We start from the raw sequence: 57,314 nt of genomic DNA, 5'->3' as shown, positions 1-57,314 counted from the left end.
GACAGCGCAGCGGGAATCGATTCCGGCAGAGACGGTGCCGTCGATCTGCACGCTGCCGGTGGTGACCGTGTCCAGGCCGCCGGCGATGCGCAGCAGAGTGGATTTGCCGCATCCGCTCGTGCCGAGAATGGCCAGAATCTCGCCCGGTCGCACCGTGAGTGACACGTCGCGCAGCACGGGGTGGCTGTGGGGTGCTCCGCGGCGCGGCAGCGTGGTGAAGGAACGACCCACGCCGGAGAATTCCACGGCGTACGCGGTGTTCGTGGCGGCGGCATCCGTTGTGTCGGCGCGCGCCACAGCCCGGGTGGGAGTGCCGCTGAGAAGAGCCATAGGGGCGACGTTAGCGAAACACGCCCACGCTCGCGCGGACAGTCGCAACCGAACGTAACAGTTCGCACTCCGAAAGCAGGCAAGACGTTGCATGATGGGTACATGAGTCGAACGGTTGTTGGAGCACGTGTGTTGATTACCGGTGCGGCCCGCGGGATGGGCCGGCTATATGCGGAGCGCGCGGTCGCGGAGGGGGCCAAGGCCGTGATCCTCTGGGACCGGGATGCGGCCGCCCTCGCAGCCACCGCGGCAGAGCTGGCCGGGGGTGCCCCGGCGGGCACCATCGTTGCGCCGTTCACGGTGGACATCGCAGACCTCGGTGCGATTGCCCAGACCGCACAGCGGGTGCGAACCGAAGTGGGTGACCCCGACATCGTGATCAACAACGCGGGAATTGTGCGCGGCAAGTTCTTCTGGGAGCACGATAACGGCGATGACATTCGTCCCACGATGAAGATCAACGCGTTGGCACCCATGTACATCGCGCGCGAGTTCCTGCCGCACATGATGACCAATGGCACGCGGGAGGCGCGCATTGTGAATATCGCGTCGGCTGCCGGCACGCTGTCCAACCCTCGCATGAGCGTGTACGCGGCGTCGAAGGCGGCGCTGATTGGCTGGAGCGACTCGCTGCGCCTCGAGCTCGCGCAGCAGGGCTTCGGCCAGGTGAAGGTGACCACGGTGTGCCCGAGCTACATCTCCACCGGCATGTTTGACGGTGCTCGCGGACCGCTGCTCACCCCACTGATGACCCCGGAGTACGTGGTGGAGCGGGTCTGGCGGGCGATGCTGGCCGGCAAGCCTATGCTCATGATGCCGTGGACCGTGAATCTGGCCCGCGCGCTGCGTGGCACCCTGCCTCTTCCGCTCTGGGACCGGGTGGCGGGCGGCTTCGGCGTGTACCGCTCCATGGACCAGTGGGTGGGTCGCGAGGTCCTCGCCCCCGATGCCGTTCAGCTCGACTAGAGGTTATTCCGGGCCAACCAGCTCACCAGCACACGCGTGAATTCCTCGGGATGCTCGAGGCTCGGCAGGTGGGCAACGCCACGAAACCTGCATCCGCTTGCCTCCGGCAGTACCTCCAGCAGGTACTCGTACTCGGCCAGCGCGGGCGTGAGATCGAATTCGCCCACGGTCACGAGGGCCGGAACGGTGATGTCCACCACCCGGTCGCTGGCGGGCGGATCCAGCGGCTGAGGCCGCGGGTGCTCGGTGAAGTGCTCGATGTTGTCGAGACTCATGGCATAGGCGGTGGCGAGAAAATGCGGATCGAGGTCGGCCTCCTGGCGCAGCGGGCCGACCGCCCAGAGCTGCACCTCGAGCCGGGAGATCTGCTCGGGATTGTTCGCGTTGAAGGCCTGGTCGAGGGAATCAAACAGGGCATCCTCGGCATCGGAGAGTTCCACCTCGGGGAATCCGCTCGGACCGGCGCCGATGGTGACGAGCCCGGCCACCCGATCGGGGTGTTCCACGGCCACGTCGAGGGCGACCAGGCCGCCACGGTCGCAGCCGATCAGGGTCGCACGCTCCACCCCCAGGTGATCAAGCAGAGCCACGGCATCCGCTCGAGCCGAGAATTTCACGTCGTCGACCGACGTTCGCCCAAAACCTCGAGCATCGAAGCGGATGACATAGTGGTGCGTTGCGAGGGCCGCCACCTGTGGGTCCCACATGCGCAGGTGTGCGATTCCGGCGTGCATCAGCAGCACGGCCGGGCCGGAGACGTGCCCGGCCGTTTCGTAGTAGAGCACTGCGCCGGGTACATCGAGGTGTGCCATGGTGCGAGCGTAGTGGGGCCGATCAGCTGCGGGCTAGCCCCCGCTCTGGTTCGGCGCGGGAAGACGGCGCGCCCCGGGCCGTAAGCTCGGGTAAATGGGCGGCGTGCTGGTGGGGTTCGGAATCATTGGATTCGTGATTCTGGTGGGGTACATCGTGGAGCGCTTCGGGATCGCGGGCCCCGGGTCCATCACGGTGCTCAACCGGATGGCATTCTTCGTGGCGACACCGGCGCTGCTGTTCACGGTGCTCTCGCACGCCGACGTGTCGGTGCTCTTCTCCACGTTTCTCGTGACCCTGGTGTGCTCGGTTGTGGTCGGGCTCGGTGTGTTTCTGGTGGTCACCCGACTCTTCTTTCGAGTTCCGGTGGCCGAAACGGTGCTCGGTGCAGCCTCGGCAACCTACGTGAATGCCAACAACATTGGGCTGCCCGTGGCCATTTATGTGCTCGGCAGCGCCACTTACATGGCCCCCGTTTTGCTGATCCAGCTGCTCGTGTTCGCGCCCATCGTGCTCGGAATTCTCGACGTATCCACAAGCGGCCGCTTATCGGTGGGGTCGATTCTCACGCAGCCGCTGCGCAACCCCATGATTATTGCGTCGGTGGCCGGCATCGTGGTGGCGATTGCGGGCATCCGCCTTCCGCCGCCGGTGCTCGCGCCCCTGGAACTCATTGGTGGCGCTGCGATTCCGATGGTGCTGATGTCGTTCGGCATGTCGCTCCACGGCCAGCGGCTGCTCAAACGGGGCACGGGACGCATGCAGGTGATCGTGGCCAGCATCATCAAGGTGGCCGTGATGCCGGTGATCGCCTATGTCGTGGGCCGGTTCGTTTTCCACCTCGACGCGGGCGAGCTTTTCGCCGCAGTTGCTATTTCGGCGCTCCCCACCGCACAGAACATCTACAACTTCTCGGCGCGCTACAACCGCGGCATTGTCGTGACGCGTGACACCGTGCTGCTCACGACGCTCGGGTCCATTCCCGCGCTGCTCGTGATCGCGGCGCTCCTCGCCTGATTCGCCTGATTCGCCTGATTGAAAGGACCAGCATGACCTCTGCACTCTTGGTACCTTCCCCCACGAGCCTTCCAGTGGCCGGTTCCCCCGAGCGGTTCTTTGTGCACCGGGTGTACTGCGTGGGGCGTAATTACGCCGATCACGCCCGCGAAATGGGGAACGATCCCGACCGCGAGCCGCCGTTCTTCTTCGCCAAACCCGCCGATGCGATCTTCGCCGTTGACGAGGGCGTGCCCGCGCGCCACGTGGCACCGCACGAGGTGCCCTACCCGCCGCAGACCCACAACCTGCACTTCGAGATGGAACTGGTCGTGGCGATCGGCCGCGGCGGCAGCGATATTGAGCCGCACGCAGCCCTGGACCACGTGTGGGGGTACGGCGCGGGCGTCGACCTCACCCGCCGTGACCTGCAGGACACCGCCAAATCCCTCCGTCGGCCCTGGGACCTGTCGAAAGGGTTCGATTTCTCCGCACCGTGCACACCGCTCGTGCCCGCGAGTGGTGGGGGCCACCCCGCATCCGCTCGAATCTGGTTAAACGTGGACGACGAACCGAAGCAGATGGGCGATCTCGCCGATCAGATCTGGGCCGTTCCCGACATCGTGGCCGCGCTGTCCCGCTCGGTGACGCTGCTCCCCGGCGACGTGATCTTCACGGGCACGCCCGCGGGCGTGGGTGCCTTGGTGCCCGGCAACGTGGTGACCGGCGGAATCGACGGCATCGGCGAGCTTAGCTTTCGGGTCGTCTAGCCCGGCCGTTTCGGCGTGGTGGGCTTTTTCTGCCGCTGCAGCCAGGGTCGAAGCAGGCGGGTGATCCACGGCAGCATGACGTAGGTCATGAGCGGTGTGAGCGCGAGCGTGGTGAGGAGCACCCGCACGACAATATTCAGGTCGTTCCACCCCGGCACCAACGCGGGCACCAGAATCATGAAGGTGAGGTTGAGCGGGAAGAACCCGAGCCAGATGCTCACGGCCTGCTTCCACCGTGGTGGCGGAAGAATGGCGACGCCCGGCGTTGCCTCCTGCGGCGCGTCAAACCAGCCCTCAATGCCCGTGCGTTTGGTCTCTTCGCGGGCATCGAGCACCAGGTCGCGGCCCGCATGGAGCCACTCGGAACGGTCGATCGAGTTCTCCCACGCCTTCAGGGCCGCGGCGTTCGAGAACTTGTAGAGCATCTGCCAGTGCCCGGAATCCTCGCTAGCCCGCACCCAACCGCTCCCCAGAAACCCGGGGTACTGGTGGGCAAGGTCCATGCCTGCCTGCACCCAGCCGGTGGCCTCTTCGATGCGCCTTGGGTCGACCCAGCGCGAGATGGAGACGGTAACGGATGCCGACGATGGCGGAATGAGGCGAGGTGCGGGTGTCGACATGGTGTCCTTCGGCCGGCTCTAGAAGATCATGGGGCGGTCGTCGTCTTCGCCGTCAATATCGACGTCGACGACAACGGGAACGTGGTCGCTGGGCGCGTCACCCTTGCGCTCGTTGCGGTGGATGCTGGCATCGGTCACCCGGTCGGCGAAAGCCTCGGAGGCGAGGATGAAGTCGATGCGCAGTCCCTCGTTGCGCGGAAAGCGCAGCCGCTTGTAGTCCCAGAACGTGAAGCCCTCCGGCACCAGGGGGCGCACCACGTCGCGCAGCCCGGCGGCTTCGAAGGCCGAGAACGCCGCCCGCTCCGGCGCGGAGATGTGGGTTGATTCTCCGGGAATGAAGCTCGGGTCGCCCATGTCCTCGTCAAAGGGTGCCACATTCCAGTCGCCCATCATGGCGAGGGCCAGGTGCGGGTTGGCTGCCAGCTCGGCTACAGCATGCTTCTGCAGGGCGTCGAGCCAGGCCAGCTTGTAGTCGTAGTGCGGGTCACCCAGAGCGCGGCCGTTGGGCACATACAGGCTCCAGAGCCGCTGCTCGTTTACCGTGACGCCCATGGCACGGGCTTCGAGGGGTTGGTCCGGTCCGTCAGCACCCTTCAGGAAGCCGGGCATGCCGGGGAAGGAGGTGACGACATCCGTCATGGGGAGGCGACTGGCGAAGGCGACACCGTTCCACTGGTTGAGACCGTGGATGGCGAGCTCATAGCCGGCGTCTTCGAAGGGCTGCGTGGGAAACTGCTCCGGTTTGCACTTGATTTCCTGCATGGCAAGCACGTCGATGTCTTCGCGAACCATCCAGTCCACGGTGCGGTCGACTCTGGCACGGATGGAGTTAACGTTCCAGGTGGCAATGCGCATGCCTCCAGCCTATTCGCCCGTGGGGGTGAACCCGCCGGGTATCGGGTGACGAAGCCCCTAGGGTGACATTATGGTGAGGACCACCGATGCTCAGGAAGGTCATGATGACGGAGTTGCAGATTGGCTACGCGGCCATGTTGGAACAGTTCGCCCCCACGGAGGCTGTTGCCCTCTCGGCCTACGCCGAAGAGCACGGGTTCACCGGCGTCATGGCGGCCGACCATTTTCAACCCTGGGTTCCCCAGCAGGGAGAGAGTTCCTTCGTGTGGAGCGTGCTCGCCGCCATCGGTGAACGCACGAAGGGTGACCTGGGTCCCGGCGTCACCGCACCCACCTTTCGCTGGCACCCCGCCATGGTGGCTCAGGCTTCCGCGACGCTCGCCGCCATGTATCCGGGCCGCCACTGGCTCGGACTCGGATCGGGGGAAGCGCTCAACGAACACATCGTGGGTGCCTACTGGCCCGAAGCCCCCGAGCGCATCAACCGCATGTTTGAAGCCATCGAGATCATTTCGAAGCTCTTCACTGCGTCCCTCGCCGGCAAAGACGTGAAGCACTCGGGTCAGTTTTACAAGCTTGAGTCCACGCGGCTGTGGACAATGCCGGAGGTGGCCCCCGAGATTCTCGTGGCGACGGCCGGCCCGGTCACCGCCAAGCGCGCCGGCCGCCAAGCCGATGGCCTCATCACGGTGGGCGCCCCGCTCGAGAAGATTTCGATGCTGTTCGGCAAGTTCGACGACGGCGCCCGGGATGCGGGGAAGGACCCGTCCACGATGCCCAAGGTTCTGCAGCTGCACATGAGCTGGGCCGACACCGACGAAGAGGCCATGACGAACGCACTGCGGGAGTGGCCGAACGGTGGCATGAAGTTTCCGAAGGCCGACATCCGCTCTCCGTTTGAGTTTGAACAGATTGCCAAGCTCGTGCGCCCGGAGGACTTTGAGGGTCGCATGATCATCTCGGCCGACCCCGATGAGCACCGCAAGTACATTCAGAAGTTTGTTGACCTTGGGTTCGACCGCATTTACCTGCACAACGTGGGTCGGAACCAGCGTCAGTGGATCGACGTGTTCGGCGCGCAGGTGCTGCCGAAACTCGTTCGCTAGGTGCCGCCCGTGCCCTCGGCTGTGACCGCGGTGGACTCGCTGATGGTGTTCACCCTGCCCGGTTTTGGGGAGATCGTGGCCGGCGACAACCTCGGGGCGCTCATTCTCGAGGCGGCGCAGTCGCGGCTGGTTGACGGCGATATTCTGGCCGTGACCAGCAAGATTGTGTCGAAGGCGGAGGGCCGGCAGCGTGCGGCCACCGACCGGGAGCAGGCGATCACCGACGAGACCGTGCGGGTGGTGGCCACCCGGGCGCATCCGGGCGGCGTCACGCGCATTGTCGAAAACCGGCAGGGGCTGATCATGGCCGCCGCCGGAGTGGACACGAGCAATGCGCCCGACGGCATTGTGCTGCTCTTGCCCATCGACCCGGATGCCTCGGCGCGCGCCCTGTGTACCGCGCTGCGGGCGCGCACGGGGTTGCGCCTTGGCGTGATCATCACCGATACCGCCGGGCGCGCGTGGCGAGAGGGCCAGACCGACATTGCGATCGGCGCGGCCGGCCTCGCCGTGCTCGATGACCTGCGCGGCACAGCGGACACCTCGGGGCGACAGCTTGACGTGACGGTCGCGGCGGTTGCCGACGAGATTGCGGGCGCCGCAGACCTCATTAAGGGCAAGACCAGCGGAAATCCGGTTGCCGTCGTGCGCGGCCTCGGACATCTGGTGGGGGCGCTGACGCTTGCCGGGGCATCCGCTCTGCAGCGCCCGAGCGAGAACGACATGTTTCGGCTGGGCACGAACGAGGCCTATGCCGAGGGCTTCGCTGCCGGGCGTGCGGCGGCGCTGAGTGAGGACACCGCGGAGTGAACTGGATCGTTGTCGTTCCGGCCAAGGGGAATCCGGGCGGCAAGAGCCGGCTGGGGGCGCTCCCGGAGCGGGCCGCGCTCGCCGAGGCCTTTGCGCTCGACACCGTCTCGGTGCTGCTGGGGCTACCGGACGTGCTCGAGGTGTTCGTCGTCACCGGCGACACCGTGCTCGGGGCTGCTCTGGAGGATCTCGGGGCGGTCACCGTGCCCGAAGAGGTGGCGCCGAGCGGGCCGGCGGCGGACCCACTCAACGCGGCGATTAGACAGGGCTTCGCGGCTGCCCGCGCGGAGCATCCCGGCGTGCCCTGCGTGATCGTTACGGGCGACCTCCCCGCGCTGCGCCGCGAGGATTTCTTGGCCGCGCTGCATCTCGCGTCGACCCACGCGCTGTCGATGGTGCCCGACGCTGCCGGAACGGGCACAACCGCGCTCTTCGTGCATGCAGGCCTGCCGCCGGCGCTGCTGTTTGGCCCCGGGTCGCGGGCCGCACACGAGGTCGCGGGGTATGTGCCGCTGGCCGTGCCGGCGGACTCCACCCTGCGCCGTGACGTGGACACGTCCGACGACCTGGCGCTGGCGCTGCTGCTGGGACTCGGCCCGCATTCCCGCGCGGTTCTGCAGGCTGCGGCCGGAACCGCCGCGCAATAGTGGCCGCGGGCCGGTGCTGGCAGGCCGTTCTGGCGCGCCGGGCACTCGTTTGGTCGCCGGGCACCTGTTTGAACACGTGCCCGGCGACCAAACGAGTGCCGCGACGCGAATGAGTGCCGCGGGAGTGCCGCGGGGGCGCCGCAGCGGCTACGCGAGTGCGGCAGCGGCACCCACTCCGGCGGCAGCAGCGAGGGCGGCGGCCGCCATGGCCGCAGTTGTGGGCACGTCGTGCATCCACAGCGGAACGGCGAGGGAGCGGATGCCGGCGGCCGCCAGCTCGGGCAGCGCCGCGGCATCCGTTTCGTCAATGAGCCAGGCATCGAGCACGCCGCCAGCCGACCGGGCGCCGTAGTGCAGACCCACGGCGAGGGCCGAGGTCTGCACGCCAATGGTCTGCAGGCACGCGTCGGCCATGCCGCGCACGGCCGCGCCGCCGATGATGGGTGCCACGCCCACCACCCGTGCCGATGTGGCGCGCAGGGCGTCTCGGATGCCCGGTACGGCCAGAATCGTGCCCACCGAGACCACGGGGTTTGACGGCGGAAGAATCACCACGTCGGCGGTGGCAATGGCCTCGAGTACGCCGGGGGCAGCGACCGCATCGGCGAGGCCCCGCTGCACAAATTCCGTCACGGGAATACCGGCGCGATACCGAACCCACCATTCCTCAAAGTGCATAAGTTCGCCGGCGAGGTGTTCATCAGCGTCTGCGGCGAGGCGTACATGCGTTTCCACCGGCTGGTCGCTCATCGGCAGTAGGCGCACGCCGGGCTGCCAGCGCCGGCAGAGAAAATCCGTCGCTTCGCTCAGGGTTGAGCCGCTGCGCAGCAGATCGGTGCGCACGATGTGGGTCGCGAGGTCGAGGTCGCCAAGCGTGAACCACGACCAGCCGCGACCGTAGGCGGCAATCTCGGCGGACGTGCGGCGGCTTTCATCCTCGCGGCCCCACCCCTGCGCCTCACTGATGCCGCCACCGAGGGTGTACATCACGGTGTCGAGGTCGGGGCAGATGCGCAGCCCGTCGAGCCACATGTCGTCGCCGGTGTTCACGATCACGGTCACGGTGGCAAGCGGATGCGCCTTCGCGAGATGTGCAAGCAGCCCACGAGTGAAGCGGGCACCGCCTACACCTCCGGCCAGTACGGTGACATTTTTCATGAAGTTCCTCTCGTGTGGCTCACCCGATTCGGGTCAGCGCAGCCGGTGGGAACCAACCGCTGGTCTGGATCGAGCGTAACCCCGTGAGTAGCAGGCCGCGTGCGCACTAGGCCCAGCGCGCGGTGAGCACGGGGATGTCGGGCTCGTCGAGGTTGGCCGCTGCCACGAGGGCTGCGGCAACCGGTGCACTGTCGGCGGGCAACGCGCCGGCGGTCACCCGAATGAACGCCGGCCCGCCCTCGGCCGCCATGAACGGTGACCCGCCAGCGACCCGGATTCCCGATGCCGCCAGGCGCACGATGGCGTCGCGCTCATCCCGCACGGGCAGCCAGGCGTTGATGCCGTCCGCCTGCGGGACGACGAGACCCTGGCGGGCGAGTTCTTCGGTGAGGGCTCGCTGCCGAGCAAAATACCGGCGCCGGGCCTCGCTCACTTGAGTGATGCTGTCACTGTTGGTGAGCAGGTCATGCAGGATCGTCTGCAGCATGCGGCTGGTCCAGCCGGGCCCCAGCATGCGTCGCGCCACGATCGGATCGATGAGCTGCGCCGGGCCGCCGAGGGCCGCAATGCGCAGGTCGGGACCGTGGGACTTCGAGAAGCTGCGCACGTGCAGCACGCGGTCGGGCATCCACTGGCCGAGGCTCACGTCGGGGGCGATGCTGATGTCGCCGGAGTGGTCATCCTCAATCACCACGGGCGTGCTCGTGCTCGCGTGAAGCACCTGCGCCAACTCCCCGGCCCGAGCGGCGCTCATCGACGCACCGGTGGGGTTTTGCGCTCTCGGTTGCAGTAGGAGTGCGGCGGGACCTCGCCGGAGGGCAATGGCGAGGCTGGCTGGAACGATCCCCTCGGAGTCGATATCCACGGGCACGCGCTCGAGACCGAGCTGTTCCAGCAGATCAAAGAAGGGCGGAAACGTGGGGTTTTCGACAATCACCCGGTCGCCGAATCGGGTGATCTGGTCGAGGCTTCGCGAGATGGCGTCGAGGGCACCGTCGACCACCGTGACCGACTCCACCGGGTAGGGCCAGGAGCCGTGCAGCACGTCAAGCAGCTCGGGAATCACGGGCAGGTCCTGATAGCTCGGGGTCACCGCCCGCTGGGAGACCCGCGAGAGTGCGGGTCCGAGGGCGGGGAGCAGCTCTGGATCGGGTGTGCCGCGCGAGAGGTCGAGGCGCGAGGTGCCGAGCGGCCCGGCCAGGGTTTGGCTGCGCGCCGGGAGCCATTTGGGGGCGGCGTCGAGAACAAACGTGCCGCTGCGACCCCGCGAAACGATGAGGCCAGCGGCGGCCAGGGCTTTCCAGGCGTGGCTGATGGTTGCCGGGCTGACCCCGAGCTCGGTCGCGAGATCACGCACCGTGGGCAGCCGATCGGCCGGAGCGAGCCGTCCGGTGGCGATCAGCCGACCCACGGCCGCAGCAATCCCGGCGGGGGTGCGCTGTTCAATTTCTGCCACAAAGATGTGCATTTCCCTTGCCTCGCTGCGAATCGGCCGACAGGATGATTAACGCGTGTGTCACGTAAAGAAACACATTTGAAATGTTTACGTCAAATAATAACAAAGCTGGACAATGCAGTCCAGCGGGACCAATCACGACAGCTGACGATTCGACCGGGCTTCACCTCCGGTTGGATTCGCCCACCTGAAGCACAAGATCCTAGAGAACAGGCGAAACACCACTATGAGCGTTGACCAGAGAAATATCGTTCGCACGGCCATCACCCAGGCCACCTGGACCGGCGATGAAGAATCAATGATTCAGAAGCACGAAGACTTCGTGCGGACCGCTGCCGCAGACGGCGTGCAGGTGATCTGTTTTCAGGAGCTGTTTCACGGCCCCTACTTCGGCATCGTGCAGGACTCCAAGTATTACGACTACGCACAGCCGGTTCCGGGTCCGCTCGTGGAGCGCTTTCAGAAACTCGCTGCGGAATTCAGCATGGTGATTGTGCTGCCCATGTATGAGGAAGAACAGCCGGGTGTGCTCTACAACACCGCGGCCGTGATCGACGCCGACAGCACGTACCTCGGCAAGTATCGCAAGCACCACCTGCCCCACCTGCCGCAGTTCTGGGAAAAGTTCTACTTTCGCCCCGGCAACACCGATTACCCCGTCTTCGAGACCAAGTACGGCAAAATCGGTGTCTACATTTGCTACGACCGCCACTTTCCCGAGGGCTGGCGGGCACTCGGCCTGAACGGCGCCGAAATCGTGTTCAACCCCTCGGCTACCAAGCCCGGTCTGTCTAACCGGCTCTGGGAACTTGAGCAGCCCGCCGCGGCCGTGGCAAACCAGTACTACGTGGGCGCGAACAACCGCATTGGCAACGAAAGCGCCGAATTCGGTGACGAGGCCGTCACCTTCTACGGCAGCTCGTACTTCGTTGACCCTCAGGGAAACTACGTGGGAGACATCGCCTCCACCGGCACCGAAGAGATCGTCGTGCGCGACCTCGACCTGGGTGTGATTCGCGAGGTGCGCAACTCCTGGCAGTTCTACCGTGACCGTCGCCCCGACTCCTATGACGCCCTGGTCGCTCCCTAACCCGCCCGGCCCCATGACTGAAAGCGGATGCTGATGAAAACGTTGATCAAGAATGGAACCGTGGTCAATTCCACGGGCCGAGCCTTCGCCGATGTGTTGATCGACGGAGAAACCATCGCCGCGGTGCTGGCCCCTGGGTCCACCCTGCTGGGTTTCAGTGTGGAAACCAACGTGGATCGCGTCATTGACGCCCGCGGCAAATACGTGATTCCCGGTGGCATCGATGCGCACACGCACATGGAGATGCCGTTTGGCGGCACGCAGGCCAGCGACACCTTTGAAACCGGCACCCGGGCAGCGGCCTGGGGCGGCACCACGAGCATTGTGGATTTCGTGGTGCAGTACGCGGGGGAAAACGTACTCGAGCAGTATGCGAAATGGCAGCAGAAGGCATCCGGTGAGTGCGCCATTGACTACGGTTTTCATCAGATTCTCTCCGATGTGCAGGATGACTCGCTGACCGCGATGGACGAGCTCGTGAACGAGGGTGTCTCGAGCTTCAAGCTGTTCATGGCCTACAAGGGCGTGTTCCTCAGTGACGACGGGCAGATCGTCAAAGCCATGCAGCGGGCCGCCACCAACGGCAGCATGATCATGATGCATGCCGAAAATGGCAGCGTGATCGACCTGCTTGTTCAGCAGGCGATTGCCGCCGGAAACACCAGCCCGATCTATCACGGCCTCACCCGGCCGTGGCAGGCCGAGGAGGATGCCACGCACCGGGCGATCATGCTCGCGAACCTCACCGGTGCACCTCTCTATATTGTGCACGTCTCGGCCAAACAGGCCGTGGAGCAGATCGCTCAGGCACGAGACAACGGGCAAAATGTGTTTGGGGAAACCTGTCCGCAATACCTCTACCTCTCGCTCGAAGACAACCTGGGCGCTCCCGGTTTTGAGGGTGCCAAATGGGTGTGTTCCACGCCCCTGCGAGCCAAAGCCGAGGGGCACCAGCACCACATGTGGCAGAGTCTGCGCACGAACGATATTCAGATGGTCTCCACCGACCACTGCCCGTTCTGCATGAAAGGCCAGAAAGACATGGGCCTCACCGACTTCTCCAAGATCCCCAACGGAATCGGCTCGGTCGAACACCGCATGGATCTGCTCTATCAGGGTGTGGTCGACGGAAAAATCTCGCTCGAACGCTGGGTGGAGGTCTGTTCCACCACGCCGGCTCGAATGTTCGGAATGTATGGCACCAAGGGCGTCATTCAGCCCGGCGCTGACGGCGACATCGTGATCTACAACCCCAACGGACACACCTCGATTGGGTTGCCGGAAGCCGGACGCGACAAGACGCACCACATGAACATGGACTATTCCGCCTGGGAGGGCTACGAAATCGACGGTCACGTCGACACCGTTCTCTCCCGCGGCAAGGTCGTGATCGACCAGAACCAGTACCTCGGTACCAAGGGTGACGGCCGGTACATCAAACGCGGTCTCAGCCAGTACCTGATCTAGGGGAAACAATGGATTTCGGAGCAGTACTACAGACGAACCCGCCGTCGGCACGCACGGTGCAGTTGGCCAAGCTCGCCGAGGCCCACGGCTTCAGCCACGTGTGGACCTTCGACTCCCACCTGCTCTGGCAGGAGCCGTATGTGATCTACAGCCGCATCCTCGCGGAGACCAACCGGATTATTGTGGGGCCCATGGTCACCAATCCGGCCACCCGGGACTGGACCGTGACGGCCTCGACCTACGCCACCCTCAATGAGATGTACGGCAACCGCACCATCTGTGGCATCGGCCGCGGCGACTCGGCCGTGCGCACCACCAATGGGGCGCCGACGACGCTCAAGACTCTGCGCGAGTCGGTGCACGTGATCCGGGAACTGGCCAACTCACGGGCCGTTGAATACAACGGAGCCACCGTGCAGTTTCCGTGGAGCAACGGATCGAGCCTCGAGGTGTGGGTGGCCGCCTACGGTCCGCTGGCCCTCAAGCTCGCCGGCGAGGTGGGCGACGGTTTCATTCTGCAGATGGCCGACCTCGACGTGGCCGAGTGGATGATCACCAGCGTGCGCACGGCAGCATCCAACGCCGGGCGGGACCCGGCCTCGGTGAAGTTCTGTGTGGCCGCTCCCATGTATATCGGTGACGACTGGGCGCACATGCGCGACCAGTGCCGGTGGTTCGGTGGGATGGTGGGCAATCACGTGGCCGACATCGTGGCCAAGTACGGCACCGAGTCGACCGTGCCCAAGGCGCTCACCGACTACATTGCCGGTCGTGAAGGCTACGACTATAACCAGCACGGTCAGGCCGGTAACGAGCACACCACCTTCGTGCCCGATGAGATCGTCGACCGGTTCTGCCTGCTCGGGTCCGCGGCCGATCACATTGAGAAACTGCAGGCGCTGAAGGCCATCGGCGTGGACCAGTTTGCCGGCTACCTGCAGCACGACAACAAGGAAGAAACGCTGCGGATTTACGGCGAAACGATCATTCCGGCCATGGCTGAGCATATTGTGGCCACCAGCTAATCACCCACCACCCCACCACCAGCACCTCCTCTGGCGAAACGGATGCCCCGCATGACTCAGTTGTCGTCCGCACCTCGGGTGCGTCGTAGCCTGCCGACCGGCTGGCACGGCGCGGCGTTCGGGGTGCTGGGCGTCATCGCATTGGCCGTGGTCTGGGAGCTCTACAAGCTGCTCGGACCGGCCGACGGCGTGATCATCGGCACCCTCACCGTGCTGCCGCGCACGAGCGATCTTGCCATGCCGCACCTGGCCACCATGCTCACGCGCGTCATCGAACCGGTGACGGGGGCTGCCAGCGCGGTTCCCCTGTGGCAAGCGGTAGCGGAGGCGGCGCTGTTCACGCTCGGGATCGCATCCGTTGGCTGGCTCGTGGGAGTTGCGGTGGGTCTGGCGCTCGCCCTGCTCATGCAGCGCTTTCACCTCGCCCAATCGGCAATTCTGCCGTGGATTATTCTCAGCCAGACCGTGCCACTCATCGCCCTTGCCCCGCTGGTTCGTCGCTGGGGCGCGCAGATCGAGTTCGGGGCGTTCTCGTGGGAGAACTGGATGTCGGTGGCGCTGATTGCCAGTTATCTTGCCTTCTTCCCGGTGTCGATTGGTGCGCTGCGCGGTCTTGGCGCGCCGGACGCCAACCATGTGGACCTGATGCACTGCTACGCGGTGGGGTGGTGGAAGACCCTCTGGCGCTTGCGACTACCCGCGAGTGTGGGCTACCTGCTGCCGGCCCTGCGGCTCGCGGCGGTCAGCGCCGTGGTGGGGAGTGTCGTGGCCGAGGTGTCTATCGGTCTGCGCGGCGGCATTGGCCGCCTGATCGTGGAGTACGCCGGTTCGGCCAGCGGTGACCCCGGCAAGCCGTGGGCGCCCATCTTCGGGTCGATTCTGGTGGGTCTGGTCGCGGCCGGATTCGTCGGTGTGATCGGACTGTTTCTTCGTCGTTTTCGCAGGGGAGAGGCTTCCGCATGAGCAGTACAACAGCTTCGAATATGCCCGAGGCGAATATGCCCGAGGCCAGCACGCCGGCGCACGCCGTGGACGTTGTGGAAGTGAGCCGAATTTTTGCCGCACGCAAAGGGGTCGGGGTCACCGCCCTCGATACGGTGAGCCTCACCGTCGCTCCCGGAGAATTCGTGTCCCTCATCGGGCCCAGCGGATGCGGCAAGTCCACCCTGCTGCGCCTCATCGCCGACCTCGACACGCCCACCAGTGGCAGCATCCGAGTGTTCGGTAAGCCGGCCCGGCAGGCTCGCATCGACCAGGACTACGGCATCGCGTTTCAGCAGGCCGGACTGCTGCCGTGGCGCACGGTGGCGGGCAACATCGAACTCCCGCTCGAGTTGCACGGAGTGGGCAAGGCCGTGCGACGTGCCCGGGCGGCGGACCTGATCGAGCTGGTGGGCCTCGCTGATTTTGCCGGCCACTACCCGGATCAGCTGTCCGGGGGGATGCAGCAGCGGGTAGCCATTGCCCGCTCCCTCGCCGAAAGCCCCAGCCTGCTGCTGATGGATGAACCGTTCGGGGCTCTCGACGAGATGACCCGGGAGCGCATGCAAAACGAGCTCGTGCGCATCTGCGCCGAAACCCGGGCGGCCGTAGTGTTCGTGACGCACTCCATTCCCGAGGCCGTGTTTCTGTCCAACCGGGTGGTGGTGATGTCACCGCGACCCGGACGCATCCGCTCGGTGGTCACGGTGGGCCTCGGCGACATGAGCGGGCGCAGCGACGACCTGCGCGAAGACGAGAGCTTTTTTCACTCACTCAGCGAGGTGCGCGACCTGCTGCACGGCGACGACGCGACGGGTGCCTCCCAGGGGGCACGGGGGCTGGAGACCCGATGAGTAACGGTGTTCTGCGGGATGCCCCGCCTCGCCTCATGCAGACGATTCTCGCGCCGATCGTGTTCGGCGTGGTGGTGGTGGCGCTCTGGCAGGCTCTGGTGAGCGGGTTCGCGATCAAGGCCTTCATCCTGCCGGCACCGTTTGCCATCGGCGCGGAATTCGCCGCCAACCTGCAGAATGTGGCGAACGGCATGCTGGTGACGGGCCGAAACGCCCTGGTCGGATTGCTGTTGGGTTCCCTCGCGGGGATTCTGCTGGCGATTGTGTCGGCCCTGACCCGCGTCTTCGATCAGATGGCCGTGCCCGTGGTGGGTGCCCTCTCGGTGGTCCCGATCGTGGCCCTCGCGCCGGTGCTCTACACGATGTTCGGGGCCGGAGCCGAGACGGCTCGGCAGCTGGTGGCGGCGCTCGCCGTGTTCGTTCCGGTGTATTTCAACACCCTCAAAGGGCTGCGCCAGGTGCGGCCCGTGCACCGCGATCTCATGCGGGCGTACGCGGTGTCCAGTTGGCAGGCTACCCGGGCGGTGACGCTGCCCACCGCGCGTCCCTTCGTGTTCACCGGGTTACGCATCGCGTCCTCGCTCGCGGTGATCTCGGCCCTCATCGCCGAGTACTTCGGCGGGCCGGTAGGCGGCCTCGGCAAGTCGATCACCTCGGCGGCGGCGAGCAGTAACTACGGCCTGGCCTGGGCGTACGTGCTGGGCTCAATCATTCTCGGTCTGGTGTTCTTCTGCGTCACTCTCGGAGTCGAGAAGCTGTTCAGTCGGCGCCCCGGATAGATGTCCCGTCGGCCCTAGCCGACGGGCAGCACCACCTCATCCTCCTTTCTCTGCACCAGCAACCAAGAAGGCAACCATGAAACGTACAACTACCCGGCTCGGCACCTTCGGAGCAGTCGCCGCACTCGGCGTGCTGGTTCTCAGCGGATGCAGCACGGCCGGCAGCACCGACACGGCGACCGATGGCGCCGCGGGGGACCTCACCCCGATCACCCTGCAACTGCAGTGGGTAGCTCAGGCCCAGTTCGCGGGCTACTACGCGGCGGTGGACCAGGGCTACTACGAAGACGAGGGTCTGGACGTGACCATTGAAGAAGGTGGCCCCGATATCGTTCCGCAAGACGTGCTCGCGGCCGGCGACGTGGACTACGCCATCTCGTGGGTACCCAAGGTGCTCGGCTCGATCGAGCAGGGAGCAAACATCACCGACGTGGCGCAGATCTTCGAGCGCAGTGCCACCACGCAGATCTCGTTCAAGGACAAGGACATCACCACCGCCGCCGACCTCGCCGGTAAGAATGTGGGTAGTTGGGGCTACGGCAACGAGTGGGAGCTCTTCGCCGGAATGCAGCAGGCCGGGGTGGAGGTGGGCGATATTTCCCTCATCCAGCAGGCCTTTGACATGAACGCGTTCCTGTCTGGTGACATCGACGCGGCCCAGGCGATGACCTACAACGAGTACGCGCAGGTGCTCGAAACCGAAAACCCGGCCACCGGTGAGTTGTACCAGCCCGACGATCTGAACGTGATCGACTGGAACTCCGAGGGCACGGCGATGCTTCAGGATGCCATCTGGGCCAACACCGACAAGCTCGAAAGTGATTCCGACTACGCCGACAACACGGTGAAGTTCATCAAGGCCTCGATCCGCGGCTGGATCTATGCGGCGAACAACGCCGAATCGGCCGCCGGCATTGTCACTGCCGCCGGCTCGTCGCTCGGCCAGAGCCATCAGCTCTGGATGACGAACGAGGTCAGCAAGCTGATCTTCCCGTCGACCAACGGTGTGGGACTGATCGACGAGGCCGCGTGGGCAAACACGGTGGACATTGCCATGAACACAAAAAACGAGACCGGTGCCACAATCATCACGACGGACCCGCCGGAAACCGCGTATTCCAACACGTATGTGCAGCAGGCGCTTGATGAGTTGACCGCCGATGGCGTCGACGTGATGGGCACCGACTGGACTCCGCTCGATGTCACCCTGAATCCGGGCGGCAACTAGGCACCCGCCACCGAACGCAGAGTAACGGCCGGGTGGCGGCATCCGCTGCCCGGCCCTTCACCCCCCACACTTTTTGTAACCCAGGTCATCTCAACAGAAGGAAGCGATTTTTGTGAACGACATCATGGCAACCGGCACCGCGCAGGTCGGATTGAACGAGCGCACCACCGAGCTCGATCGCGCACACGTGTTCCACTCCTGGTCGGCACAGGCGGCGCTGAAGCCGCTCGTGATCGCGGGTGGCTTGGGTTGCCGGGTATGGGACCACGACGGGCGGAGCTACCTCGACTTCTCGAGTCAGTTGGTGAACCTGAATATTGGCCACCAGCATCCGGCGGTCGTTGCGGCCATCATCGAACAGGCTCAAATTCTGACGACGATTGCGCCGTCAACGGCCAACCTGGCCCGGGGCGAGGCGGCCCGGCGCATCACCGATCGCGCGCCCGAGGGGTTCAACAAGGTCTTCTTCACAAACGGGGGAGCGGATGCGATCGAAAACGCCATCCGAATGGCCCGCCTGCACACCGGTCGCGACAAGGTGCTGTCGCTTTACCGGTCGTATCACGGCAACACCGGGTCGGCCATCGCGGCCACCGGGGACTGGCGCCGCGTTCCGAACGAATACGCGCGCGGGCATGTGCACTTCTTCGGGCCGTTTCTCTACCGCAGCGAGTTCTGGGCCACGACCGAGCAGGAGGAGTGCGCTCGCGCACTGCACCACCTCGAGCGGGTTATTCAGGGCGAGGGTGCGGCGTCGATCGCCGCCGTGCTGCTGGAATCGGTGCCGGGAACAGCGGGCATCATGCTGCCGCCGCAGGGCTACCTGGCGGGCGTGCGCGCGCTCTGCGACATGTACGGCATCATGCTCATTCTCGACGAGGTGATGTGTGGTTTCGGGCGCACCGGCTACTGGTTTGCCTTCGAGGCCTATGACGTTGTCCCCGATCTCATCACCTTCGCGAAGGGCGTCAACTCCGGGTATGTACCCACCGGCGGCGTGATCATCTCCGACGAAATCGCGGCTGATTTTGACGAGAACGTGTTTCCCGGTGGACTGACGTACAGCGGGCATCCGCTGGCCATGGCATCGATCGTTGCCACCATGGACGCGATGGAAGACGAGGGCATTGTGGAGAACGCCGCCCGCATCGGCCGCGACGTGCTCGCGCCGGCGCTCGCCGCGTTGCAGGCGGCGCACCCGATCATTGGCGAGGTGCGGGGTTCGGGCGTGTTCTGGGCTCTGGAGCTCGTGGCCGACCTGGACACCCGCGAGCCCGTGGGCACCGCCGTGATGGCACGCATTAAGGCCGAGCTGCTGGCGCGCGGGCTGTTGCCCTTCATGATCGAGAACCGCATTCACGTGGTTCCGCCGTGCATCGTGACCGACGCCGAGGTTGCCGAAGCCGTGGCCATTTACGACGAGGTGCTGAGCCTCGACCTGCTCTAGAGGGCGACTGCCGGGCGTGGAGCGCGGCGGTCGGGTGCATTAATGCAGGCCGCACCTGCATAAATTGACTTTGACGTACCTGCTGCCCGCAGACCACACTCGTAATGGCTCGAGCGTCCGCCCAATCTGAGGCGGATGGTGCGGGGCCGGTCTCAAACTATTCATGTCGTGTCAACGAAGACACCGAGGGAGTTTTGCGTGACTACACCAAATGTGCGGGCAAGAAAAGTGAACGCGGCACCGGCAGGGCTGAGGAGAATTGCTGTTGCCTCCATGGCCGGTACGACGGTTGAGTGGTACGAGTTCTTTCTCTATGCGGCGGCGTCAACTCTGGTTTTCGGACCGCTGTTCTTTCCGAAGGCCGGTACCGAGCTGGACGGGATCATTGCCGCGTTCATCACCTACGCCGTCGGCTTCCTGGCCCGACCCATCGGCGGTCTGGTCTTCGGTCATTTCGGAGACAAGTTCGGTCGAAAGCGACTGCTTCAGCTGAGCCTGATCATGGTGGGCGCCTCGACGTTCCTGATGGGGTGTCTTCCGGTCTTCGACCAGATCGGCTATCTGGCACCGGCGCTTCTGGTTTTGCTGCGATTTGTGCAGGGCTTCGCGGTGGGTGGGGAATGGGGCGGCGCTGTACTGCTTGTCGCGGAACACAGCCCCGACAAATCCCGAGGTTTCTGGTCCAGTTGGCCACAGTCCGCCGTGCCGATGGGGAATCTGCTGGCGACCGGTGTGCTCTTCCTGCTCTCCTCGACCCTCTCCCAGGAGGCGTTCCTCGCCTGGGGTTGGCGCGTCGCCTTCTGGCTTTCGGTGATCATCGTTGCCATCGGGTATTACATCCGCACCAAGGTGAGCGACGCCCCGATCTTCCTCGCAGCACGCGAAGAGCGCGAGCAGGAGGAACGCGACGCTGTCGAGGCCGGGGATGTACAGGCAGCACCGGAGAAGACCTACGGAATGATCGAGGTTTTCCGCCACTATCCGCGCGCTGTCTTCACCGCGATGGGGCTTCGTTTCGCAGAGAACATTTTGTACTACATCGTGATTACGTTCTCCCTCACCTACCTCTCCGTTATCGTGAAGTTCGACACCTCGCGAATACTGCTGCTGCTTCTCTTGGCCAGCGCCATCGAATTCTGTGCCATGCCTCTGGTGGGCAAGCTGTCCGACCACTTCGGTCGTCGTCCCGTCTATCTCACGGGTGCGCTGCTGGGAGGGACCTGGGGCTTCTTCGCCTTCCCCATGATGGACACCGGAAATGACCTGATCATTCTGGCCGCGGTCACCATCGGTCTCCTCTTCCACGCCACAATGTATGCCGGACAACCGGCGATCATGTCGGAAATGTTCCCCACCAGAATGCGCTACTCCGGTGTGTCCCTCGGCTATCAGGTGACCTCCATCGTGGCCGGCTCACTGGCGCCCATCATCGCGACGAGCCTTCTGAACGCGTTCGGGTCATCCGTTCCTGTTGCGCTGTATCTGATGACCGCCTGCATCATCACCGCCATCGCGGTGCTGACGCTGAAGGAAACCCGGGGCAGCTCACTGCACGCGCTCGATGCAGAGGATGCCCGGCGCATGCAGGCTCAGCCCGCCATGGCGTCGAAATAAGCCGGTAGGGAGGAGGCGATGGGATGTTCTGAGATGTGCCCATCGCCTCGGTCGCCCGCATGACCTCGTCAGCTGGACAGCGTGGTCTGACGCTCCGCGACTTCCCGACGGAGGGCATCGATGACCGCTCGCACCAGCGCGGATCGCAGCGACTCCGGGCGAGCGATCGCCCAGATCGGAAGCTGGCGATGAAAGTCATTCGGCAGAACGGGAACAAACCCCGATTTGCCACTCACCATGAAGTTCGGCAGCAGACCGATGCCAGCGTCTCGGCGCACGGCCTCGGTTTGCGCGAAAATGCTGGTGGCTTGAAAGCTGGTTTCCGGCATCGGCAACTGCGAGGATCGGTGTCCCAGCTCGGCAACCAGAAGCGCCGATTCCACGTACGAGACGAAGCTGTGGTGCTTCAGATCCTCCAGGGTTGTGGGCATGCCCTTCGCCGCCAGATAGCCAGGACTGGCATAAAGGCGGAGGAAATAATTGGTGAGAAACACGGCCTGCGCTTTGTTGGCATCCGTCATTCCCACCACCACTTCCAGGTCCACGCCGGAGCGATTCTGGTTGACCTTGCGGGTGGCACTGAAGATCTCAACCGTGAGTTTCGGGTGGTCACGCTGCAGCCGCACCAGGGCGGGGGTGACAAACTCCGCACCAAACCCATCGGCCGTGCTGATCCGCACCTCGCCGGACAGCGGATCCTTGTCCTCGCTGATGGCCGTGGTCAAGGCCAGCAGTTTGTCCTCGATGGCTTCCGCCGCATTGACCGCGTGAGTCCCCAGCTCGGTGAGTTCCCAACCGCGGGGGGTGCGTTCCAACGTCTGCCCGCCGAGTTCCCGGTCCAGTGCGGTGATGCGGCGCGAGATGGTCGTGTGTGTCGTGCCGAGGGCATCCGCTACCGCATTAAAGCGCCCGAGCCGTGCCACTGTGAGCAGGATGAGCAGATCGTCCGGGCTCGGAAGCCGCTTGATGTCTACCACGACGCCTCATTTCAATGTGCATTCATGCACACTTTCTCTGCAGATTATCGTCTTGATTGCACTGTATCAGGATGTGAGACTGATCAACACGGAGTCACATGTGTGACCCCACCAAGCAAAGGAGCTTCTCAATGGCTGTAGTCGGATGGATCGGTTTAGGACACATGGGCGGCTACATGGCGGCCAATCTGGTCAAAGCGGGGCACGACGTGCGGGGTTTTGATCTCAACGCGGCAGCGGTGAGGGCGGGCGAAGAGGCGGGCGTTCGACCCGTCACCAGCATTGCGGAAGCCGTGGATGGCGCCGACGTTGTGTTCACGATGCTGCCCAAGGGCGAACATTCCCGGGCGGTGTACCTGGGTGATGACGGAGTCCTGGCCCATGCCAGCACCGACACCCTGCTGGTGGATTCCTCCACGATTGACATCGAGTCGGCGAGGACGCTGCATGATGCGGCCGCCAGCGCCGGCTTTCGGTTTGTGGATGCCCCGGTGTCGGGAGGAATGAGTGGCGCCAGCGCCGGAACCCTCACGTTCATGATCGGCGGGGAAGCCGGGGCTGTGGTGGAAGCCCGCCAGTATATTGAGCCGATGTCGAGCAATATCATCGCCACGGGCGGCGCCACGACCGGCCAGGCGGCAAAGATTTGCAACAACCTCATGCTCTTCATCAACCTGGCCGGCGCCGCAGAGGGTGCGGTACTGGCCGACCGGCTGGGCCTTGACAAGCAGGTGTTCTGGGACATCGCATCGGTCTCCTCCGGCGACAGTTGGGCACTGCGCACGTGGTACCCGGTGGCCGGAGTCGTGCCCACTGCGGCCTCTAACCAGGGCTTTGCTCCGACCTTCACCGCCGAATTGGCAAATAAGGACATCAACCTCGCCATCGCCGCCGCCAAGGCCACCGATACTCCCTTGGAGATCGGTGAGCATGTGCAGCAGCTGTTCCAGCGCGTGGTCGACTCCGGACAGGCGGGAAAGGACTGTTCCATGATCATCAAGCTCATTGATGGCAGCATGGAAACGATCAACTGAGATTTGCACGCCGGACCATCCTTTTTCGCCTCATTCACACGAAGGAATCGAACGATAATGACTGAATCCCCTAGGCTCTCCCACTACGTCAGCGGCAGCATCTTCAGCGGCACCTCAACCCGCACCTCTCCCGTCTACAATCCGGCGACCGGCCGTGTCACCAAGAACCTCATCCTCGCCACCGCGGCCGACCTCGACGCTGCCGTCGCGGTCGCCCAGGCGGCCTTCCCGGCGTGGCGCGACACGAGTCAGGCCAAACGCCAGACCATCATGTACAACTTTCGGGAGCTGCTCAACGCGCGCAAGGGTGAGCTGGCCGACATCCTCACCGCCGAGCACGGCAAGGTGACCTCCGACGCGCTGGGCGAGATCATTCGCGGCCTCGAGGTGGTGGAGTTTGCCCTCGGTATGCCGCACCTCTCCAAGGGCGACTATTCGGAGAATGTCTCCACCGGCGTCGACGTGTACACGCTGCGCCAGCCGCTCGGCGTGGTGGGCATCATCAGCCCGTTCAACTTTCCCGCCATGGTGCCGCTCTGGTACTTCCCCATCGCCATTGCGGCCGGAAACACCGTCATCCTCAAGCCCAGCGAGAAGGACCCGTCTGCCGCCAACTGGCTCGCCGAGCTGTTCACGGAAGCCGGACTCCCGGACGGCGTGTTCAACGTCGTGCACGGCGACAAGGTGGCCGTGGACGCTCTGCTCGTCAACCCCGACGTGCAGGCCATCTCCTTCGTGGGATCGACCCCGATCGCCCGGTACATTTACGAGACCGCGGCCAAGGCCGGCAAGCGCGTGCAGGCCCTCGGCGGGGCGAAGAACCACATGCTCGTGCTACCCGACGCCGACCTCGATCTCACAGCGGATGCCGCGGTGAACGCCGGGTTCGGATCCGCCGGCGAACGGTGCATGGCCATCAGCGTGATCGTCGCGGTCGAACCCGTGGCGGATGAGCTCATTGCCAAGATCGTGGAGCGGATGAAGGGCCTCAAGGTGGGCGATGGCACCCGCGGCTGCGACATGGGCCCGCTCATCACCGAGGTACACCGGGACAAGGTGGCCAGCTACATCGATGTGGCGGCGGCCGACGGGGCCACGGTGGTCGTTGACGGTCGCGGCATCGAGGTGGATGGCGCCGCCGACGGTTTCTGGCTCGGTCCCACCCTGTTCGATCACGTGAGTGTCGATTCGGCCGTGTACATCGACGAGATCTTCGGCCCGGTGCTGTCGATTGTTCGCGTGGACAGCTACACCGAGGGGCTGAACCTCATCAACGCGAGCCCGTACGGCAACGGAACGGCGATCTTCACCAACGACGGCGGGGCCGCACGCCGGTTCCAGAACGAGGTGCAGGTGGGGATGGTGGGTATCAACGTGCCGATCCCCGTGCCGGTGGCGTACCACTCGTTCGGTGGCTGGAAGAATTCACTCTTCGGTGACGCAAAGGCCTACGGCCCCGCGGGTATCAACTTCTTCACCCGCGAGAAGGCCGTCACCAGCCGGTGGTTGGACCCGAGCCACGGCGGAATCAACCTCGGTTTCCCGCAGAACCAGTAGACATCCGCTCTGGTGCGTGGCATCGTGGCGGCTCGTATCTGCGAGCCGCCACGATTGCGTCGGGCAACAGGCTCCTACTCGGCGCCCACGTAGGCGGCGAGGTGCTGGCCGGTGAGGGTGGTGCGGTCGGCCACCAGATTGGCCGGGGTGCCCTCGAACACGATCCTGCCGCCGTCGTGGCCGGCCCCCGGACCCAGGTCAATGATCCAGTCGGCGTGCGTCATCACCGCCTGATGGTGCTCCACCACAATGACCGACTTTCCGGAATCCACGAGCCCGTCGAGCAGACCGAGTAGCTGCTCCACATCGGCGAGGTGCAGTCCGGCCGTTGGCTCGTCGAGCACATAAATGTCACCCTTTTCCGCCATTTGCGTGGCGAGTTTCAGCCGCTGGCGCTCGCCGCCGGACAGCGTGGTGAGCGGCTGGCCGAGGCTCACGTAGCCAAGCCCCACGTCGGAGAGCCGCACCAGAATGGCGTGGGCGGCCGGCGTCCGGGCGTCGCCGGCACCGAAAAACTCCTTCGCCTCGTCCACCGACATGGCGAGCACCTCGCTGATGTCCCGGCCGCCGAGCGGGTATTCCAAAACGGATGCGTCGAATCGCTTCCCCTCGCACACCTCGCACGTGGTGGTTACGCTCGCCATCATGCCGAGGTCGGTGAAAATGACGCCGGCGCCATTGCAGTTGGGGCAGGCGCCCTCCGAGTTGGCACTGAACAGGGCCGGCTTCACGCCGTTCGCCTTGGCAAACGCGGCACGGATCGGGTCGAGAAGGCCGGTGTAGGTGGCGGGGTTGCTGCGCCGGGAGCCGCGCCCTGGTCAATTGACACGACGCCCGCGCCCGCCGGGATCGATCCGTGCACCAGAGAGCTCTTGCCGGACCCAGCAACACCGGTGATCACGACGAGTACGCCGAGGGGAATATCCACGTCGACGCCCTGCAGGTTGTGCTCCGTCGCGCCGCGGATTTCGAGTGCACCCGTGGGCGTGCGCACCGTTTTCTTGACGACGCGCTTGTCATCAAAGTGCTGGCCCGTGAGCGTTCCACTGGTGCGCAGGCCGGCGACGGTTCCTTCAAAGCAGATCTCGCCGCCGGCCGCGCCCGCGCGGGGGCCGAGGTCAACGATGTGATCGGCAATCACGATGGTCTCGGGTTTGTGTTCCACCACGAGCACGGTGTTGCCCTTGTCGCGGAGGTCCAGCAGGAGCTTGTTCATACGTTCGATGTCGTGCGGGTGCAGCCCGATGGTGGGCTCATCGAAAACGTACGTGACGTCGGTGAGGGACGACCCGAGGTGACGAATCATTTTGGTGCGCTGAGCCTCACCCCCCGACAGCGTGCCGGCCGGGCGGTCGAGGGACAGATAGCCGAGTCCGATCTCCATGAACGAGTCCAGGGTGGCTTTCAAGGCGACCAGTAGTGGTGCCACCAGCGGCTCATGTATCGTGCTCACCCAGTCGGCCAAGTCGCTGATCTGCATGGAGCAGGCCTCGGCGATGTTGATCCCGCCGACCCGGGATGACCGGGCGCCCGCGTTGAGGCGGGTGCCGGCGCACTCGGGGCAGGTCGCGAAGGTGACCGCGCGGTCGACGAAGGCGCGAATGTGCGGCTGCATGGCCTCGCGGTCCTTGGACAGGAACGACTTCTGCACCTTGGGGACGAGTCCCTCGTAGGTCATGTTGATGTCGCCCACCTTCACCTTGGTGGGCTCGTGATACAGAAAGTCGTTGAGCTCTTTCTTCGTGTAGTCGCGAATCGCCTTGTCGGGGTCCAGGAACCCGGACCCGGTGAAGATCCGCACGCCCCACCCGTCGGCGGTGTAGCCGGGAATCGTCATCGCGCCCTCGTTCAACGACTTGGCGGAGTCATAGAGCTGCGTGAGATCGATGTCGTTGATCGTGCCCATGCCCTCGCAGCGCGGACACATGCCGCCGGTGACGCTGAAGCTGCGGCGCTCCTTCACGGTGCGACCGCCCTTCTCGATCGTCACGGCACCGGCGCCGCTAATAGAAGGAACGTTGAACGCAAATGCCTGGGGTGAGCCGATGTGCGGATCGCCGAGTCGGCTGAAGACGATCCGCAGCATCGCGTTCACGTCGGTGGCCGTGCCCACGGTTGAACGCGAGTTGGCGCCCATCCGCTCCTGATCCACAATGATGGCTGTTGTCAGGCCATGCAAAACGTCAACCTCGGGGCGCGCGAGCGTGGGCATAAAACCCTGAAGAAAGGCGCTGTAGGTCTCGTTGATCATGCGCTGAGACTCGGCGGCGATCGTGCCGAACACGAGGGAACTCTTACCGGAGCCGGAGACGCCGGTGAACACCGTGAGGCGGCGCTTCGGAATCTCGACGCTCACGTCCTTGAGGTTGTTCACGCGTGCGCCCTGCACACGAATCAGGTCGTGGCTGTCGGCGGCATGCACCGCGGCATCCGCTGTCGAAACCGTGCTCATCGTGACTCCCTCTGGTGACCGGCGGCGGTGCTGGTTCGAGCGTGCTCGCGCACACTTCTGTCATTATTGCCGCATCACCCGTCGCGCGGGGATCTGGCCTGCCCGCGAGTTTCTGGCCTGCCCTCGTGTTGCGGCGTGCTGTTGGCCGGCCCGCCCTGTGGCCACGCCCTGCAGCTGGCCGCCGTGAGTTGTATTGAACTGCCGTCAGCCATCATGGTGCGATGGCGCGCGCATCGCCTCGTCACCGTGCTGCGGGGGCTAGTGCCGGGACGCGTGTTGAGACTGCACGCGTGTGGCCTGATCTCGCAGGGCATTGACCACCGTGCGCACGGCGAGGCGTTCGGCACGGTCGGGACGCATCAGCGCCACGATTTGCCGCTCGGCATCCACTCCCCGTAGGGGTTTGAGTACGAGGCGCCCCGGGCGGTCTGTGGCCGAGGTGTAGCGGGGGAGGAGCGCGATGCCCAGGCCCGCGGCGATGAACGATTCGATGAGCCGCAGGTCGGCAAAGCGCTGCGTCACCGAAATTCGTTCGCCGGACTGCTGCTCGATCTCGTGCAGAATGCGCTCAAACGGGTAGCCCTCCGGCACGCCGATCCACGTTTCGCCGGCCACGTCGCTCGCCGAGACGGATGCCCGTGCAGCCAGCCGGTGCTCCGCTGGCAGTCCCACGTCGAGCGGCTCGGTCATGAGTGGCACCACGGTGAGTCCGCGTCCACCCCAGGACGGCTGCCCGCGCATGGTGTGGGCGAGCACGATGTCGTACTCCGCGGTGAGGGCGGGAAAGTCGCTCAGCTCGGGGTCGCGATCGGTGCAGGTGACAACGAGGCCGGGCGTCTCGGCGAGGTCGGTGAGCGTGCCGGGGAGAAGCATCTGCCCGGCCGTGGGGAATGTGACCACGCTCACCTCGCCGGTGGCGGTGTTGCGGAACTCGTCCCAGATGGCGTTCGCTCGTTCGAGCGCCACGGCCACGTCGGTCGCGCTGCGGGCGAGTGCGCGGCCGGCCGAGGTGAGCACGAGGCCGCGGCCGCTGCGTTCGGTCAGGGGTAGCCCGGCCTCGCGTTCGAGTACCTTCAGCTGCTGCGAAACCGCAGACGGGGTTCGATGGGTGGCCCGCGCAACGGCCGTTATGGTGTGTCGCTCGGCCAATTCGCGGAGCAGTTCGAGCCGTTGTACGTCCATGTAGCCACGCTACACACTCTTGGCCAAATAATGCGATTGTGCTGCACGGTTCGAGGTGGTGAAATAAGAACGTCGATCACGAGCAATGGCGCCTCCGTCCTCTGACCAGCCACCTCTTTTCGAAAGGCACTTCCGTGTTCGCTCTGCTCATTCTCCTCGCTGTCATCTCTCTCTCCTCGATCGTTGCTCTCGTGGGCATTGTTGCCCGCGACGGCTACCACCGCGTCCCCGAGCGCGCGCTCGTCCGCATCTTCTAGGATCGCGTCTTCGGGCCCTGTGCCTTTCGGCCCACGAGCCAACGACATGCGGGTGGCCAGCTCTTTCGGTCGTGTCTGTCCCGGCTGGTGTTGCTAGTTCAGGAGATCCGGCCGCTCGCGGTCGCTCCACCGCGTGTTTCTGCGGGGCCTTCGTGTGTTTGCCAGCGGATCTCCTGAACTAGCAACCGCTGTCGGCTCTGGAACCCGCCGTTGATGCCGTGATTCTGCGGGACTGGCCGCGTCCCAGTCACTGTTTCTAGGCCGTTTTCCTGCTTTCGAACCGTGGTGTCGCTACTTCAGGAGATCCGGCCCCAGGCATCCGCTCCACCGCGTTTTTCTGCGGGACCCGGGTGTGTTTACACAGGAATCCCCTGAACTGGCGACCGGGTACCTCTTTACCCGGGGACCCTTATCGCCGCAGCCTCGTGGCTAGTTCAGGAGATTCAGCCGCTCGCGGCCGCCGAGCCCGGCGTCTCACTGAGTGTTGAGCGGTCGTTGCGACGGATCTCCTGAAGTAGCGACCGGGCGCCGGGTGAAGGTCGGGGTGTGCTGGGGTTGGAGGCCGTGGCCTGCAGTCCTGGGTGGCGGGACGTGGCTGTCGCTAGTTCAGGAGATTCAGCCGCTTGCGGCCGACGTGCCCTCTGTTTTCGGGAGTGCGGAGCGGTGGTTGCGACGGATCTCCTGAACTAGCAACCGGGTGATCGCAAGAGCGCACCGGGGTTTTAGCCCGATGCCCTAAAGTTGTCTCTGTGAAAGATACGCGGCAGAAACTCATCGATTTCATCGCGGCCGAGGCCGTTTTTCATGGGGAATTCGTTCTCACGAGCGGGAAAACAGCGACGTATTACGTTGACCTGCGCCGCGTGAGCCTCGATCACCGGGTGGCCCCGCTGATCGGGCAGGTCATGCTCGACCTCATCAAAGACATTCCCGACGTCTCTGCCGTCGGTGGCCTCACCATGGGCGCCGACCCGGTGGCTGCCGCTGTCTTGCACCAGGGAGCGGCCAGCGGTGCCAGCTACGACGCATTCGTCGTGCGCAAGGAGCCGAAGGATCACGGTCGTGGCCGTCAGGTCGAGGGCCCCGATCTCGCCGGAAAGCGCGTGATCGTTCTGGAAGACACCTCGACTACCGGCGGTTCACCACTCGCCGCCATTGAAGCGCTGCTCAAGGTGGGCGCGATCATTGCTGGCGTCGCCGTCGTTGTCGACCGCAACACCGGTGCCCGCGAGATCATCGAGGCCGCGGGTTACCCCTACTACGCCGCCATCTCCCTTGAGGATCTGGGGCTGAACTAGTGCCGAAGGACGACGATTCCAATCAGGGCATCGACTGGTTATCGTCGCAGTTCGAGGTCTCGCCGAACGACTCCGATGAAGAGCCTGAAGCGGAGTCAGCACCGGCTGTCAGCCACGCCGTCGGCGACCACACGGGGGGCGACCACGAGTCGGATGCCCCCGTGCCGGATGCGAGCGAACCTTCTGACCCCGGTCACACGAAATCAGGGTCAGAGCCCGCGGCTGTGGGTCGCGCGGCTGAGGCGCCCGCATCTGCCCTCACTCGTGTGGCCCCTCAAGGTTCTGAGCTGCCAGACTCCGAGCGGCCCGAGTCCTCTGAAGGTCCCGAGGCAGGCCAGCCAGGGATGGCTTTCGTTCCACCCCTGCCGGTGATACCAGCCGGACTCTCCGCACCCGAGGTGTCTGATTTGACTGCCCGACTCGATGAGCCCGTGGTGCCTGCTGTGCCCAATTTGGTTGACGTGCCCGATGTGCCTGTCGCTACCGACGTGCCTGACGTGCCCGACGTGCCTGTCGCAACCGAAGTGCCCGAGGTGCCTGACGTGCCCGATGTGCCCGACGTACCCGATGTGCCTGTCGCTACCGACGTGCCCGACGTGCCCGACGTGCCCGACGCGGCCGGACCGTCGACGGTATCGGCCAAACCTGTCACGCCGACCGCACCTTCCGCCACCTCCGTGCCTGCCGCCATCGCCGCGCCTATGGCGCCGGTCATACCTGTTCTCGCTGCTGCTCCTGCCTCAACCACCCCGCCTCACGTTGTTGGCCCACCCCCCATTTCGACTCCGCTTAACGCGCATCTCGCGCCAGTGAATCCCGTCGAGCTCGACCCGCCTCCCCTGCCGGAAACGCGAACGCGGTCTGAGGTGCCCATAAACGCGGAATCGTTGGTCCCGCAAAACCCGCGCGGCACGGAGGCTGACCTCGAACCGGAACCCTGGTGGATCACACCCGAACCGAGGAAAACTCCACAGGACTTTGCACTTGGCGCGGCGGGACCGCACGCATCCACTCTCGCGAGTGATGAGAGCGCCGACGTTCCTGAGCAGATGAATGATGGGAACGAGTCGTCGACGACATCCGTTGTGGAGGACCTACCCGCCACCACCGTGCTGCAGGCCGAAGCGACCATGACGAACACACCGACCGAACCCGCAGTTCCGAGTCGACATGCCGCGCCGAACGGACCCGCGCGCACTGCCACCCGCACGGTGATCTGGGTTGGCGCGGTTCTCCTGGCCATCATCATTCTTGTGGGGCTGTTTCTGCTGGGACAGAATCTCGCGAGCGCAGGCGCGCCGGTCCCCACGGCCACGGCCACCCCGACGCCGTCGGCCACCCCGACCCCAACACCCACGGTCAAGGTGACCGCTGCCCAGCCCGTTGGCGTGCATGCCTGGGACACCCTGTTCGGTGGCGAGTGCTTGGAACCCTTCGAGTCACCGTGGGCAGAGACCTTCACGGTCTCGGATTGTGCCGCGGCCCACGGCGCCCAGCTGGTGTACCGAGGCTCGTTCGGTGGTGACGCCACGACGGTGTTCCCCGGTGAAGCGGCCCTGGCCGCACAGATGAACCTGCTCTGCACCGCCCCCGGCGTACTCGACCTCGCCGCAGCCGGCGCCTATCCCGATCTGCAGATGCAGGGCAGCTACCCCGTGACTGACGAGCAATGGGCAGACCCCGCGCGCCACTACTACTGCTTCGTCAGCCGCTCCTCCGCGGAGCCGTTGACCGCGTCCATCGCCGGACCGGGCCCGGCTGCGTAGCCGCCACGCGGCATCCGCTGCTGCCTACGAGGTTCACGAGAAGCCATTTGTGGCCCCATGACAGTCGACCATGGGGCTGATGTTGGCTTCTCGCCACGGCGAGGGCTCGCGAGAGGTCAACCAAGGCCCCATGAGACCCTGTGATGGGGCTGATGTTGGTGGCTCGCGCTTTCGGGCTCGCGCGGAGGCCGTGATGGGGCAGAAGGTGGCTTTTCGCGCACCAGAAGCCAGTTTTGGCCTCATCGGAGCAGATGATGGGGCTGAAGTTGGAGGGTCGTGTAGCCGAAGGCGCAGCGCCGGGCGCGCATCGAAGCGGATGCCGCGGCTCCCTCACGCAATGCTGGCAGCCGTCTGTGAGCCCCCACAGACCCTCGCGGAAACGCATTTTGAGGTGATACTCTGTCATTTGCAAAGGGAGTAATCCACGAGCAGCGACTTCGTCAATACGAATGCATAGATGCGTTCCGGACCGCTGGCTCTCTCCGACAGATGTCGTTGAGGGTGGATGAGACTTTGAATATTTAGTCACCCTTAGACCCCGCGGAGTTTCCCTGTGAATGCGACCCCCCTCGTCTGGTTCATTACCATTGGCGTCACCATCGCCTTTTTCGTCTATGAGTTCTTCGCCCACGTGCGCAAGCCGCATGTGCCGAGCCTGGCCGAGTCTGCGCGCTGGTCGATCTTCTACATCAGCCTCGCGCTGCTCTTCGGCGTGGGTATCGGCATGATCTCGGGCTGGACTTTCGGCGGTGAGTATTTCGCCGGATATCTTACAGAGAAGGCGCTGTCGATCGACAACCTCTTCGTGTTCCTCATCCTGATGACCGGTTTTGCCGTGCCGAAGGAGTTCCAGCAGAAGGTGCTGATGATCGGCATCATCATCGCGATCATCCTGCGCGGAATCTTCATCGCGGTTGGCGCCAGCCTCATCGAGAACTTCTCCTGGATCTTCTACCTGTTCGGCGCGCTCCTGCTGCTGCTGGCGTATCGCCAGGCGTTCAACCACGAGGAGAGCGATCCCGCAAACGGGCGAGTCATCAAGTTCGTGCGTCGCATCTTCCCGGTCACCGAGGAGTATCACGCCGACAAGCTGTCCGTGAAGATCAACGGCAAGCGGTTCCTCACCCCAATGCTGCTCGCCATTGTGGCCATCGGCTTCGTTGACCTGGTGTTCGCCGTCGACTCGATTCCCGCAATCTACGGCCTCACCAACGAGGCGTATATCGTCTTCACCGCCAACGTCTTCGCACTGATGGGTCTGCGCCAGCTGTACTTCCTCATCGGCGGGCTCCTCCAGCGCCTCGTCTACCTTGCGCAGGGCCTCGCCGTCATTCTCGGGTTCATCGGTGTCAAACTGGTCTTCCACGCGCTGCACATCAACGAGCTCCCATTCATCAACGGTGGCGAGGGCGTGAAGTGGGCACCCGAGATCCCCATCTGGTTCTCGCTCCTCTTCATCGGCGCCACGGTTGCCGTGGCCACGGTCGCCAGCCTGCTCAAGACGCGCAACGATCCCAAAGCCCCGGTCGTCGAGGCCACCCACGCCGACGTGTCGAAGGACGCCTAACCGCCCTACAAACGGCAGCGTCACCCAGCGGATGTCGCGGTAGTAGGCCCCGAAACCGCCCCGGTTGTGCGCGGGGCTGGGCCGCAGCGGCCACCCTGAGGAGTCAGCGAGCGCTTGATGAGACGGGTGCCCACCGCCTCCGGGGAGCTTAGGGAGTGGTTCCGTCCAGAGCAGGCGCTGGTTCCGGAGCAGTGGAGGTTTCGGCCCCACTCGCTGCAGTGGCTAGGGAAGAAGCGTTCGCTGAAGCCGCGCCTCCGGGAGCAGCGTGCCCGACCGGTGCCGACGCATCCGCTGGAAACGGGCTGGGGAGAACGAGCTCGCCGCGGTCCGAGCGCACGGCCGCTATGCCGCCGAGAATCAGCAGGCCGCCGAGAAGTTGCAGCGGGGTGAGCTGCTCGCCGAGCAGCAGCCACGCGAACAGCGAGGCAAAAACCACTTCAAGCAGGCCCACGAACGACGCGAGACGGGAGCCCAGCACGCCGGTGGCGGTGATTCCGGTGCCGTAGGCGACGGCCGTGCTCACCACCACGAGCAGAACCAGCGGAACCCACCACGGAGCCGGCGAGCCGAACAGGGGGAGATCCTCGAACGTTGCGGTCAGGGCCAGCACACCGGTCAGACCGAGTAGCCCGAGAATGAGCCCGCCTACGAGGAGGCCGAAGGCTGCGAGAGCAATCGGCGGGAGGCCCTGGTCCGGACGCGCGGCAATGAAGAAGTAGGCCGCGCAGCCGATTGCGGCGAGAAAGGCGAAGAGGAGGCCGAGGGGGTCCACCGCCTGAATCGCCCCGGGACCGATCACCAGTACGAGGCCGCCCACGGCGAGAGCCGAGCCGAGGAACACGGCGGGGCGGGGCATCCGCTTCGACACGGCCCAGGCCACACCAACGAGAATGAGCGGCGCGAGAAATTCAATCAGCAGCGCGGTCGACACCGGAATGGTCGAGATGGCGGCGAAATAGGCGAGCTGGGTGAAGGCCACACCCACGACACCCATGCCGAGCACGCGCCAGCGCCCGATCCAGAGCACGCGCCAGCGCCCGCGCAACGCGACGAGGGCCAGCGGCAACAGAACGAGCCCGGCAGTGAAGGCCCGAACGGTCACGGCCGCAGCCGGCGACCATCCCGCCTCGAGCAGCGGTTTCACCAGCGCTCCGGACGTGCCGAACGACAGCGCCGAGAGCACGGCGACGACGAGGCCGCCCGGTATCGAGGTCAGCTTCATCGAAAGCCCTTCAGCCCGGTCGGTCATGGTCTAACGTGACTCATGACACTGACAGTAGGACCGAACCGATAAGGAGTCAACTTGCATTTTGCCCCTGACACCGAGGAGGCCCTCGAGTTCATGGTGGCCCTCGGCAACACCGACCCCGGCGCGTCTCGCAGCGGCCGGGATGAACTTGCCACGATCGCCGACCTTGCGGCTCTGCTGGCTCCGATTCCGTTTACCGGGCGCATCGACAGCGATGATGTCGAGCTCCAAGACGTGCGGCAGACCCGCACCCTGCTCCGCCGCGTGTGGACCCAGGACCGCGACGAGGCCGTGCTCGAGGTGAACCGCATGTTGCGCGCGGCCCAGGCGCTCCCGCAGCTCGCCCGCCACGACACCTCGGACTGGCACCTGCATGCCACGGTGCCCGAGGCGCCGCTCGGTGAGCGCATGCGCGTCGAGGCCGCTCTGGCACTGATCGACGTGATTCGCAGCAATGAAATGGGGCGCCTGCGCTTGTGTGAAGCGGATGACTGCACCGGCCTCGTGCTCGATCTCTCCCGCAATGGCTCGAAACGGTTTTGCAGCGTGCGCTGTGGTAACCGCATGAACATGATCGCCTTCCGCGAGCGACGGTCCGCCGACCACTGACGCCACCAGCCCAGAAAAGCCCCGGCTCAAAAGCCCACGAGCGAGCTACCCCACGTCGATCCATTCGTGACCGAGAGCCTCGAGAGTCGCTGCGCCGGCCGTGACCCCCGCCACAACCGCGGCGAGCCGCTCCGGGTCATCATCGGCAATACGCAGCACCGCCTCGCGGCCGTATTCCGTGCCCAGAACGAGCACGCCACGCTGGCGCAGCTCGGCCTCAATGCGTCCGGCATCCGCATGGGACAGCGCGAGAGCGAACAGTTCGCGGCGTTCGCGCGTCACCACGAGGCGACGCGTGTGGGCCTCGTCAATCGTGGTGAGAACGGCCTCCGAGTAGGCGCGCACCAGGCCACCGGCTCCGAGCAGGGTGCCACCAAAATAGCGGGTGACAACCGCCACCAGGTCGACGAACCCGCGCCCGTCCAGGGCTTCGAGCATGGGTCGGCCCGCGGTTCCGGATGGTTCACCATCGTCATTCGCGCGGCGCACCTGATCGGGAGTGCCGGTCGGTCCGAGAACGAACGCGGAACAGTGGTGGCGCGCGCTCGGGTGCGCCTTGCGGGCGTCGTGGATCGTCTCGCGCGCGGCATCCTCTGTCTCGACGCGCACGAGGTGACAGAGGAATCGGGAGTGTTTCACATCGATTTCCACGTCAACGCGGCTGCCGATACCGCCGCGCAAAGTGAGATCAGACATCTTCTCAGTCTCGCGCATTCCGTAGCCGCAGCCGTACCGCGTGTTCCGGCTCAGAGAGCGAACAACCGCTAGATCTCGTCGCTCTCGATCAGCTCGGTGGCGAGCAGCTCGTGCACACCCGACAGAATCTCGCTCGGACGGAACGGGTAACGAGCAATCTCCGCCTCGTCGCTGATGCCCGTCATCACCAAAATCGTGTGCAGTCCCGCCTCGATGCCGGCCACGATGTCGGTGTCCATGCGGTCACCGATCATGGCCGTGTTCTCGGAGTGCGCACCAATCTTGTTCATGGCGGAACGGAACATCATCGGGTTGGGCTTGCCCACCACATAGGGTTCGCGTCCGGTGGCCTTGGTGATGAGCGCCGCGATGGCACCCGTCGCCGGCATGGGGCCGTCGGCGCTCGGGCCGGTCGCATCCGGGTTGGTGGCGATAAAACGTGCCCCGCCCAGAATCAGGCGAATCGCCTTGGTGATGGCATCGAACGAGTAGTTCCGCGTCTCACCCACCACCACGAAGTCGGGGGTGGTTTCGGTCATCGTGAAGCCGGCCTCGTGCAGGGCGGTGGTGAGCCCCATTTCGCCAATGACGAAGGCGGTGCCTCCGGCAATCTGCGCTTTGAGAAAGTCCGCGGTCGCCAGAGCCGAAGTCCAGATTCGGTCCTCCGGAACGTTGAGACCGGATGCCCGTAGTCGCGCACTCAGGTCACGCGGCGTGTAAATCGAATTGTTCGTCAGAACCAGAAAGGGCGTTCCGGTGTCGGTCCACTGCTGCAGTAGGGCGGCGGCACCCGGAAGGGCGGCGTTCTCGTGAACGAGAACACCATCCATGTCGGTGAGCCAGCATTCGATCTCTTCACGGCGGGCCATGTGGCGCTCCTGTCGTCGGGGCTTTTAGCCTAGTGGGGCTCTGTGGCATTGTTGGTTACCCAGATCGCATCCCCCGCGAGGGGGGTCACCTGCCGGGTCTGACCGTCGGAGAATTTCAGGGTCAGTGGCTCGAGAACGGTGACGTGCACGCCGGGGCCGATGCCGTCGGCGGCGAGTTCGCGCAGCACGGCGGAATCTCGATCGCTCACGCGCAGGATCGTGCCGGTGTGTCCGTCCGCCGCCTCGGCGAGCAGAATGGCCTGCTCCCGCGGCGACGAGCCATCCGCCAGCGGAATCGGGTCGCCGTGCGGATCCCGTGTGGGGTAACCGAGCCGGGTGTTGATCGCCTCGAGCAGTCGGTCGGAGAGTGAGTGCTCAAGAATCTCGGCCTCCTCGTGTACCTCGTCCCACGTGTAGCCCATCTCGCGCACGAGCCAGGTTTCAATCACCCGGTGCCGTCGCACGACGGCGGTGGCACGCAACACGCCGGCATCCGTCAGCGTCAGCGGGCCATAGGGAACGTGGGCGATCAAACCGGCCGAGGCGAGCTTCTTCACCATTTCCGTGACGGATGACGGTGCCACACCCAGTCGAGTGGCGAGCGCCTTGGGGGTGATGGGTTCGCTCTGCCACTCGGTGTGGGCGTAGATGGTTTTGAGGTAATCCTCGGAGGCCGGCGTGGTGTGCTTCATGACTGTCTCAGGGTACCCGGCGTGCCTCAGGCGCCGGTAAACACGAGCACGAGCAGCACCACGTTGAGCGCCACGAGGGCGAGTGAGCAGAGCGCCCCGGCCGCGGTCGTGAACCAGCGATTGGCGAAGGTGCCGAGACGACCGCGCTGAGCGGTGAGCCACACGAGCGGAATGAGGGCGAAGGGAATGCCAAAGGAGAGCACTACCTGGCTCAGCACCAGGGCCTCCGTGGGGTCAAACCCCACGCCCAGGATCACGAGGGCGGGAATGAGGGTGATGAGGCGGCGCAGCAGCAGCGGAATGCGCACGTGGATCAGGCCGGCCATGATCTCGGCACCCGCATAGGCGCCCACCGAGGTTGAGGCGAGGCCGGACGCGAGCAGCCCGATCGCGAAGGCCGTGGCGACGGCCGCGCCCAGCGAGGACTCGATCGCCGCATACGCGCCCTGCAGGGTGTCGGTGCCGTCCACGCCCTGCAGAGCGGATGCTGCCAGCAGCAGAATCGCAAGGTTCACGGTGCCGGCAATCGCCATGGCAATGGTCACGTCCCATTTGGTGGCCCACAGCAAACGGCGGGTGGCGGTGGTGCCCTGCCATTCCGGGAAGCGATCCCGGGCGAGCGAGGAGTGCGCGTAGATGGCGTGCGGCATGATCGTGGCACCGAGAATGGAGGCGGCCAGGAGCACCGAGTTGGCGCCGTCGAAACGCGGCACCAGGCCGCCGAGCACCTGGCCGGCGTCGGGCGGTGACAGCACAACGCCCACGGTGAAGCCCACGGTGATGATGAGCATCAGCGCCACGATCACGCGTTCGAACACCTTGGGGCCGCGTTTGGTGTGCACCGTGAGTACGACCATGGAAATGGTGCCGGTGATGATGCCGCCCACGAGGAGCGGAAGGTCAAAGAGTAGATAGAGGGCAACGGCGCCGCCGATGATCTCGGCCAGGTCGGTGGCCATCGCCACAAGTTCCGCCTGAATCCAGTAGAGACGGCGGGCGAGTGGGCGTTTCATGCGCACGCCGAGAATCTCGGGCAGACTCTGGCCGGTGACGATGCCGAGCTTCGCGGACAGGTACTGAATCAGCCACGCCATCACGTTGCCGGCCACAACAACCCACACGAGCAGGTAGCCATAGCGGGCGCCGGCCGTCATGTTGCTCGCCACGTTGCCCGGATCAAGGTAGGCGACACCGGCAACCAGTGCCGGACCGAGCAGCCAGAGCAGTCGCGAGGAGGCCACGGTTGTGGGCGTCAGTGCCCGTTCGCGCCTGGGCGCCTCAATTTTCGACATACCGAAACCTTAGCGAATATTTCGGGCACCCGAAAGAGCGACGAACGCGGCGTGCGATAAAGTGAAGCAGTGAGCACGCCAGCAGAAAACCCCTCCCATGAGCTTTCGACCTATGGTGTCGGACCGTGGCAGGGGGAGTGGCCCACCGATGCTCGGTACGACCCTGAGCTGCTGGAACGCGGCGACACCAGAAATGTGATCGACCGGTACCGCTACTGGCTCATGGCGGCGATCGTGGCCGACCTCGATGAGCACCGGCATCCGTTTCATGTGGCCATTGAGAACTGGCAGCACGACATGAATATTGGCTCGATTGTGCGCAGCGCCAATGCGTTCGCCGCCGACACCGTTCACATTATTGGCCGGAAGCGCTGGAACAAGCGTGGCGCCATGGTGACCGACCGATATCAGCACGTGATGCATCACCCGGATGTGGCGACCTTTGTGGAGTGGGCGAGCGGCGAGAGCCTGCCGATCATCGCTATTGACAACGTGCCGGGTTCCGTCATTATCGAGACCTATTCGTTTCCGGAGCGCTGCGTGCTGTTGTTCGGTCAGGAAGGACCGGGGCTCTCGGATGCCGCCGTGGCCTCCGCCGACGCGATTGTGGAGATCAGTCAGTTCGGCTCCACCCGGTCGCTCAACGCGTCGGCGGCCGCCGCGGTCACGATGCACAACTGGGTACTGCAACACCACTTCTGATTGTCGCCCGTACGCACTAGCGTGGTGTCATGACTGCGATCACTGACGATCTGCCCGCCCGCCTCCTGCATGAAGAACATGAGGGATGGCAGGCCATAATTGCTGGTCAGGGTGCTGATTATTTTCAGCGCACCATGACCCAAGACGCTCTCCTGGTGGTGCCGGGTGGAGTGATCTCGCGCAACGAACTGTCTGGTGGCTTCGCACTGCTGGACTGCGACGGGTACCAGTTGCACGAACCGGCCGTGATTCGTCTCGGCAACCATGGCGGGATCGTCGTATCCCGAGCTGTGGTGCGCCGCGGCGAGGAGACCACCCAGTTCTTTGTCTCCACCACCTATGTCTTCCACGACGGCGGCTGGTGCATTGCCGCGCAGCAGCGCACACCCACCGTGCCCGCCATCGTGGGAGCCGGCACCTGACACCGCGCGTACGGACACGGTGAGACGGGCCCGAGCGGTTATTGCAGCGCGCCACGATAGTATCGAGTGTGACCGGCGATAATTTGCTCGACCAGCCCGCGACCCTTCTTCCTGTGGAAGCGGAGGTGCTCGCCTCGCTTAATCGAACCCCTAAGGCAGATATTGCCGCTGTGGCATGGGCGCATCCCACCTCCTCTCTGGCCTGGGCCGAGCTCGCCGATGCGGCGCACGCCCAAGGGCGCACGCTCGAGTCGTATGCCTTCGCCCGCGTGGGGTACCACCGCGGCCTCGACGCCCTGCGTCGAGCCGGGTGGAAGGGCCACGGCCCGGTGCCGTGGAGCCACGAACCCAACCGTGGGGTGCTTCGCGCCCTTTTCGCCCTGCGCCGGGCGTCCGCAGAAATTGGCGAAAACGACGAGGTCACGCGCCTGACATCATTTCTGATGGATGCCGACCACACCGCCATCTCGCGCATTGAGGCAGCACAGTCCGCTCCGGTCAATCCCGGGTCTGATCCTGCGCCGCCCACAGAAGCTTTTGTTATTCGAGGAGAGAACTAAATATGCCAGCGATCGTTCTGATCGGAGCCCAGTGGGGCGATGAGGGCAAGGGTAAGGCCACAGACCTGCTCGGAAGCCGCGTCGACTATGTCGTCAAGTTCAACGGCGGCAACAACGCCGGGCACACCGTTGTGGTTGGTGACGAGAAGTACGCCCTGCACCTGCTGCCCTCCGGCATCCTGAGCCCCGGGGTCACCCCGGTCATCGCCAACGGCGTTGTTGTGGACATTGAGGTGCTCTTCGAAGAGCTCGATGCCCTCAGCGAGCGTGGCGTTGACGTCTCCCGCCTCAAGGTGAGCGCCAACGCGCACCTCATCACCCAGTACCACCGCACACTCGACAAGGTGACCGAGCGTTTTCTCGGTAAGCGCCAGATCGGCACTACCGGCCGCGGAATCGGCCCGGCGTACGCCGACAAGATCAACCGCGTGGGCATTCGCGTGCAGGACCTCTTCGATGAGAACATTTTGCGCCAAAAGGTTGAGGGTGCTCTCGGCCAGAAGAACCACCTCCTCGTGAAGGTGTACAACCGTCGCGCCATCGAGGTGGACGAGATTGTGGCGGAGCTGCTCGCCTACGCCGAGCGTCTGCGTCCCATGGTCGCCGACACCGCACTGCTGCTGCACCAGGCGCTCGAGGCCGGCAAGACCGTGCTGTTCGAGGGTGGCCAGGCCACGATGCTCGACGTCGACCACGGCACGTACCCGTTCGTCACGTCGTCGAACGCCACGTCGGGCGGTGCCGTGACCGGTTCCGGTGTTGCGCCCAACCGCATCGATCGCATCATCGCCGTGGTCAAGGCCTACACGACTCGCGTCGGGTCTGGCCCGTTCCCCACCGAACTCTTCGACGACTCGGGGGAGTTCCTGCGCGCGAAGGGCTTCGAGTTCGGCACCACCACGGGCCGTCCACGCCGCACCGGCTGGTACGACGCCCCGGTGGCGCGCTACACGGCGCGCATCAACGGCGTCACCGACTTTGTGCTCACTAAGCTCGACGTGCTCACCGGCCTCGCCACTATCCCGGTGTGTGTCGCCTACTCCGTTGACGGTGTTCGCGTCGACGAGGTGCCCGTGTCGCAGTCCGACTTTCACCACGCAACTCCCATCTACGAGGAGTTCGCGGGCTGGACCGAAGACATCACCGGTGTGCGCACCTTTGCCGACCTGCCGCAGGCCGCTCAGGACTATGTGCTCAAGCTCGAATCCATCAGCGGTGCTCGCATCTCGGCCATCGGTGTGGGGCCCGACCGCGAAGCGATTGTGGTGCGTCACGACCTGATCGACTAGGTCTGAGCGCGGGCACCACCACCCCGGTGGCCCGGTTGTGATCGGTTGACGGCCAAAGAATGCCGGTATGCCGGGGTGTAGGCTCGGCTCGAATCTGTTTTTGGGCCTGGCTTTGGGCTGTCGGGGATCGACCGTCCACTCAGGAAAGCCATGTCTGCCACCGCCCGTACCATCGCCGACTCCTCCACTGGAGTCGAGCCGCACACCGATCTGATTCGCGAGGCTCTCGACCGGGTTGAAGCCGGCGAGGCCGTGAGCGCAATCGATGCCGAGACGCTGCTGAGCGCTCGCGACCAGGAGTTGGACCGGCTGCTGCGCATCGCCGGCAGGGTTCGCGATCGCGGCCTCGAGGTGGCGGGTCGCTCGGGCGTGATCACCTACTCACGCAAGGTTTTTGTTCCGCTGACCCGCCTCTGCCAAGACCGATGCCACTACTGCACCTTTGTGCAGACGCCCGGCCAGTTGCTGAAGTCCGGTGAAACGCCCTACCTGTCGCCGGAGGAAATCCTCAATGTCGCTCGGGACGGCGCGGCCCTCGGCTGCAAGGAGGTTCTCTTCACGCTGGGAGATCGTCCCGAGAACCGGTGGCCCGTTGCCCGCGAGTGGCTCGACAGCCACGGCTATGAGTCGACGCTCGAGTACATGCGCCACATGGCGATCCTCATCCTGGAGGAGACCGGGCTTCTGGCTCACCTCAACCCCGGCGTCATGACGTGGGCGGAAATGCAGCGGCTCAAGCCCGTGGCACCTTCAATGGGCATGATGCTCGAGACCACCGCCACGAGGCTCTGGTCCGAGAAGGGCGGCCCGCACTACGGGTCTCCCGACAAGGACCCGGCGGTGCGACTGCGGGTTCTCGAGGACGCCGGCCGTTCGAATATCCCCTTCACCACCGGGGTCCTGCTGGGCATCGGGGAGAACAATGCTGAACGAGTGGATGCGATGTTCGCCATTCGTGACTCGTCCGACCGCCATGGGCACATTCAGGAAGTCATTGTGCAGAACTTCCGTGCCAAGCCGGCGACGGCCATGATGCGCGCGAACGACCTGGCCACTCAGGAGTATGTGGCGGCCGTGGCGGTCACCCGGCTGGTGCTGGGTGCCGGATCGCGCATCCAGGCCCCACCGAATCTGACCGACGCGGCGGAGCTCTCCCTGCTGATCCGTGCGGGTATCGACGATTGGGGCGGAGTGAGTCCGCTCACCCCGGATCACGTCAACCCGGAACGGCCCTGGCCGCAGATCGACGAGCTTGCCCGCCTGACCGCCGAGAGCGGCTTCGAACTGCGCGAGCGCCTCACCGCTCACCCGCACTACATTCGTGCGGGGGAGCCGTGGATTGACCCCCGGGTGGCGCCGCACCTGCTCGCCCTGGCAGATCCGCACACGGGGATGGCCCGGGAGGATGCCCCGCTCGTCGGGCGCCCGTGGACGGCGGAACTTCCCGTGCCCGGTCGGTCGCCCCGTGGTGAAGGGTCGGTCGCCGTTGTCCTCCGGGCGGCCGAGACGACTCCCACCGGCCTGAGCGATGACGACTACGTCACCCTGCTCGGCGCCACGGGAGCCGACCTGACGGTGCTCACCGCCATCGCCGACGCCCTGCGCCAGGACACGGTCGGTGACGCGGTGACGTATGTGGTGAATCGAAACGTCGACTCGTCACTGTTCCCGGCCCGGCTCTCGGCGGAAACGCTGGACGAACTCGTGGATGAGGCCACCCTGCTGGGTGCCACGGAGCTCTGCATTCAGGGCGCAATCGACCCGGCACTGCCCGGGGCAACCTACCTCGACCTGGTGCGCAGAATCAGCACCCGCAATCCGAACCTGCACCTGCACGCCCTCCGGCCCGTGGAGATCCTCGATGGGGCCTCGCGCTGTGGGCTCGCCCCGGCCGAATTTCTGCACGCGCTCCGGGAGGCCGGCCTGGGTTCCGTTCCGGGCACCGGTGCGTGGATCCTGGATGACGGCATCCGTCACACGCTTTCGGGCGGGAAAGACCTCACGGTGGCCGTCTGGACGAGCCTGATCACGGCCGCGCATCGCACCGGACTGCGGTCAACGGCAACCATGGTCTACGGCCACATCGAGTCGCCCAGCCAGCAGGTAGCGCATCTTCGAGCGCTGATCCGGATTCAGAACGAGACGAATGGGTTCACCGAGTTCATTCCCATGCCGTTCGTGCCGGCCGGCTTTCCCGCGGCGCTCGGAGCGATCGGGGGGTCCGGTCCCACGATTGACCAAACCCGAGCACTGCATGCGGTGGCCCGGCTGATGCTCAGCGGAAGCATTGACCACATCCAGGCCGCCTGGCCCAAGCTGGGTATTCGGGCCAGCCAGCAGGTTCTCCAGGGGGGAGCGGATGACCTGGGCGGGGTTCTTCTCGACGGCACGCTCTCTCCCGGTGCGGGTCAGGAAGCCGGCCTGGTGCTGGCTGTGCGGCAGATGGAGAGGTCCGCGGCCGAGATCGGCCGGTCAACACGGCAACGCACCACCCTGTACGGCAGCGTGTGAGGGTGGCACACCCGGGTGACCAGGACGACGTGCCGCACGACATGCTTCACGGCGCGGATGTCGACGTTGTCATTCTGGGGGCGGGCTTTGGTGGGGTGGGCCTCGGCATCCAGTTGGCCCGCCGGGGATTCGATAACTTTCTTGTTCTGGAACGCGCCGCAGATATTGGTGGAACGTGGCGGGACAACACCTACCCCGGGGTCGCCTGCGACATCCCCTCTCACCTGTACTCCTTCTCGTTTCGGCAGAAACCCGATTGGACCCACGTGTTTCCCGCCGGGGCGGAGATCCTGGAATATTTGCAAGAGTGCGTGCGCGATGAGGGCCTGCTCCCACACCTGCGGTTGAGCACCGAGGTTCTGGAAGCACGCTGGATCGAGGCCGAGGAGCGGTGGCTCATCACAACAACGCGCGGAGTCTGCACCGCTCGCGTGCTCGTGTCGGCCGCCGGACGACTCTCGGACGCACAAATGCCGGCACTAGACGGGCTGGACACGTTCTCGGGCGACGTCTTTCACTCGAGCCGGTGGGATCACTCAGTGAGCCTCGCGGGAGCGCGCGTGGGCATTGTGGGTACCGGTGCCTCCGCCATCCAGATCGTTCCGTCCGTCGCGAAGGTGGCGGCCGAGATGGTGGTGTTTCAGCGCAGCGCCGCCTGGGTGGTGCCGCGGCCCGACCGTTCCTACTCACCCGCCGAGCGGTACGTGTTTCGGAGCGACCCCGACGTGCTCGACGAATCCCGATCCGCGATCTTCTCCCAGGCGGAAGAAGCCTTCGAGGAGCGCCTGGGGATCCCGGAAAAGATCAATGCGCTCCGCGCCCGCGCGCTCCTCAACCTGGCGGAGGGAATTGCCGACCCCGAGCTGCGCGCACGACTGACACCGGAGTACGAAATCGGCTGCAAGCGCGTGTTGCTCTCAAACGAGTACTACCCCGCACTGTCGAGCAGCCATGTGACGGTCGAAAGCTCGGCGCTGTCCGCCGTGGCGGGCTCCACGGCCAGCGCTGCCAGCGGCAACGCTTACGACCTTGATGTCATCGTCTTCGCCACCGGCTTTCACACCACGAGGCCGCCCTTCGCCGACCGCATCGTGGGACGATCGGGCGTCACACTCTCCACGCACTGGTCGAACGGTATGACGTCCTTTGCCTCCACGGTTGTTCACGGCTACCCCAACCTCTTCATCATCGACGGACCCAATGCCAGCCTCGGGCACAATTCAGCGATTTACATGATCGAGACGCAGATCGATTACATCCTGGGGGCGCTCGACTTTCGGGCGGCGAACGGTGACGCGGTGCTGGAGGTGACGCACGCAGCGGAACAGGGCTACACGCAGCTGATCGATGCGATGAGCCAGCCCACCGTGTGGCTGCGGGGCGCCTGCACGAGTTGGTACGTGGATGACCGAAGCCAACGACTCACCCTGTTGTGGCCGGGCACGGCGCGCGCGTTCCGGGAGAGGAACGGCACGTTCCAGCCCGCGGCCTTTCACATCGCCGCGAACGCTCACTAAGGGTTTGCCGTCGCCCATTGCATTGCCCGCAGTAACTGGCACAATGATGTCGTGACCGCCCGACGTCCGCCCTCCGCCACCCTTCGGGGTCGTTTTGTGCAGCTGCAACCGCTCGGTGGTGAAGCCCTCCCCGACCTCCACCGAGCCATCGCGAAGCGGGTCGTTTTCGAGTCCGGTTATGGCGGTGGCCTGGCGGCTTTACGAACGGATGTCGATGGTTTCGTCATCTGGGCACGCGACTATTTTCAGTGGGAGAGCCTGCCGTACGTGGTGAGGCTACTCGGCGGGCTGAACGACGGTGATGCCGTGGGCACCATTACGCTGGGCGACTTTGATCTCGAAAACGAGAGCGCCCAGCTGGGCTGGACCGCGTACGACCCGCGCGTCTGGGGCACCGGCGTGAACACCGAGTGCACACTTCTGCTGCTCACCGAGGCCTTCCGCAACGACTTCGGTCGCATCACCATTCAAGCCGATGCCATCAATACCCGGTCGAGAGCAACCATCGAGGCCGTTGGTGCCACGTTTGAGGGTGTGCTGCGTCGTCATGAGGTGCGCACCGACGGCAGCTGGCGGGACACCGCCATGTACTCGATCCTCATCGACGAATGGCCCGCGGTGCGCGCCCGCCTCCAGGCCAAGGTAGACGCAATCCCCGCCCGCTCCATCACCTACCGAAACGTCCCCCGCTAGCCCCCGCCCCGCGCCGCGCCCCGCGCCCCCGCCCCGCGCTCGCGCCCCGCGCCGCGCCCCCATCTCGCTGGTCGAGCAGGCGCCGTCTACGGCGCGGTCGAGACCTCGTGACCCGATCTCGCCCCGCGCCCCGCGCCGTGCCCCCATTTCGCTGGTCGAGCAGGCGCCGTCTACGGCGCGGTCGAGACCTCGTGACCCGATCTCACGAGCTGTCCTCACCCCAATATCTTGTGAAACAGCAGGTGGTCCTGCCACGTACCGGCGATCTTCAAAAACTCCTTCGCCATGCCGAACTGCTCAAACCCGACCCCGCGCAGCACGTGCTGCGACCCCACGTTATGCAGCAGCGTGCTGGCCTCGATCCGGTGCAGGCCCAGGGTTCGATCCGCCTGTCGCACAATGTGCGCGAGGGCAGCGGATGCCAGACCGCGCCCGGTGCACTCCGCATCGATAAAGTACCCCACGCTGGCACTCTGCAGCGGACCGCGCACGATTCGGGACAGCGTCATGCGGCCCACAATGCGGCCATCTTCCAGGAGCACCAGGGGCAGACCCGTTCCCATGGCAAGTTCCTCACGTTGCACGGCGACCATGGCCTGCTGCACGCTGAGGGTGAAGAACGAGTCCAGCCGGGCCGGATCCCACGGAGCAAGGTGAGCGCGATTGCGCGTGTAAGCGTCGAGCAGAGCGGGGGCGTCTCCACCGCGGAGCGTTCGGAGCGTCACGGTGGGGGACAGCTGAACAGAATCGGACATCTCTCGATGCTAACGGCCTCACCGCCCCGGGTGAGGTGTTGGTGGGGTCCGTCGCTACCCGCTGCAGTGTGGAACAGCCCCCGCGGCGCGCGATAGTCTCGTGACGTGAGCCCAACGACGTCGTCCCGCAACACCCTCGTGGGCCTGCAGTTCCTCGGAATGGGCCTCATCTGGGGAGCCAGTTTTCTCTTCATGAAGATTGCCCTTCAGGAGGTCACCTTCGGCCAAGTGGCCTGGTCGCGGCTTGTCCTCGGCGGCCTCACCCTTGGCCTCATCGTGCTGGCCCGACGCCCGCGCGTGAACGGTGGCCCGGTGCTGCCTCGTGAGCCCCTGGTCTGGGTGCACTTCTTCGTCATCGCGATCAGCGGATGCGTCGTGCCACACCTCCTCTTCGCCTGGGCTGAGCAGTATGTCTCGTCGAGCCTCGCGAGCATCTACAACGCGGTGACACCCATCATGACCGCGTTGATGGCCACCTACGCGTTTCGGGTGGAGCGTCTCGTGCGCGGCCAGGTGGTGGGGGTTCTGGTGGGCATCTTCGGGGTCGTCATTATCATCGGGCCCTGGCAGTACTCGGCGCTCACCGGGGATCTCTGGGGCCAGTTCGCCTGCCTCGGTGCTGGCGTCTGTTACGGCTTCACCTTCGGGTACACCCGCAGGTTTCTCAGCGGGCGTCCCATCGCGGGGAGTACGTTCGCGTTCCTGAATATCGGCCTTGCCGGCGCGATCATGCTGGTGCTCACGCCCGTGGTCGCCTGGAATCCGGTGCAGCTGAGCTGGCCCATCGTGGCGAGCCTGCTCACCCTCGGCGCCCTCGGTACGGGCCTCGCCTACATTTGGAATATCAACGTGCTGCGGGCCTGGGGTCCCACGAACGCCTCGATGGTCACGTACGTCACGCCCGTCGTGGGTGTGGTGCTTGGAGTGCTCGTGCTGGCCGAAACGTTCTCCTGGCACGAACCCGCCGGTGCCGTGCTCGTTCTTGTCGGCATCCTCCTCACCCAGAAGCGGCTGCGGCTCGGTCTCCCCGCGCGCCGCGTAACCTCGGCAGTCGCCGATCCGTTGCCCTGAATGCACCCGCGGCCCGCGCCCGGGCAGGGGTGATCGACACCGATGCATTATCGTCAAAGCATGGCTGTAAACGAGGAACTCCCCGCCGACGCGGGACAAGATGCAATTGACCAGCTGCACAGCATTCGCGAAAGCATCGACAATATCGATGCCGCGCTCATTCATCTGCTGGCTGAGCGGTTCAAATTCACTCAGCAGGTGGGGCGACTGAAGGCTGCCCATGGCCTGCCGCCCGCCGACCCGGGGCGTGAACTGCAGCAGATTGATCGGCTGCGTAATCTGGCCCTCGAGGCCCACCTCGACCCCGCTTTTGCGGAGAAGTTCCTCAACTTCGTGATCGCCGAGGTCATTCACCACCACGTGCAGATCGCCGGCGGCACGGCAGCTCCCGCCGCGTCATGAGCTGGAACCCGCGTGCGTTGCCCAGCCAGGCGGGCAAGACCTTCGTGGTCACCGGCGCCAACGCGGGCCTCGGCTACTTCACGAGTGAGCAGCTGGCGAGCACGGGCGCCCACGTGGTGCTGGCGTGCCGAAACGAAACGCGAGCCCAAGCGGCGCTTGCGGCCATTCGGTCGCGCGTGCCCGGGGCATCCGTTTCGAGGATGCTCCTCGACGTGTCTGACCTGGTGTCGGTGCGCACGGCCGCCGAGTCGCTGCGCGCCCTGCCGCGCCTGGACGGGCTTATTCTGAACGCCGGAATCGTGCACCCTTCGGCCGACCGGCTCGTGAGCCTCGACGGCAACGAGCTCATTTTTGCCACCAACTTTCTGGGGCACTTTGCGCTCGCGGCGGGCACGCTGTCGGCCCTTCGGCGCACTCCCGGCAGCCGAGTGGTGTCGCTCGGGTCCATGATCTCGCGGCTCATGGATTCCTCGCTCGACGACCTGCAGCTCGCCACGACCTACAACGGGTGGAAGGCTTACGCGCAGTCCAAGATCGCCATGCAGGTGTTCGGTTTTGAGCTCGACCGCCGGCTGCGTGCCGCCGGTGCCGGAACCGTGCAGTCGCTCGTGGCGCACCCGGGTTATTCCATCTCCGGCCTCACCCCCACCGTGCCGGGCATTAACGAGATCACACCGGCCAAGCGCGTAATCGACGGCGTGCAACGGCTTGTGGGTGCCCAGGGTAAGCAGCAGGGCGCGTGGTCTACCGTGCGTGCGGCCATCGACCCGGATGCCCATGGCGGCGACTACTTCGGCCCACGTTTTCTCACCCGCGGTGCACCCACGCGCCAGCCGGCCACCCGCACGTCGCGTGACCGCGGTGTGGCAGCAAAGCTGTGGGAGCGGGCCGAGACTCTGATCGAGGAGCCCTTCCTCTAAACCCGGTGCCGGGGGCTGGACGAGTCGGCTGCACTGTGCTTTTATGGTTCGCGTGGTGGTGAACGTGCCAGCCGAGGTAGCCACGGAACTCATGCAGTTGGGTGCCGCTGTTGACGCTGTCATTCCCGCTAAACGTGCCGATAATCTGCTCGTGGGCAGCTGGAATCTCAGGGCGTTCTCTGGGCTTTCACCCACCTGGGCGGCGACATCCGCTACGAAACCGCAGCGTGACTGGCGGGCCGTGGCGAGCATCGCCCAGATTCTGGCGCACTTCGACGTGGTGGCGGTGCAGGAGGTTCGCCGAAACGTGTCGGCCCTCCGATTTCTCATGACCATGCTCGGTGCGCACTGGCGTGTCCTCACCTCGGACGTGACCGAGGGGAACAAGGGCAATGGGGAGCGGCTGACGTTTCTCTACGACACCACCCGCGTGCAGCCGTCCGGTCTGGTGGGCGAGATCGTGCTGCCCGCGGCGGTGCGGGTGCGCACGGCACTGCAGTTCGCCCGCTCACCCTACGCGGCGAGTTTCACCCGCGACGGTGTGGAATTCATTCTCACCACCGTGCACATCGTGTGGGCCAGTGCGAGCGAGCGCATCCCCGAAATTCGGGCTTTTGCCGAGTGGATGCGCGCCTGGGCCGACCGCAAGAACGACTGGAACACGAACCTGCTGGTGCTCGGCGATTTCAACATTGACCGGTACGGCAACCCGCTGTACGACGCGTTCATCGAGACGGGCCTCTTTCCTCCGCCCGAGCTCAATAAGCTTCCCCGCACCATCTTTGACGATGAAACTGCGCCGCACTTCTACGACCAGATCGCCTGGTTCACCACCAACACCAACCCGGTGCAGTCGCTGTTGCGCGGCATGACGTACACCGGCCGCGGGGGGTCGTTCAACTTTCCGCTGCACGTCTACCCCGGGTTGGAACGCGAGACGCTGTCGTGGCGCATCTCCGATCACTACCCGCTCTGGGTCGAGTTCGCGCTGGCGAGCTGAACCGTCGGCCCGGCTAGAAGTCGATGCCGCTCGCCTGGCCGGCGAATTGCCGGGCGCCGTCGAGAAGCCGCGGGATTCCCTCGGCGAGAGACGGGCCGAATGAGGTGTCATCCGGACGTTCACCGTTCAGCCAGCGCGTGTAAATCGCCTCGCAGAAGATGGATGCCTTCCAGAGGGCCAGGGTCTGATACCAGTTGAGGGCGCTGAGATCGAGCGGCATCTGCTCCTGGTAGCGGGCCACGAGCTCGTCGCGGCTCCAGTAGCCCGGTTGCCGGGTGACCCGGGTGCGTTCGAGCGGCGTCGGCGTGCTGCCCGGTTCGGAATAGGTGGCGGTGAGGTAACCAAGGTCAGCCAACGGGTCACCCACCGTGGCCATTTCCCAATCGAGAACGGCGAGCACCCGTGCGGGCGCGTCTGCAGCAAACAGAAGGTTGCCGGTGCGGTAGTCGCCGTGGATCACGCTGGCGGTCTGGCTCAGCGGAATGTTGGCGCCGAGCCAGCGCCCGATCCGGGCCACATCGGGAAGGTCCCTCGTGGTGTTCACGCTCCACAGGCCGCCGAAGCGTTCCACCTGGCGGCGCAGGTACCCGTCGGGTCGGCCGAAGGTGGCGAGGCCGCCTTCGGCCACGGGTACCCGGTGCAACTGCACGAGGGTATCCACGACGGCCGCGCTCGTGCTCGCGCGCTGTTCCGGTGAGCTCAGCAGAGTGGGTACCTCGTCGGCGACCGTGATTCCGCTGAGGAAGTTCATGACATAGAAGGGAACCCCGAGCACGGACTCGTCGGTGCACACCGCGAGGATCTCCGGCACGGGTACGCCTTCCGCCGATACGAGCTGTTGAATGCGCGCTTCTCGAACCATGTCGTGGGTTGATTTGGGTAGCGGGGGCCGCGGCCCGCGGCGCAACACGAACACATCCTCCCCTCGCTCGATGCGGTACGTGACATTCGACTGCCCATCCCCGATTCGTGCAAAGCGGAGCGGACCCGCACCGAGTTTCTGCTCGTCCAAGAATTCCTCGACGGCGTCAAGAACCAGCAGGGGAGGGGAGGCGAGGCCCGCGGCATCCGCTCTGCTTCGCACAACCTCGAAGCCGTCTGCATCGGTCAGCATCAGAACTCATCTCCCACGTCGGCGAGGTAGGGCTCTCCAGCGGCCACGGCCGCAGCGCGTCGGGCGGATGCTCGGCGGGAGATTGCCCACTTGTGAGTCTCGTTGGAGCCGTCGTAGATACGGAACGCGCGTACCTCGTTGAGGTAGGAGGCGAGGGGCAGCGCATCGGAGACGCCGTCGCCTCCGCAGAGCTGCACGCACCGGTCGATCACGCGGTTGACGGCTTCAGAGACGTAGACCTTGGCGACCGACGACAGGGCCGAACCGGCCTTCGCATCCGTGGCCAGAAGCTGGGCAGCCTTGGTAATGATGGCGTCGGAGGTTTCGATGTCGATCACGCACTGGGCGATGAGTTCCTGGGCGAGGCCGAGGTCTTTCATGGGTGACCCGAAGATTTCGCGGCGTTCGATGCGGTCGAGCGCGATGTCGAGGGACCGGCGGGCGAGGCCGAGCCAGCGCATGCAGTGCGTGAGTCGGGCGGGTCCCAGACGCACCTGGGCGTAGGTGAAGCCCTTGCCGACCTCTCCGAGCACCGCCGAATCCGGCACGATGGCCTCGTCGAAGTGCACGTGCGGGTGCCCCCCGTCGATGGCCCGGTCCATGGTGTGAATAAGCGTTCCGAGGCGCACGCCGGGATTCGACATGTCGACAAGAAGCATGGTGGCGCCGGCCGGAGCCTCGCCGGTGGCCTCGGTGCGGGTCATCACGATGCAGAAATCGGCGAGCAGCGCGCCGCTCGTGAACCGTTTGTGGCCGGTGATGGACCAGCCGCCGTCGACCTTGGTGGCGGTCGTGCGCAGGGCGGCCGGGTCGGAGCCTGCTCCCGGGTGCGGTTCGGTCATGCCGAAGCAGGATCGCGTGTCGCCGAGTGCGAGCGGAACGAGGTAGCGCTCCTTCTGCTCGTCGGTGCCGATGAGGGCGAGCATGTGCATGTTTCCTTCGTCGGGGGCCATGCAGTTGAGCACGCTGGGGCCGATCGGGGAGTAGCCAGCCTCCTGAAAAACCACCGACCAGTGCTCAATGGGCAGGCCCTGGCCGCCGTACTGTGTCGACACGTGGGGAGCGAAAATGCCGGCCTCCTTGGCGGCCGTCTGCAAGCGGATGCGCGTGGCCGCCGTGAGCGTGTCACCCGGGTGGGGCTCGGCGGGGATGACGGTCGTGCGGATGAACTCCCGGGTGCGCAGCCGCAGCGCTTCACGGTGCTCGGGGGAGAGGTTCACGGGGGACGTAGTCATGAGGGTGAGTCCTTTCGAGCGATGACTGAGGTTTAGGCGACGCCGCCGGCGGCGAGCAGGCCGCCGTCGAGGTTGAGCACTTGGCCGGAGATCCAGGCGGCATCGTCGGAGGCGAGGAAGGCCACCGCTGCGGCCACGTCTCCGGGCTCGCCGAGACGACCAAGCGGGTATTGCGCGGCAACCTCGGCCTCCTTGCCCTCGTACAGGGCCTTTGCGAACTGTGTTTTCACGATGGCGGGCGCCACCGCGTTCACGCGGACGCTCGGTCCCATTTCGGCGGCGAGTGTTCGGGTGAGGTGTGCGATGGCGGCTTTCGTCACGCCATAGAAGCCGATGCCGGGCGAAGCGGTCTCGCCCGTGACGGATGACATGTTGATCACGGAGCCGCCACGGCCCGAGAAATCGAGAACGGGGTGATGCACGGCATCCTGAATCCAGGCGAGCGTACCGAACAGATTCACCTCGGTGATTTTGCGGGCGGCATCCAGATCAAGGTCGAGCAGAGGGCCGTAGACGGGATTGATGCCCACGTTGTTCACCAGAATGTCGAGCTGGCCGAAGTGCCGCGCCACGGTATCGAGCACCTGCGCCCGGTGCTCGGGGTCGTGGGACTTACCGGCCACCGCGATCACGCTTTCTGGTGGAAACGAGGCGAGTGCCGCCTCGAGCGGCTCGAGGCTCCGCGCCGTGATGCAGACGCGGGCCCCCTCCGACACGAGTCGGTGTGCAATGGCCAGCCCGATTCCGCGGCTCGCACCGGTGACGAGGGCGGTTCTGCCCTCCAAGCGGCGGCAATTCTGGTCTGTCATGAGTGTCCTCTGCCGCGCAGCGCCGCGCGGCGAATCTTTCCGGTGTGGGTTTTGGGCAGGTCGTCGATGATGTGAATTGATCTCGGGTATTTGTAGGCGGCCAGCCCATCCGTGGAGAAGTCACTACCGAGCGATCGCTCGGTAGCCTTAGTCTTGGGGAACGGATGTTGTGTGTCAAGAATTTATCCACAATCGGTTTTCTCGAGAAAGCGAGTCCCTGTGACAAAGATGACCGTCTCGACCGACGGGGCCGGCCCGGCGCGCGCCTGGCGGAACTATGCGGAAGAAACCCTTCCGCCCATGCTGCAGACGGCGGCGGATTGCTTCGTCGAGCACGGTTATCACGGCACGAAAATTCGCGCCGTGGCTGCCCGGGTGGGGCTATCGGTGCCCGGCCTCTACCACCACTACCCGTCGAAACACGCTCTGCTCGTGTCGATCGCGCGATTTGCCATGCAGGACCTGCTGGAGCGGTGCGAGAGCGCTCTGGCCGAAGCCGGCCCAGCCGTTGAGGACCGGTTTCGACTGTTGATTGAGTGTCTGGTGCTGTTCCACGCGCACCGCAGCGACCTTGCGTTCATCGCTGCGAGTGAGATTCGCAGCCTGGAGGGGGATGCGCGCACCGCACACATTGCCGCGCGAGATCGGCAGCAGCGCATGGTGGATGAGATCATCGACGCCGGAGTGGCGGAGGGCGTTTTCGGCACCCAGTATCCGCACGAGGCCAGCCTCGCCATCGTCACGATGTGTACGGGCGTCGCGCAGTGGTATCGGCTCGACGGGGCGCTCACGCCCGAAGACCTCGCCGTGCGCTACGACGCCATCGCCCGCCACGCCCTGGCGTAGCGGCGGGGCGAGTGGGGTCGAGATCGCTACTTTCCCCGTTTCTGCTGGTTGTCGACCAAAACGACCACGGTACGGGCGGGCACGGTGACCGTGCCGGTGATGCGGTCCCAGGTCGTGGTCTTGACCACAGCATCCGTTCCGGTCGCCTGAGTGGGGCTGAGTGTGTACTCCATGCCAGCCAGGTCCGCCAGCCGAATAGTCTGGGGCTCTGGACTCGCGTTGAACACTGTCAGGAGTCCATCGAGCGTGCGGTCAACGTCGGCGCCCACGGTGTCGTCGATGCGCATCACAATGACTCCGGGAACCGCGGTGGGCCCACTAGCTGGGAATGACAGCTTCTGTGTGATCAGTTTCGCGTCGCCGAGTCGGAAGAGCTCGGTCGACTGCTTGAGCCGGAGCAGATCCTGCGCCTGATCTGACGCGGCCGCGATGTCGGCCGGGGTCGGCACGAGCGCGGGGTTCTCCAGCAGCGGCCGCTGGATGTCCCACTTCTCCTCATTTGCCGCTGCAGACGGAAGACCTACCCCGAAGTTATTTGTCTGCCCGGCCCAATCGATGCGGTTGAACCAGTCGCCCGAGTTGTAGCTGTCCCGATCGAGGGACTTGGACCGCAGCAGGTCGGTGCCGGCGTGCCAGAGTGACGGTGCCTGCGAGAGGGTCGCGGTTGCCAGTGACAGGGTGTTCATGCGCACCCGATCGGTCATCGCGGAGTCGGCTGGCATCTTGAGCGCGAGCAGATCGAACAGCGTCTCGTTGTCATGGGCATCGACGTAGTTGATCACCTCGTCGGGCTGGTCGGCATAGCCGGCCGGGGAACCGTTGTAGTCGAGCTGATCACCGCGTTTCACCGTGCCGTCAGAGGTGACGAAACTGTAGGCGCGCAGGTTCGCGGCCAGACCGAGCCGCACGAGGTCGCTTGCCTGTCCCAGTTGGGTCAGCGCCTGCTCGGGCGTGCCGTTGATGGGCGCCCCGTTGGGATCGGTGCCGAGTCCGGTGCCGAAGCCCTGCTGCTGCACGGTGCCGCCATCGACGGGGCTGCCGCCATGAACGGCGTCGCGCAACCGGTCGTTGAACGTGCCGATACCCGTTCCGCCGAGCTGGCCTTGGCTCGCCTGCTCAAACAGGGCGTTGTTCGCCACTTCGCCGAAGTTCCAGCCTTCTCCGTACAGGTATATTGCTTTCCCGTCGATGCCATCTTTCCGTGTGGTGAGCATGTCGAGGGCCTGACGCACGTTCAGGAGGTTCTCCTTCGAGTGGTGGCCCATCAAATCGAACCGGAAACCGTCGACACGATACTCCTTTGCCCAGAGCACGACCGAGTCGACCATCAGTCGATCGGCCATCCGATGTTCGGTGGCCACGTTCTGGCAACAGGTGGAGGTCTCGACGGCGCCGAGCGAGTTGAGCCGGTGGTAGTACCCGGGCACGACCTTGTCGAGTACCGACTTGGACGCCTGGCCGCTCGCCGCAGTGTGGTTGTAGACCTCATCGAGGACGACCTGAAGGCCGTCGCCGTGCAGGGCACCAACCATGCTGCGGAACTCGGCTACTCTGGCCCCGCCACGCGGATTCACCGCATACGAGCCCTCGGGCGCCTGAAAATGCAGCGGGTCATACCCCCAGTTGAAACCGTCGGCATCGGCTGTCGCCTGCACGCAGGCCTGTTGCTCGGTCGACGCCGGTCCGAAGGACTGCAGATCGCAGGCCGGAACGGCCTGCGTGCTGCGGTCTTCTTCGATGGTGGCGATGTCAAAGGTCGGCAGGAGGTGCACGGTGTTGAGGCCAGCAGCTGCGAGCTGGGCGAGGTGTCGGGTACCGGCGCTGTCCACATCAAACGCGCCATAGGTTCCGCGGAGCGGCTCCGCCACGGTCTCGTCGGAGATGGAGAAATCGCGTACGTGCAGTTCGTAAATTGACCGGTCGACGGGATTGTCGATCGTGGGAGCATCGGTTCGTTCCCATTTCTTCGGCCGGAACTCCTTGCTTGCCAGATCGACGAACACTGAACGGGTCGAGTTTGTGGTGAGGGCCACAGAGTATGGATCCGTGATCTGATTCACCTCGATCTTCCCGGTGGTCGGCGCGAATACCGTGACCTCGAAGACGAAGGAGGCGTTCGCCCAGTCCTTGACACCTGTCGCCGTCCATGTCCCGTCCGCCTGACGTTTCAGGGGGACCCGCTCGGGTTCGGCCGCGTCGCCGGCGGTCCAGGCCAGGAGGTCGACCTGTTGCGCTGTCGGGGCCCAGACGGCGACGGTTGGCCGCTTCTTCAACCAGGTGACGCCAAGCGGACGAGCGGCGGCGGCATCCGCGTAGAGGTCATCGAGCACGCCGGGCAGTTGCACCCCGGTGAGCGCGCTCAGCGTCCCGTCGGCGCCGGCCTGGCTGACCTGTAGCTGCGTGGTGAGCAGCCGCTCAACCTCTGCCCGGTCCGTGCCGACCGGGCGCAGAACCACGAAGTTCGCGAGCGCAGGGAACGCCTCTTTTTGCGCGTCGGTGAGCCCCGCGCTGTCGTAGGCGAGTGTCACGGTGTCACCGCCGGTCACGGCGCCGTCGGTGAGGGTCAGCGTCGCGTCGGACGAGGTATGGAGTGCGTAGACGAGATCGGCTGGATCGGCGTTCACCGGCAGCAGCTCGCGCGGCCAGGCTAGCGTCGTTTCGCTCAACCAGTGAGCGCGCTCCTGACCGGTGCCGCCGAGCGGTGGGTCTGCTGAAACGACGGTGAGCAGATGACTGGCCAGGTTGTAGCTCAATATGGTCTGCTTACCTTCCGTGGCGCTGAAACCGATGTTCGCTCCGTTCGGCACACCGTCAGCGCCGTAATTCTCTGTCCAGCTCAGGTTGTGTGCGACCTTGGCTTCGTAACTGCCGGTGGGTAGGGTGTCCGTGCTCCAAGTGAGGATTCCGTCACCATCGATGTCCTGCAGCCAGGTGGCGAGGCAGTCGGGTTTCCAGTCGCCGG

The 57,314-nt window shown here is 65.1% G+C and carries 52 protein-coding genes and 1 pseudogene (1 of these 53 running past the window's edge); 34 read left to right on the top strand and 19 right to left on the bottom strand.

Annotated elements, in window-relative coordinates; all coding sequences use genetic code 11:
- Window positions 1-330, bottom strand: partial view of an ABC transporter ATP-binding protein gene (locus H4V99_RS00265; RefSeq protein ID WP_280674490.1) — the 5' portion only. 594 nt of this gene lie to the left of the window's left edge; 330 of the gene's 924 nt are visible here — the first part of the coding sequence; the start codon lies at window positions 328-330; the stop codon falls past the left edge of the window.
- A 102-nt stretch (window positions 331-432) separates the two neighbouring features.
- Between H4V99_RS00265 and H4V99_RS00260 the strand changes: the two genes are divergently transcribed.
- The gene (locus H4V99_RS00260; RefSeq protein WP_280674489.1) at window positions 433-1,296 is read left to right on the top strand and encodes an SDR family oxidoreductase; all 864 of its coding nucleotides are present in this window, start codon (window positions 433-435) and stop codon (window positions 1,294-1,296) included.
- Here the strand turns inward: H4V99_RS00260 and H4V99_RS00255 are convergent.
- Complete coding sequence (locus H4V99_RS00255; protein ID WP_280674487.1) at window positions 1,293-2,108, bottom strand: alpha/beta hydrolase; 816 nt, start codon at window positions 2,106-2,108, stop codon at window positions 1,293-1,295. The genes H4V99_RS00260 and H4V99_RS00255 overlap by 4 nt on opposite strands.
- Before the next feature lie 94 nt (window positions 2,109-2,202).
- Here H4V99_RS00255 and H4V99_RS00250 point away from each other — a divergent pair, with 94 nt between their 5' ends.
- A complete protein-coding gene (locus tag H4V99_RS00250) occupies window positions 2,203-3,123 on the top strand; it encodes an AEC family transporter (protein WP_280674485.1) in 921 nt (306 codons plus the stop codon).
- Window positions 3,124-3,155: 32 nt separating this feature from the next.
- On the top strand, window positions 3,156-3,872 hold the full coding sequence (locus H4V99_RS00245; protein WP_280674483.1) for a fumarylacetoacetate hydrolase family protein: 717 nt from the start codon (window positions 3,156-3,158) through the stop codon (window positions 3,870-3,872).
- On the opposite strand, the gene H4V99_RS00240 is transcribed toward H4V99_RS00245, so the two are convergent.
- Together H4V99_RS00240 and H4V99_RS00235 are read right to left on the bottom strand one after the other, a co-directional pair.
- The gene (locus H4V99_RS00240; protein WP_280674481.1) at window positions 3,869-4,492 is read right to left on the bottom strand and encodes an antibiotic biosynthesis monooxygenase; all 624 of its coding nucleotides are present in this window, start codon (window positions 4,490-4,492) and stop codon (window positions 3,869-3,871) included. The two genes, H4V99_RS00245 and H4V99_RS00240, sit on opposite strands and share 4 nt — an antisense overlap.
- Before the next feature lie 18 nt (window positions 4,493-4,510).
- Window positions 4,511-5,347, bottom strand: a complete 837-nt coding sequence (locus H4V99_RS00235) for an exodeoxyribonuclease III (protein WP_280674479.1) — start codon at window positions 5,345-5,347, stop codon at window positions 4,511-4,513.
- Window positions 5,348-5,451: 104 nt separating this feature from the next.
- Between H4V99_RS00235 and H4V99_RS00230 the strand changes: the two genes are divergently transcribed.
- The 3 genes from H4V99_RS00230 to cofC are packed head-to-tail and all read left to right on the top strand — an operon-like array spanning window position 5,452 to window position 7,910.
- Window positions 5,452-6,453, top strand: a complete 1,002-nt coding sequence (locus H4V99_RS00230) for a TIGR03557 family F420-dependent LLM class oxidoreductase (RefSeq protein ID WP_280679853.1) — start codon at window positions 5,452-5,454, stop codon at window positions 6,451-6,453.
- A 42-nt stretch (window positions 6,454-6,495) separates the two neighbouring features.
- A complete protein-coding gene (gene cofE / locus H4V99_RS00225) occupies window positions 6,496-7,263 on the top strand; it encodes a coenzyme F420-0:L-glutamate ligase (protein ID WP_280679851.1) in 768 nt (255 codons plus the stop codon).
- Complete coding sequence (gene cofC / locus H4V99_RS00220) at window positions 7,260-7,910, top strand: 2-phospho-L-lactate guanylyltransferase (RefSeq protein WP_280674477.1); 651 nt, start codon at window positions 7,260-7,262, stop codon at window positions 7,908-7,910. The genes cofE and cofC overlap by 4 nt, the downstream gene beginning before the upstream one ends.
- A gap of 147 nt (window positions 7,911-8,057) precedes the next feature.
- On the opposite strand, the gene cofD is transcribed toward cofC, so the two are convergent.
- Together cofD and H4V99_RS00210 are read right to left on the bottom strand one after the other, a co-directional pair.
- Entirely contained in the window at window positions 8,058-9,068 is a 1,011-nt protein-coding gene (cofD, locus tag H4V99_RS00215; RefSeq protein ID WP_280674475.1) for a 2-phospho-L-lactate transferase, read from the bottom strand.
- A gap of 106 nt (window positions 9,069-9,174) precedes the next feature.
- Window positions 9,175-10,524: an aminotransferase class I/II-fold pyridoxal phosphate-dependent enzyme gene (locus H4V99_RS00210; protein WP_280674473.1), complete on the bottom strand. Its 1,350-nt coding sequence runs from the start codon at window positions 10,522-10,524 to the stop codon at window positions 9,175-9,177.
- A gap of 226 nt (window positions 10,525-10,750) precedes the next feature.
- Between H4V99_RS00210 and H4V99_RS00205 the strand changes: the two genes are divergently transcribed.
- From H4V99_RS00205 to H4V99_RS00165, 9 genes are all read left to right on the top strand, one after another.
- A complete protein-coding gene (locus tag H4V99_RS00205; RefSeq protein WP_280674471.1) occupies window positions 10,751-11,614 on the top strand; it encodes a nitrilase-related carbon-nitrogen hydrolase in 864 nt (287 codons plus the stop codon).
- 30 nt (window positions 11,615-11,644) lie between these two features.
- Window positions 11,645-13,081, top strand: coding sequence for a dihydropyrimidinase (gene hydA / locus H4V99_RS00200; protein ID WP_280679849.1), 1,437 nt, complete (start codon window positions 11,645-11,647; stop codon window positions 13,079-13,081).
- Window positions 13,082-13,089: 8 nt separating this feature from the next.
- Window positions 13,090-14,106 (top strand): TIGR03842 family LLM class F420-dependent oxidoreductase, encoded by a 1,017-nt coding sequence (locus tag H4V99_RS00195; RefSeq protein ID WP_280674469.1) that lies wholly within the window; start codon window positions 13,090-13,092, stop codon window positions 14,104-14,106.
- A 51-nt stretch (window positions 14,107-14,157) separates the two neighbouring features.
- Window positions 14,158-15,069 (top strand): ABC transporter permease subunit, encoded by a 912-nt coding sequence (locus tag H4V99_RS00190; protein ID WP_280674467.1) that lies wholly within the window; start codon window positions 14,158-14,160, stop codon window positions 15,067-15,069.
- Entirely contained in the window at window positions 15,066-15,941 is an 876-nt protein-coding gene (locus H4V99_RS00185) for an ABC transporter ATP-binding protein (RefSeq protein WP_280674465.1), read from the top strand. The genes H4V99_RS00190 and H4V99_RS00185 overlap by 4 nt, the downstream gene beginning before the upstream one ends.
- Window positions 15,938-16,720 (top strand): ABC transporter permease subunit, encoded by a 783-nt coding sequence (locus H4V99_RS00180; protein WP_280674463.1) that lies wholly within the window; start codon window positions 15,938-15,940, stop codon window positions 16,718-16,720. The genes H4V99_RS00185 and H4V99_RS00180 overlap by 4 nt, the downstream gene beginning before the upstream one ends.
- A 76-nt stretch (window positions 16,721-16,796) precedes the next feature.
- The gene (locus H4V99_RS00175; protein WP_280674461.1) at window positions 16,797-17,948 is read left to right on the top strand and encodes an ABC transporter substrate-binding protein; all 1,152 of its coding nucleotides are present in this window, start codon (window positions 16,797-16,799) and stop codon (window positions 17,946-17,948) included.
- Window positions 17,949-18,072: 124 nt separating this feature from the next.
- Window positions 18,073-19,395, top strand: a complete 1,323-nt coding sequence (locus H4V99_RS00170; protein WP_280679847.1) for an aspartate aminotransferase family protein — start codon at window positions 18,073-18,075, stop codon at window positions 19,393-19,395.
- A gap of 273 nt (window positions 19,396-19,668) precedes the next feature.
- Entirely contained in the window at window positions 19,669-21,009 is a 1,341-nt protein-coding gene (locus H4V99_RS00165; protein ID WP_280679845.1) for an MFS transporter, read from the top strand.
- Window positions 21,010-21,077: 68 nt separating this feature from the next.
- Here H4V99_RS00165 and H4V99_RS00160 read toward each other — a convergent pair whose 3' ends face one another.
- On the bottom strand, window positions 21,078-21,986 hold the full coding sequence (locus H4V99_RS00160; RefSeq protein WP_348522344.1) for a LysR family transcriptional regulator: 909 nt from the start codon (window positions 21,984-21,986) through the stop codon (window positions 21,078-21,080).
- A 131-nt stretch (window positions 21,987-22,117) separates the two neighbouring features.
- Here H4V99_RS00160 and mmsB point away from each other — a divergent pair, with 131 nt between their 5' ends.
- Window positions 22,118-23,020: a 3-hydroxyisobutyrate dehydrogenase gene (mmsB, locus tag H4V99_RS00155; RefSeq protein ID WP_280674459.1), complete on the top strand. Its 903-nt coding sequence runs from the start codon at window positions 22,118-22,120 to the stop codon at window positions 23,018-23,020.
- Window positions 23,021-23,077: 57 nt separating this feature from the next.
- Window positions 23,078-24,577 carry a CoA-acylating methylmalonate-semialdehyde dehydrogenase gene (locus tag H4V99_RS00150; RefSeq protein ID WP_280674457.1) on the top strand — a complete coding sequence of 500 codons (1,500 nt, stop codon included), beginning with the start codon at window positions 23,078-23,080 and terminating at the stop codon, window positions 24,575-24,577.
- A gap of 74 nt (window positions 24,578-24,651) precedes the next feature.
- Here H4V99_RS00150 and H4V99_RS00145 read toward each other — a convergent pair.
- Both H4V99_RS00145 and H4V99_RS00140 read right to left on the bottom strand, forming a co-directional pair.
- Window positions 24,652-27,029 (bottom strand): annotated as a pseudogene (locus H4V99_RS00145) (excinuclease ABC subunit UvrA).
- Window positions 27,030-27,287: 258 nt separating this feature from the next.
- The gene (locus H4V99_RS00140) at window positions 27,288-28,211 is read right to left on the bottom strand and encodes a LysR family transcriptional regulator (protein ID WP_280674455.1); all 924 of its coding nucleotides are present in this window, start codon (window positions 28,209-28,211) and stop codon (window positions 27,288-27,290) included.
- 134 nt (window positions 28,212-28,345) lie between these two features.
- Here H4V99_RS00140 and H4V99_RS00135 point away from each other — a divergent pair, with 134 nt between their 5' ends.
- The 4 genes from H4V99_RS00135 to H4V99_RS00120 all read left to right on the top strand — a co-directional run bounded on the left by H4V99_RS00135 (window position 28,346) and on the right by H4V99_RS00120 (window position 33,099).
- The gene (locus H4V99_RS00135; protein WP_280674453.1) at window positions 28,346-28,468 is read left to right on the top strand and encodes a hypothetical protein; all 123 of its coding nucleotides are present in this window, start codon (window positions 28,346-28,348) and stop codon (window positions 28,466-28,468) included.
- 749 nt (window positions 28,469-29,217) lie between these two features.
- Complete coding sequence (gene pyrE, locus H4V99_RS00130) at window positions 29,218-29,766, top strand: orotate phosphoribosyltransferase (RefSeq protein WP_280674451.1); 549 nt, start codon at window positions 29,218-29,220, stop codon at window positions 29,764-29,766.
- Window positions 29,766-31,532, top strand: coding sequence for a hypothetical protein (locus tag H4V99_RS00125; protein WP_280674449.1), 1,767 nt, complete (start codon window positions 29,766-29,768; stop codon window positions 31,530-31,532). The genes pyrE and H4V99_RS00125 overlap by 1 nt, the downstream gene beginning before the upstream one ends.
- Window positions 31,533-32,085: 553 nt before the next feature.
- A complete protein-coding gene (locus H4V99_RS00120) occupies window positions 32,086-33,099 on the top strand; it encodes a TerC/Alx family metal homeostasis membrane protein (RefSeq protein ID WP_280674447.1) in 1,014 nt (337 codons plus the stop codon).
- A gap of 148 nt (window positions 33,100-33,247) precedes the next feature.
- Here H4V99_RS00120 and H4V99_RS00115 read toward each other — a convergent pair whose 3' ends face one another.
- Complete coding sequence (locus tag H4V99_RS00115; protein ID WP_280674446.1) at window positions 33,248-34,348, bottom strand: DMT family transporter; 1,101 nt, start codon at window positions 34,346-34,348, stop codon at window positions 33,248-33,250.
- A gap of 54 nt (window positions 34,349-34,402) precedes the next feature.
- On the opposite strand from H4V99_RS00115, the gene H4V99_RS00110 reads away from it, so the two are divergent.
- Window positions 34,403-34,957: a CGNR zinc finger domain-containing protein gene (locus H4V99_RS00110; protein WP_280674445.1), complete on the top strand. Its 555-nt coding sequence runs from the start codon at window positions 34,403-34,405 to the stop codon at window positions 34,955-34,957.
- A gap of 45 nt (window positions 34,958-35,002) precedes the next feature.
- Here H4V99_RS00110 and H4V99_RS00105 read toward each other — a convergent pair whose 3' ends face one another.
- From H4V99_RS00105 to H4V99_RS00090, 4 genes are all read right to left on the bottom strand, one after another.
- Window positions 35,003-35,653 carry a YigZ family protein gene (locus H4V99_RS00105; protein ID WP_280674443.1) on the bottom strand — a complete coding sequence of 217 codons (651 nt, stop codon included), beginning with the start codon at window positions 35,651-35,653 and terminating at the stop codon, window positions 35,003-35,005.
- A 68-nt stretch (window positions 35,654-35,721) separates the two neighbouring features.
- On the bottom strand, window positions 35,722-36,522 hold the full coding sequence (locus tag H4V99_RS00100; protein ID WP_280674442.1) for an HAD-IIA family hydrolase: 801 nt from the start codon (window positions 36,520-36,522) through the stop codon (window positions 35,722-35,724).
- Window positions 36,523-36,551: 29 nt separating this feature from the next.
- Window positions 36,552-37,214 (bottom strand): metal-dependent transcriptional regulator, encoded by a 663-nt coding sequence (locus H4V99_RS00095; protein ID WP_280674441.1) that lies wholly within the window; start codon window positions 37,212-37,214, stop codon window positions 36,552-36,554.
- 26 nt (window positions 37,215-37,240) lie between these two features.
- Window positions 37,241-38,506, bottom strand: a complete 1,266-nt coding sequence (locus H4V99_RS00090; RefSeq protein WP_280674440.1) for an Nramp family divalent metal transporter — start codon at window positions 38,504-38,506, stop codon at window positions 37,241-37,243.
- A 69-nt stretch (window positions 38,507-38,575) separates the two neighbouring features.
- Between H4V99_RS00090 and H4V99_RS00085 the strand changes: the two genes are divergently transcribed.
- The 7 genes from H4V99_RS00085 (at window position 38,576) to H4V99_RS00055 (ending at window position 46,200) form a co-directional block, all read left to right on the top strand.
- Window positions 38,576-39,208 carry a TrmH family RNA methyltransferase gene (locus H4V99_RS00085; RefSeq protein WP_280674439.1) on the top strand — a complete coding sequence of 211 codons (633 nt, stop codon included), beginning with the start codon at window positions 38,576-38,578 and terminating at the stop codon, window positions 39,206-39,208.
- Between the two features lie 29 nt (window positions 39,209-39,237).
- Window positions 39,238-39,630 (top strand): hypothetical protein, encoded by a 393-nt coding sequence (locus tag H4V99_RS00080; RefSeq protein ID WP_280674437.1) that lies wholly within the window; start codon window positions 39,238-39,240, stop codon window positions 39,628-39,630.
- Between the two features lie 56 nt (window positions 39,631-39,686).
- Window positions 39,687-40,190 carry a DUF3151 domain-containing protein gene (locus tag H4V99_RS00075; RefSeq protein WP_280679838.1) on the top strand — a complete coding sequence of 168 codons (504 nt, stop codon included), beginning with the start codon at window positions 39,687-39,689 and terminating at the stop codon, window positions 40,188-40,190.
- Window positions 40,191-40,192: 2 nt separating this feature from the next.
- Window positions 40,193-41,479, top strand: coding sequence for an adenylosuccinate synthase (locus tag H4V99_RS00070; RefSeq protein ID WP_280674436.1), 1,287 nt, complete (start codon window positions 40,193-40,195; stop codon window positions 41,477-41,479).
- A 150-nt stretch (window positions 41,480-41,629) separates the two neighbouring features.
- On the top strand, window positions 41,630-43,990 hold the full coding sequence (gene cofG / locus H4V99_RS00065; protein ID WP_280674434.1) for a 7,8-didemethyl-8-hydroxy-5-deazariboflavin synthase CofG: 2,361 nt from the start codon (window positions 41,630-41,632) through the stop codon (window positions 43,988-43,990).
- Between the two features lie 2 nt (window positions 43,991-43,992).
- A complete protein-coding gene (locus tag H4V99_RS00060; protein WP_280674432.1) occupies window positions 43,993-45,507 on the top strand; it encodes an NAD(P)/FAD-dependent oxidoreductase in 1,515 nt (504 codons plus the stop codon).
- Between the two features lie 51 nt (window positions 45,508-45,558).
- Complete coding sequence (locus H4V99_RS00055) at window positions 45,559-46,200, top strand: GNAT family protein (protein ID WP_280674430.1); 642 nt, start codon at window positions 45,559-45,561, stop codon at window positions 46,198-46,200.
- Between the two features lie 215 nt (window positions 46,201-46,415).
- Here the strand turns inward: H4V99_RS00055 and H4V99_RS00050 are convergent, their stop codons facing one another.
- Complete coding sequence (locus H4V99_RS00050) at window positions 46,416-46,955, bottom strand: GNAT family N-acetyltransferase (RefSeq protein ID WP_280674428.1); 540 nt, start codon at window positions 46,953-46,955, stop codon at window positions 46,416-46,418.
- Between the two features lie 105 nt (window positions 46,956-47,060).
- Here H4V99_RS00050 and H4V99_RS00045 point away from each other — a divergent pair, with 105 nt between their 5' ends.
- From H4V99_RS00045 to H4V99_RS00030, 4 genes are read left to right on the top strand one after another with little or no spacing between them, the layout of a single operon-like run.
- Window positions 47,061-48,026 carry a DMT family transporter gene (locus H4V99_RS00045; RefSeq protein ID WP_280674426.1) on the top strand — a complete coding sequence of 322 codons (966 nt, stop codon included), beginning with the start codon at window positions 47,061-47,063 and terminating at the stop codon, window positions 48,024-48,026.
- A 60-nt stretch (window positions 48,027-48,086) separates the two neighbouring features.
- Complete coding sequence (locus H4V99_RS00040) at window positions 48,087-48,428, top strand: chorismate mutase (protein WP_280674424.1); 342 nt, start codon at window positions 48,087-48,089, stop codon at window positions 48,426-48,428.
- Window positions 48,425-49,348 (top strand): SDR family NAD(P)-dependent oxidoreductase, encoded by a 924-nt coding sequence (locus H4V99_RS00035; RefSeq protein ID WP_280674422.1) that lies wholly within the window; start codon window positions 48,425-48,427, stop codon window positions 49,346-49,348. The genes H4V99_RS00040 and H4V99_RS00035 overlap by 4 nt, the downstream gene beginning before the upstream one ends.
- 43 nt (window positions 49,349-49,391) lie before the next feature.
- A complete protein-coding gene (locus H4V99_RS00030) occupies window positions 49,392-50,348 on the top strand; it encodes an endonuclease/exonuclease/phosphatase family protein (RefSeq protein WP_280674420.1) in 957 nt (318 codons plus the stop codon).
- A 13-nt stretch (window positions 50,349-50,361) separates the two neighbouring features.
- On the opposite strand, the gene H4V99_RS00025 is transcribed toward H4V99_RS00030, so the two are convergent.
- The 3 genes from H4V99_RS00025 to H4V99_RS00015 are packed head-to-tail and all read right to left on the bottom strand — an operon-like array spanning window position 50,362 to window position 53,506.
- Window positions 50,362-51,462 carry a phosphotransferase family protein gene (locus H4V99_RS00025; RefSeq protein WP_280674418.1) on the bottom strand — a complete coding sequence of 367 codons (1,101 nt, stop codon included), beginning with the start codon at window positions 51,460-51,462 and terminating at the stop codon, window positions 50,362-50,364.
- Complete coding sequence (locus H4V99_RS00020; RefSeq protein ID WP_280674416.1) at window positions 51,462-52,697, bottom strand: acyl-CoA dehydrogenase family protein; 1,236 nt, start codon at window positions 52,695-52,697, stop codon at window positions 51,462-51,464. Before H4V99_RS00020 ends, H4V99_RS00025 begins: the two co-directional genes overlap by 1 nt.
- A gap of 32 nt (window positions 52,698-52,729) precedes the next feature.
- On the bottom strand, window positions 52,730-53,506 hold the full coding sequence (locus tag H4V99_RS00015; RefSeq protein WP_280674414.1) for an SDR family oxidoreductase: 777 nt from the start codon (window positions 53,504-53,506) through the stop codon (window positions 52,730-52,732).
- 228 nt (window positions 53,507-53,734) lie between these two features.
- Between H4V99_RS00015 and H4V99_RS00010 the strand changes: the two genes are divergently transcribed.
- Window positions 53,735-54,352, top strand: coding sequence for a TetR/AcrR family transcriptional regulator (locus tag H4V99_RS00010; protein WP_280679836.1), 618 nt, complete (start codon window positions 53,735-53,737; stop codon window positions 54,350-54,352).
- Between the two features lie 26 nt (window positions 54,353-54,378).
- On the opposite strand, the gene pulA is transcribed toward H4V99_RS00010, so the two are convergent.
- A partial coding sequence (pulA, locus tag H4V99_RS00005; protein ID WP_280674412.1) for a pullulanase-type alpha-1,6-glucosidase occupies window positions 54,379-57,314 on the bottom strand: 2,936 nt, incomplete at its 5' end.

Origin of the sequence: Cryobacterium sp. CG_9.6 (assembly GCF_029893365.1) — a bacterium.
Classification (GTDB): domain Bacteria; phylum Actinomycetota; class Actinomycetes; order Actinomycetales; family Microbacteriaceae; genus Cryobacterium.
The sequence above is the reverse complement of the archived record's forward strand: the minus strand, read 5'-3'. Positions and strand labels throughout refer to the sequence as shown.

Bases quoted from the DNA above. Each gene is read 5' to 3' on its own strand.
- H4V99_RS00260 (WP_280674489.1), top strand. From the start codon at position 433: ATGAGTCGAACGGTTGTTGGAGCACGTGTGTTGATTACCGGTGCGGCC.
- H4V99_RS00255 (WP_280674487.1), bottom strand. From the start codon at position 2,108: ATGGCACACCTCGATGTACCCGGCGCAGTGCTCTACTACGAAACGGCC.
- H4V99_RS00250 (WP_280674485.1), top strand. From the start codon at position 2,203: ATGGGCGGCGTGCTGGTGGGGTTCGGAATCATTGGATTCGTGATTCTG.
- H4V99_RS00245 (WP_280674483.1), top strand. From the start codon at position 3,156: ATGACCTCTGCACTCTTGGTACCTTCCCCCACGAGCCTTCCAGTGGCC.
- H4V99_RS00240 (WP_280674481.1), bottom strand. From the start codon at position 4,492: ATGTCGACACCCGCACCTCGCCTCATTCCGCCATCGTCGGCATCCGTT.
- H4V99_RS00235 (WP_280674479.1), bottom strand. From the start codon at position 5,347: ATGCGCATTGCCACCTGGAACGTTAACTCCATCCGTGCCAGAGTCGAC.
- H4V99_RS00230 (WP_280679853.1), top strand. From the start codon at position 5,452: ATGACGGAGTTGCAGATTGGCTACGCGGCCATGTTGGAACAGTTCGCC.
- cofE (WP_280679851.1), top strand. From the start codon at position 6,496: ATGGTGTTCACCCTGCCCGGTTTTGGGGAGATCGTGGCCGGCGACAAC.
- cofD (WP_280674475.1), bottom strand. From the start codon at position 9,068: ATGAAAAATGTCACCGTACTGGCCGGAGGTGTAGGCGGTGCCCGCTTC.
- H4V99_RS00205 (WP_280674471.1), top strand. From the start codon at position 10,751: ATGAGCGTTGACCAGAGAAATATCGTTCGCACGGCCATCACCCAGGCC.
- H4V99_RS00195 (WP_280674469.1), top strand. From the start codon at position 13,090: ATGGATTTCGGAGCAGTACTACAGACGAACCCGCCGTCGGCACGCACG.
- H4V99_RS00190 (WP_280674467.1), top strand. From the start codon at position 14,158: ATGACTCAGTTGTCGTCCGCACCTCGGGTGCGTCGTAGCCTGCCGACC.
- H4V99_RS00185 (WP_280674465.1), top strand. From the start codon at position 15,066: ATGAGCAGTACAACAGCTTCGAATATGCCCGAGGCGAATATGCCCGAG.
- H4V99_RS00180 (WP_280674463.1), top strand. From the start codon at position 15,938: ATGAGTAACGGTGTTCTGCGGGATGCCCCGCCTCGCCTCATGCAGACG.
- H4V99_RS00175 (WP_280674461.1), top strand. From the start codon at position 16,797: ATGAAACGTACAACTACCCGGCTCGGCACCTTCGGAGCAGTCGCCGCA.
- H4V99_RS00170 (WP_280679847.1), top strand. From the start codon at position 18,073: ATGGCAACCGGCACCGCGCAGGTCGGATTGAACGAGCGCACCACCGAG.
- H4V99_RS00165 (WP_280679845.1), top strand. From the start codon at position 19,669: ATGGCCGGTACGACGGTTGAGTGGTACGAGTTCTTTCTCTATGCGGCG.
- mmsB (WP_280674459.1), top strand. From the start codon at position 22,118: ATGGCTGTAGTCGGATGGATCGGTTTAGGACACATGGGCGGCTACATG.
- H4V99_RS00150 (WP_280674457.1), top strand. From the start codon at position 23,078: ATGACTGAATCCCCTAGGCTCTCCCACTACGTCAGCGGCAGCATCTTC.
- H4V99_RS00140 (WP_280674455.1), bottom strand. From the start codon at position 28,211: ATGGACGTACAACGGCTCGAACTGCTCCGCGAATTGGCCGAGCGACAC.
- H4V99_RS00115 (WP_280674446.1), bottom strand. From the start codon at position 34,348: ATGACCGACCGGGCTGAAGGGCTTTCGATGAAGCTGACCTCGATACCG.
- H4V99_RS00105 (WP_280674443.1), bottom strand. From the start codon at position 35,653: ATGTCTGATCTCACTTTGCGCGGCGGTATCGGCAGCCGCGTTGACGTG.
- H4V99_RS00100 (WP_280674442.1), bottom strand. From the start codon at position 36,522: ATGGCCCGCCGTGAAGAGATCGAATGCTGGCTCACCGACATGGATGGT.
- H4V99_RS00095 (WP_280674441.1), bottom strand. From the start codon at position 37,214: ATGAAGCACACCACGCCGGCCTCCGAGGATTACCTCAAAACCATCTAC.
- H4V99_RS00090 (WP_280674440.1), bottom strand. From the start codon at position 38,506: ATGTCGAAAATTGAGGCGCCCAGGCGCGAACGGGCACTGACGCCCACA.
- H4V99_RS00080 (WP_280674437.1), top strand. From the start codon at position 39,238: ATGACTGCGATCACTGACGATCTGCCCGCCCGCCTCCTGCATGAAGAA.
- H4V99_RS00070 (WP_280674436.1), top strand. From the start codon at position 40,193: ATGCCAGCGATCGTTCTGATCGGAGCCCAGTGGGGCGATGAGGGCAAG.
- cofG (WP_280674434.1), top strand. From the start codon at position 41,630: ATGTCTGCCACCGCCCGTACCATCGCCGACTCCTCCACTGGAGTCGAG.
- H4V99_RS00050 (WP_280674428.1), bottom strand. From the start codon at position 46,955: ATGTCCGATTCTGTTCAGCTGTCCCCCACCGTGACGCTCCGAACGCTC.
- H4V99_RS00040 (WP_280674424.1), top strand. From the start codon at position 48,087: ATGGCTGTAAACGAGGAACTCCCCGCCGACGCGGGACAAGATGCAATT.
- H4V99_RS00035 (WP_280674422.1), top strand. From the start codon at position 48,425: ATGAGCTGGAACCCGCGTGCGTTGCCCAGCCAGGCGGGCAAGACCTTC.
- H4V99_RS00030 (WP_280674420.1), top strand. From the start codon at position 49,392: ATGGTTCGCGTGGTGGTGAACGTGCCAGCCGAGGTAGCCACGGAACTC.
- H4V99_RS00025 (WP_280674418.1), bottom strand. From the start codon at position 51,462: ATGCTGACCGATGCAGACGGCTTCGAGGTTGTGCGAAGCAGAGCGGAT.
- H4V99_RS00020 (WP_280674416.1), bottom strand. From the start codon at position 52,697: ATGACTACGTCCCCCGTGAACCTCTCCCCCGAGCACCGTGAAGCGCTG.
- H4V99_RS00015 (WP_280674414.1), bottom strand. From the start codon at position 53,506: ATGACAGACCAGAATTGCCGCCGCTTGGAGGGCAGAACCGCCCTCGTC.
- H4V99_RS00010 (WP_280679836.1), top strand. From the start codon at position 53,735: ATGACCGTCTCGACCGACGGGGCCGGCCCGGCGCGCGCCTGGCGGAAC.